The following is a 54835-nucleotide window of genomic DNA, read 5'->3' as shown; positions in this document are numbered from 1 at the left end:
TGCGCGCTACTTTGAGCAGTCGATGGGCCGCTCGCAGTGACAAGGTCAGTCGTTCACACGCCGTCTCCAGCCAGGTTTCGTCTGTTGTGGATAACTTGCAGTGTCTGCGCAGGCTCGGCAAGTCGAGAAAGGCATTGGCACAGCCTTGGCGCTTTTGTTGCCGTTCTCGTGCATTGGCAACCAACTCGGCGGCGGTGGCAGTGTCGTCACCGGGTTTTAACGCAGGATTTAACGCCGTGGCTTCGCGAGCAACCGTCAGGTGCAGATCAATACGATCCAGCAGTGGCCCCGACAATTTGTTGCGATAGCGCTGAACCATGTCCGGTGTACAGGAGCAACGGCCGCTCGGTTCACCAAGATATCCACAGGGGCAGGGATTCATCGCGGCGACCAGTTGAAAGCGCGCCGGGAAGCGTACGCGGTCCTTGGCGCGGGAAATCACGATGTGACCGGATTCGAGTGGCTCTCTCAGTACCTCCAGTACCTTGCGATCAAATTCCGGGAGTTCATCGAGGAACAGCACGCCATGGTGAGCGAGGGTGATTTCACCGGGTTGCGGTTTCGAACCGCCGCCCACCAGTGCCGGTCCTGAGGCGGAATGGTGTGGTTGTCGGAAGGGGCGCTGTGGCCAATGGCTCAGTGGCACACAACTGGCGACGGATTGAATCGCTGCGACTTCCAGTGCTTCGTTCTCGGCCAGGGGTGGCAGCAGCCCTGGCAATCGGCTCGCCAATAGCGTCTTGCCTGTGCCCGGTGGCCCGCTGAACAGCAGGTTATGTGCACCCGCTGCCGCAATCAGCAGTGCGCGTTTGGCTGCCATTTGCCCCTGAACTTCGTTCAAGTCGGGATAGGGTTTGCTGGCGTGGAGCAAACCATTGGAAACGTAAGGCTCGATGGGTGTGTGCCCATTGAAATGCGCCACTGCCTGCAGCAGATGGTCCACTGCGATGACCTTCAACCCCGACGCCAGGCAGGCCTCCTCGGCATTCGCCTGCGGCACCATCAACCAGCGCTCGGCCTTGCGCGCCGCCAATGCCGCCGGCAGCACCCCGCGGACCGGTCGCACTGCACCGGAAAGCGCCAGCTCCCCCAGGCACTCCACGTCATCCAGTGTCAGCGTCGGCACCTGTACGCTGGCCGAGAGAATCCCCAGGGCAATCGCTAGGTCGAACCGCCCGCCATCCTTGGGCAAATCCGCCGGGGCCAGATTCAAGGTGATGCGTCGCGCCGGAAATTGCAGCCCGGAATTGATGATCGCACTGCGCACCCGGTCCTTGCTTTCCTTCACTGCCGCCTCGGGCAGGCCGACCATGGTCAGCGATGGCAAACCATTGGCCAAGTGGACTTCAACGGTGACGGCTGGCGCCTCCACGCCGACCTGGGCGCGGCTGTGTACGATGGAGAGGGACATGGTCGTTCCTTGAGCTAAACGGGGGCCGCTTCCTGCGGGTTTTTGAAGGGTAGACGGGGATAGGGAATTGATGGAGTGGTTATGCGGGCAAACTTTCACGGGATATTACGGTTACGAACCAGGGCGCCACCGGCCAACCAACCACTTGGCTCAAGTTCTTTACCACACGCGAAGCCGACTTCAATAAAACGTCGTTGATTGGCCGATAAATTTCCAGCCAAACGACGTGCTTCCGCGTGAAACTCAGCAATTTGTAATAGCTTCGCCATTCGCTTTTTTGGGCTCATGCACACCTTATCTATCGAAGATCAAGGAAAGAAGCGTAGAGGAACGGGTGCGAGTCAATAAATCAGGCCGGAGCGCCGCTTTTTGTAGGACCCTGCCGAGAAAGATGAAGGACGTCTGTGAAAGAGCGTGGATGGTCTTGCCGGATGAAGGTTGCTGCTTATGATCTCGCTGAATGCAGCCTTGGGAGGCGTGAATGAACAGGAATGGGATGCGCCCGATTCATCCTGGCGAAATTCTCCGCGAGGAGTTTTTGAAGCCGCTGGGCGTTACAACCGATGCTCTGGCTCGCTCGTTGAACGAGCCGGAGGCGGAAATAAGCGATGTTGTGAATCGGCGGAGCGGTGTCAGTGTTGGTCTGGCGCAAAAGCTATCCATCAACCTGAACACCACGCCCGAGTTCTGGCTGAATCTGCAATCGACCTACGAGTTGCGCTCAGCCCAGATCGAGCGTGGTTGAACACTAAATATTCAAAGCGACTGCAAGACGAGTGAAGCCCGCTTCCACCACGGTTTTACCGGGCGTCTTGTCTGCTCCCGCTCTGTCATCATCTGCGGCACATCCTGCAACCGAATCCACGGCTGGTTGTTCCAGTGCAGCAGGCTCAACGACATTTCCGGCCAGTTCAGCAGGCTCAGAATCGGGCGTTCGGTTGTGGTTGGTAGCTGGGAATCTCTGAGGGCGGGGACGACTTCGTGGGTGAGCCATTCACGCAGGGCTCTGTATTCGGGGCAGTAGTGATAGACCAGCAAGGCGTAGACACCGGATTCGCTGATCAGCAGGGTGTTTTCGATGTGTCCGTGGAATAGGGTTTTAGCGGTTTGGTATTGGTCGGGGTCGAGTTTTCGGACTTGGCGGTCGTTGAGGTAGATGCGTAGCAGTCGCCCTAGGTCGCGGGCGCTGAACCAGGGTTGGTTTTGTATTAGGAGAGCGTGGAGGTGGAGTTTGTGGCGGGTGAAGACGTGAGGTATTAGATAATTTTTGTCCATCGAGCAGTACCCAAATTCGCATGAAGGAAACTGCCGCTGATCGTCGCCAAACGAAAAGGGTGGCAGCTGTGCGCGGGTTGGCGAACCGGTGCATGCGAAAACCGGCAGACCCGAAGGTCTCCCACGCCCAGCCGCCATAATTCGAGAAGGGAATAATGCCCAGTATCGAACGTGGTTGCGATGCGTCACATGCTATCCGGGTCGCCAAACCCAGTGCTGAATATTCAGCCGAGATGAGCTTAGGAACCGGGGCTTAGCGACGCAATCGGACGGCGGTGTGATGTTTGTAGGACGTTGCCGGGATTGTTGCGGGGCTGAAGATCAAAAGATCGCAGCCTTCGGCAGCTCCTACAGGTGAAGTGCAAGGTCGTTCCGACCTTCAATCGCGAGCAGGCTCGCTCCCACAGGGGGACTGCATTTCACATCAGAATTTATTCGGTCGGTGGATTGAGCTTCGCTTCCAGCTCGGCGACTTTCGCTTCAAGGCTCTCCAGCCGAGCCCGGGTGCGCGCCAACACAACCATCTGACTATCGAATTCTTCCCGGCTCACCAGGTCCAGTTTGCTGAAGCCGCTCTGCAGCAGCATTTTGAACTGGCTTTCTATTTCAGCTTTCGGCAGAGGCGTGTCGCCGCTGAAAAGGCGGGAGGCGGTGCCGGTGAGGGCGTCGAGGAAGTCTTTTGGCGCGAGCATGGGCAATGTCCTGGAAACAATGCCGGGCAGTGTATCACGCAGTGTCTATAGTCATTTGCGCGGGCAAGGGATGCACGCTTTTCGCGCATGGGGACGGACGGTGTCGCACCGTTGTTGTGCGTATCGCGTCGAGTGTTGTTGCGAAGTAGCAGTCATCTGCGGGTAAAGGCTTGAAAACGATAGTTTTTGTGGAGATGGCAAGCTTTCTGCTTAGACCCTGATGACCCATGCACTGATGCAGTCCCTGTGACGAACGCAGTGCGCCAAGCGAAGCGGGGGAGTGTTTCGTGAGGGGCGTCGGACGGGCAGGTAAGGGCCGACGATGCGTTACAAAGACAGGCACTGCGCTTAGACTTGAGTCGGGTTTGTTTTCCTGGGGCAAGTCCACCAATTCGGGAGAGAGTTTTCATGAAGCTAGTCACTGCCATCATCAAGCCGTTCAAGCTGGACGACGTACGCGAGTCGCTGTCCGAGATCGGCGTGCAGGGCATTACCGTCACTGAAGTCAAAGGCTTTGGTCGGCAGAAGGGTCACACCGAGCTGTATCGCGGCGCGGAATACGTGGTCGATTTCCTGCCCAAGGTGAAGATTGACGTCGCCATCGACGACAAGGATCTGGACCGGGTAATCGAGGCCATCACCAAGGCTGCCAACACCGGCAAGATCGGTGACGGCAAGATCTTCGTGGTCAATCTGGAACAGGCGATTCGCATCCGTACCGGCGAAACCGATACCGACGCTATCTAAGCCGCCACAAACCCAACGCCCCAGGAGAAAACAATATGACTCTGCGTAAATTCGCAGGGCTAGGAGCCCTGTTGTCCATCGTAATGCCCAGCCTTGCCTTGGCGGCAGACGAAGTGGCGGCACCCGTCCTCAACTCCGGCGATACCGCCTGGATGATGACCTCTACAGCCTTGGTGCTGTTCATGACCATTCCTGGCCTCGCGCTGTTCTACGGCGGCATGGTTCGGTCGAAAAACATTCTTTCCGTGATGATGCAGTGCTTCGCCATTACCGGTCTGATCAGCATCCTGTGGGTCATTTATGGCTACAGCATCGCGTTCGACACCACGGGCATGGAGCAGGGCGTCGTCAACTTCAACTCGTTCGTCGGCGGCATGGGCAAGGCATTCCTCGCCGGCATCACGCCAGCCAGCCTGACCGGGCCTGCGGCGCTGTTCCCTGAGGCGGTGTTCGTCACCTTCCAGATGACTTTCGCGATCATCACCCCGGCATTGATCGTCGGCGCTTTCGCCGAGCGGATGAAGTTCTCCGCGATGCTGGTTTTCATGGGCGTGTGGTTCACCCTGGTTTACGCGCCAATTGCGCACATGGTCTGGTCCGGTAACGGCGGCCTGTTGTGGGACTGGGGTGTTCTGGACTTCGCCGGTGGCACGGTGGTGCACATCAACGCCGGTGTGGCCGGTCTGGTTGCCTGCCTGGTGCTGGGCAAGCGTAAAGGATTTCCGACCACGCCGATGGCGCCGCACAACCTCGGTTACACCTTGATGGGCGCGGCCATGCTGTGGGTCGGCTGGTTCGGTTTCAACGCCGGTTCCGCCGCTGCGGCCAACGGCACCGCCGGCATGGCAATGCTGGTGACGCAAATCGCTACCGCCGCTGCGGCGCTGGGCTGGATGTTTGCCGAGTGGGTCACCCACGGCAAACCTAGCGCACTGGGTATCGCTTCGGGCGTGGTTGCCGGTCTGGTGGCAATCACCCCGGCTGCTGGCACCGTTGGCCCGATGGGCGCGCTGGTGATCGGTCTGGCGGCTGGCGTGGTGTGCTTCTTCTGCGCGACAACCCTGAAACGCAAACTCGGCTACGACGACTCCCTGGATGCCTTCGGCGTACACGGTATTGGCGGTATCCTCGGCGCAATCCTGACTGGTGTGTTCGCTGCGCCGTCCCTGGGCGGCTTCGGCACCGTCACCGACATCGCCGCACAAGTGTGGATTCAGTGCAAAGGCGTGGGCTTCACGGTGATCTACACCGCGATCGCTACATTCATCATCCTCAAGGTGCTGGATGCGGTCATGGGCCTGCGCATCAGTGAAGAAGAAGAAGCGGTCGGCATCGATCTGGCGCTTCACAACGAACGCGGCTACAACTTGTAAGCAAGCGCATAAAAAACCTGCCCGGCTTGCCGGGCATTTTTTTGTCTGGAATTTGTCATTGAAAGCTGAGCTGAAAGGTTTTTTCCTACAGGTTTTGCGATGTTTGCACCGGGTGTTTTTGTGCGGTCGAAGGCTTACAGGATTGAAGGAGTATTAGGGCCTTTGTTTTTTCCCAGAGCGCGCTAGAATGCGCCCCGAACGTGCGGAGAACTGTATGTGGCAACAGACTCTGATTACCTTGCGGGCGAGGCCCCGGGGCTTTCATCTGGTAACGGACGAGTTACTCGCCGGCCTTCCTGAACTCAAGGCGTGTCGTGTCGGTCTGTTGCATTTGTGGCTGCAGCATACCTCGGCGTCGTTGACCATCAACGAGAACGCCGATCCGGCGGTACGTCGCGACTTCGAACGATTTTTCAATCGTCTGATCCCACAAGGAAAAGACGGCTATGAGCATAACGACGAAGGCCTGGACGACCTCCCGGCGCACTTCAAGGCCAGCGTGCTTGGCTGTCAGCTCAGTTTGCCGATTTCGGCAGGCCGGCTGGCGTTGGGGACCTGGCAAGGCGTTTACCTGGGCGAGCACCGTGATCATGGCGGTGCCCGTAAAGTCCTCGCCACCGTGCACGGTGAAGAGGCATAGCCGCTGGTCAGCAGCGGCTGTTGATTTTTTTCCGGCAGCCTTCGACAGAGGGCAAAGCTGGGCTATAACTAATCTGCTTTTCGCAAGTCATGAGGTAGAACATGAGCGACGATGATCTGGAAAACGACGACCTCGAAGTAGGCGACGACGAAACCGAAGAAGGTCTGGAAGCAGCGGCGGAAGACGTCGCTGAAGACGACGGCGGTGATGCGCCGGTTCCGACCGCCAAAGGCAAAGCCAAGGCAGCGGTATCGGTCGATGAACTACCGAGTGTCGAAGCCAAGAACAAGGAACGCGATGCTCTCGCGCGGGCCATGGAGGAGTTTTTGGCCAAGGGCGGCAAGGTGCAGGAAGTGGAGGCCAATGTGGTCGCCGATCCGCCCAAGAAGCCTGATAACAAGTACGGCAGCCGGCCTATCTGAGCCTGCTACCCGCTTGCTGGAAAAGCCCGCCGTCGCCGCGGGCTTTTTCATGCCTCATGGAAAAGCAAAAGATCGCAGCCTTCGGCAGCTCCTACAGGTATACGCAAATTTCTGTAGGAGCTGCCGAAGGTTGCGATCTTTGTGAAATCACCTCGAAACTAAAGGGTATTCCACCGCGCCAGCAATGCCGGCAAATCAGTCAGGCTGCGAATCTCCGCATCCGGCAAGCGATCGGCTTCCCAGACCTTGCCCGCCGGATTGAACCAGATCGCCCGCATTCCCGCCTGTTGCGCACCGGCAATGTCATCGCCCGGATGATCGCCAATGTGCACCGCCGTTTCAGCGGTCGCGCCACCGCGCTGCAAGGCCTCCTGGAACAGTCGCGCATCGGGTTTTGCGATGCCGATGTCTTCGGCACACAACGCAAACTTGAAGTAGTCCGCCAGCCCCAGCCGACGCACATCGGCATTGCCATTGGTGACCACGCCGAGGGCGTAATGGTTGGCGAGGATTTCCAGGGTCGGTTCGACCTCCGGAAACACATCGATCTGATGGCGAGCATGCAGAAACACTTCAAAACTCTTGTCCGCCAGATCCGACGCCTCGTCATGCCCGTAACCGGACTCTTCCAGCGCATGGAACAGCACCCGCCGACGCAGGGCGCTGATACGGTGCTTGAGGCTTGGCTCGTTGCTTAATATACGCTCGCGAATAGCCCACAGATGCTCCACCGGCACTGCCCCAAGGTTGGGCGCGTGCTCGGTCAGCCATTCACGCAAAACGGTTTCGGCGCTGGCGATCACGGGGGCGGTGTCCCACAGGGTGTCGTCGAGGTCGAAGGTGATCAATTGAATACTCATGAATCGTCGCCTTTCATGCGTTTGGCCCGTGGGTGGGCGCTGTCGTAGACCGCTGCAAGATGCTGGAAGTCCAGGTGGGTGTAGATCTGCGTGGTCTTGATGTCCGAGTGGCCGAGCAGTTCCTGCACCGCGCGCAGGTCCTGGGAGGACTCCAGTAAATGGCTGGCGAAGGAGTGCCGCAGCATGTGCGGATGCAGGTTTTGCCCCAATTCGCGTTCGCCGGCAGCCTTGACCCGCACCTGGATCGCCCGCGGACCGAGACGGCGACCTTGTTGGCTGACAAACACCGCATCGTCCGCCGGATTGGCCATGGCCCGCAATGGCAGCCACTGTTCCAGGGCTTCGCGGGCCTTTTTTCCTACCGGCAGCAGACGGGTCTTGCTGCCTTTGCCGAGTACCTGGACCATACCGTCAGCCAGGTCGAGCTGGTCGAGATTGAGCCCCGTCAGCTCCGACAGACGCAGCCCGGAGGAGTAGAACAACTCCAGAATCGCCTGGTCCCGACGTGCCAGAAAGTCATCTTCAACCCCGCCTTCAAGCAGTTGCAGGGCGCGGTCGGTGTCGAGGGTTTTCGGCAGGCGGCGTTCGCCTTTCGGCGGCGCAAGACCATTGGCCGGATCGTGGTCGCACAGACCTTCGCGGTTCAGGTAATGATAGAGCCCGCGAACGGCAGACAGCAATCGCGCCAGGCTGCGGGACGATTGGCCCTGGGCGTGCAAGCGGGCAATCAGGCTGCGCAGGCGCTGGATGTCCAGCGCCGCCCAGCTGCCGATGTTCTGTTTGACGCACCAGCCCAGCACTTTATCGAGGTCGCGGCGGTAGGCCGATAGCGTGTGCGGCGACACCTGCCGCTCACTGCGCAGGTGTTCGCAGTAAGCGTCCAGTTGCCGTTCCATGTTCAGCGTACCGAGCGCAGGGAGTTGTTGACCCGTGGCAGCACGCGACCCATGACTTCAGCGATGTAGCTCAGGAACAGGGTGCCCACCGAGCTTTTGTAGTGCTGCGGATCACGGCTGGCGATGGCCAGGATGCCGTGGATACCTTGGTGACTGATGACAACGACCGCGGTGGAGCCAATCTGCTTGCGCTGTTCTTCACCGAACAGGAAATCCAGTTCGTGCTCGCGCAGGCTGCCGCTGACGCTTTTGTCTTCCGAGAGCAGGCCGCCAATGGCCACTTGTGCTTCGACGTGGGTGACCCAGCGGCCGACCGGCATGGCGTTGTCGCCAAGCAGGATGAGGCTGACGAAGGGCACCTGGAACTCCTGACGCAGGCTGTCTTCGACGCACATCACCACGTCTTCCAGGCTGGCGGCATCCATCAACGCCAGGATCAGGCGACGGGTCTTGTCGAACAGCCGGTCGTTGTCCCGGGCCACGTCCATCAAATGCGACAGGCGATGACGCAGTTCAATGTTGCGGTCGCGCAGGATCGTCATCTGACGTTCCACCAGCGACACGGTATCGCCGCGTCGATGGGGAATACGCAGGGACGGGAGCAGTTCTTCGTGCTCGACGAAGAAGTCCGGATGAGCCTCCAGGTACGCGGCAACAGCCGCCGCCTCCAGGCTTTCGGACGGTGATTCGTCAGCTTGTCGTGCGGGTACCTGGGGCTTGTCGGTCATGGATTTCGCTCACTCAAAGACGCACTTGTCCTTCATATACGCGCACTGCCGGGCCGGTCATCATCACCGGTTGGCCAGGGCCTGCCCATTCGATGGACAAGCGCCCGCCAGGCAGATCGATCAATAGCGGCGAATCCATCCACCCCTGGCTGATCGCGGCCACTGCGGCGGCACAGGCGCCGGTTCCGCAGGCCTGGGTTTCCCCGGCTCCACGCTCCCAGACGCGCAACTGCGCGCGGCTCCGGTCGATGACCTGGAGAAAACCGACATTGACCCGTGCCGGGAAGCGCGGGTGATGTTCGATTTTCGGCCCCAGTTCATGCACCGGCGCATTGTTGATATCGCTGACCCGCAGCACGGCATGGGGGTTGCCCATGGACACGGCAGCCAGATCAACCGGGGTGCCGTCGACATCGACCTGATAACTCTTGGCCTGCTCCGGCGCATGGAACGGAATATCCGCAGGCACCAGGCGCGGGGCGCCCATGTTGACGCTGATCTGGCCGTCGTTTCGCACGTCCAGTTCGATGACGCCGCTTTTGGTCTCGACGCGGATCTGCCGTTTTGCGGTCAGGCGCTTGTCCAGTACGAAGCGAGCGAAGCAGCGCGCACCGTTACCGCACTGTTCCACTTCGGAACCGTCGGAGTTGAAGATCCGATAGCGGAAGTCCACGTCCGGGTTACTCGGCGCCTCGACGATCAGCAACTGGTCGAAACCGATGCCAGTGTGCCGGTCACCCCATTGTTTGGCGTGCTTGGGCAGAATATGTGCGTGCTGGCTGACCAGGTCGAGGACCATGAAGTCATTGCCCAGGCCGTGCATCTTGGTAAAACGCAGCAGCATGGTTTTACTCCGGCAGCAGGCTTTCGCCAGCAAACAACTCGGCTACCGTCTCACGGCGACGCACTTCAAATGCCTGATCACCGTCCACCAACACTTCAGCGGTACGGCCGCGGGTGTTGTAGTTGGAGCTCATGACAAACCCATAGGCACCAGCCGAATGCACGGCCAGCAGGTCGCCTTCTTCCAGTGCAAGTTGACGATCCTTGGCCAGGAAGTCGCCGGTCTCGCAGATCGGGCCGACGATGTCGTAGGCGCGAGCAGCAGAGGCGCGCGGGCGCACGGCAGTGACGTCCATCCAGGCTTGATACAGCGCCGGGCGGATCAGGTCGTTCATGGCGGCGTCGACGATGGCGAAGTCTTTGTGCTCGGTGTGCTTGAGGTACTCGACCTGGGTCAACAGCACGCCAGCGTTGGCCACGATGAAGCGGCCCGGCTCGAACACCAGCGCCAGGTCACGACCGTCGAGACGCTCGCGTACGGCCTTGATGTAGTCGGCAGCCAGTGGCGGCTCCTCGTCCTTGTATCGCACGCCCAGGCCACCACCGAGATCGATGTGGCGCAGGTAGATGCCACAATCGCCGAGGCGGTCGACCAGGCCCAGCAGGCGGTCGAGAGCGTCGATGAACGGAGGCAGGGTGGTCAGTTGCGAGCCGATGTGGCAATCGACGCCGACCACTTCCAGGTTCGGCAGTTGCGCGGCACGCACGTACACGTCTTCGGCGTCGGCGATGGCGATGCCGAACTTGTTCTCTTTGAGACCGGTGGAAATGTACGGGTGGGTGCCGGCATCGACGTCCGGGTTCACGCGCAGCGAAATCGGCGCGCGAACGCCCAGTTCGGCGGCGACCACTTGCAGGCGTTCCAGCTCGTCGGTGGATTCGACGTTGAAGCAGTGCACGCCGACTTCCAGGGCGCGACGCATGTCGTCACGGGTCTTGCCGACACCGGAGAACACGATCTTGTCGGCGCTGCCGCCAGCGGCCAGTACGCGTTCCAGTTCGCCACGGGAGACGATGTCGAAACCGGCGCCCAGACGCGCCAGGACATTCAGTACGCCCAGGTTGGAGTTGGCCTTTACAGCAAAGCACACCAGGTGCGGCATGCCGGCCAGTGCATCGGCGTAAGCCAGGTATTGGGCTTCGATGTGTGCACGGGAGTAAACGTAGGTTGGTGTACCAAAGCGCTCGGCGATGGCAGACAGGGCAACACCTTCCGCGAACAGTTCACCGTCACGGTAGTTAAAAGCGTCCATGAGGTTCCCTTATTATTGGTAGACGTCGTGCTTGTGTGCTTTGGAAGCAGGCTGCTGCTGCGACGACTTGGCTTGCTCGACAGGGTCCTGGTCTTCATCGGGCAGGTACAGCGGGCCTTTTTGACCGCAGGCCGACACAAGACAGGCAACCGCGAGGAGCGCAGCAAGGGAAGAGATCAGGCGCTTCATGGCGAAATCCTTGAAAATGCATTAATTGCGCCGGAGTATACCGGCCACCCGGCAGCTTGCCTATGCAACGGACCGCCCGTCCGGCGGGGCTTGTCCCGATGCCGGAAACATATGCAATCCATTGTGGGAGCGAGCCTGCTCGCGAAGGCGTCGTGTCAGTCGACATCAATGTTGAATGTCAGTCCGCATTCGCGAGCAGGCTCGCTCCCACAGATGGCCACTTGGTCGTTATCCTTTGCAATCGACAGGGCTCGGTCGTATCTTGCGGCGCTTGAGCCTGATCAGACACTTTTTGAGGTTGCCGTAATGAGTTTGTCCGAAGCGCGTTTCCATGACCTGGTCGATGCCACCCAGCAAACCCTGGAGGACATCTTTGACGACAGCGACCTGGACATCGACCTCGAAAGCTCGGCCGGTGTGCTGACCGTCAAGTTCGAAAACGGTAGCCAGTTGATCTTCAGTCGCCAGGAGCCGCTGCGCCAACTGTGGCTGGCAGCGGTTTCCGGCGGTTTCCACTTCGACTACGACGAAGAAAGCGAGCGCTGGATGTGCGACAAGAGTGAAGAGCAGTTGGGTGAAATGCTCGAGCGTATCGTCAAGCAACAGGCCAGTGTCGAGCTCGATTTCGAAGGCCTGTGAGATCGTGACCCAGCCTGCGCCTGTCCGTGCGCCCAAGCCGCTCTACAGCAATGTCAGCCCGGCGGTGCCGTCGCCGTGCAGCGGAGTTTGCCGGCTGGATGAGCAGAAAGTCTGTCTGGGCTGCTTCCGCCATGTCGAAGATATTCGTGAGTGGCGTTCGGCCGATGACGATCGTCGGCGCGTGATTTGCGCGCAGGCTTCGAATCGCAAGGCTGGCGCTCTGTAGGAGCTGCCGAAGGCTGCGATCTTTTGGCAGCTCTGAAGATTGCCGAAGAGCAAGATCAAAAGATCGCAGCCAGCGGCAGCTCCTACGCCGCCGTGTGGCGGCTTGTATATTTTTTGAGCTGTGATAGTGTCCAGAAACACCTCATCCCACCGAGGCTTGTGAAAACCCCGCCTTTTTCTGGCGGGGTTTTGCTTTTTTCGTGCAGAAGAAAGGAGTCTGCCCAGATCATGACCGCACCTTCCATCACCCTTACCCGTCTGGACGTCCAGCGTCTGGAGCGTCTGATCGATAGCCTGGACGAGACGCTGCCGGGCGTTATTGCGCTGCAAACCGAACTGGATCGCGCCGATACCGTGGTCGGCCACGATGAAGTGCCGGCGGATGTCGTGACGATGAATTCCCGTGTGCATTGCCGTGAAGAAGGCAGTGGCAAGGACTACCACCTGACCCTGGTGTACCCCAAGGATGCGAATGCCGACGAAGGCAAGGTCTCGATCCTGGCGCCGGTGGGCAGCGCGCTGCTCGGCCTGAAGGTTGGCCAGCATATCGATTGGCCGGCTCCGGGCGGCAAGACCCTGAAGCTGACGCTGCTGGAAGTCGAATCGCAGCCGGCCAATGGCGGCGCGTTCCCCGAGTGACACCCCCCTCAGACCTGATCGAGCGCCTCATTCAATGCGTGCTCCAGGTCAGCCTTATAGCGCAGGTACAGATGGGTGGAACTCTGACCTTCGCCCAGCAGGCCTGACAGGTCGAGGTCGGTGATGTAGCAGCGGTAGCGTTCGGTCTCACGGCGCTGCCCGACGATTTCCCGGGCGACCACGCTGAACAGCTGGTCGCCATGCTCCAACTCGGAAAACTCCCGTTGATTGCAATACAGCGCGACCTGCACCTGACCCGGTGCGGCTTTGCCGATGATCGCCTGCACGTCGTAGAACGCCCTGTTCACCGGTGTCTGCGGTGCCGGCCGGGCTTCGATACGGCGCGCCCGGCCAGGGCCTGACGGCAGCAACTGGCAATACAGGGTGTCGAGGTTCAAGGGGTGGGCAGCATCCATTGGCAACAGGGTATCGCGACGGTACTGGATCGATTGCAGGAAACGCTGTAGCGGCATCAGCAGGCTTTGCTCATCGTGCCAGGGCAGGCGTTGCTGCCACAGGGCATTGAGTTCATCGAGCACGTACAGATCGGCCTGATTTTCGTTGACCCGATAGAACACTTGTATGCAGTCCGGCTGGCCCGTCGGCAGGAACAGCGCGAGGTCGTGGTCTTCCAGTGCCTTCGGGTCCAGGTGCAACGGGCTGTAGCTGGCCATTTCCTCGCCCAGGTAATCGACCAGCGCCGGTAGAGTGGCCAGTGCGACGTGCTGGACCTGGCCCGGCACCAACTCCAGCACGTGGTAGTGCTGCTGGACCTGGATCAGGTAGCGATGATTGAGCCGGCTCAACAGCAGGTTCTGCGCGGTATCGAGGATTTCTTCCACTCGTTGGGCGATGAACTGCGCGCGGTTATGGCAGAAGCAACGTACCCGCAGCTTCGGCTGATGTGGCCCGGCCGGCAGGTTGTTGAGGTAATCGCGGATGCACTCGAGCAGGGCGTGGGGGCCGTCGTAGCGACCGACCAGCACTTCATTCCAGCTGTTGAGCGTGACCTGGTCCAGGGTCAGCACCAGGTTTTCCCGGACGCCGGCGTAGCTCAGGGAATCGGTGCGCTCGGTCGTCATCAGGATGTTCAGGTCGCGATGGTGCTTGAGCGGATCGATGCCGACATTCACCAGAATCAGCACTTCACTCGGCACGCTGGCGCGCAGCAGCGGTTCTTCGGCGACGGTGGGCAAGGGCAGGGCGATGGTCTGTTGCAGGCTGCCAAGCAAGTTGAACAGTTCGAATTCGCTCAAGTCGCTGGTACCGGGGTGCAGGGCCAGGCGGGTACTGCTGTCGATCACTCCGTTACGGTGACACCAGGTCAGCAGTTCCAGCAAGTGGCGGCTGCGTTTGATCGGCGCGAAATGTTCCCACTCCAGCGCCGTCAGGTTGCCGTTGTACAGGCGCCACTGGCTTTGCCCCGGTTCTTTCCTGTTCGGTGCGTGCACCAGCGTCAGGGTGTCTTCAGCCAGGTCCGGGGCGATACCGGGGTTGATGAGCTCGACTTTGCCGGCCTTGCGCTCGAACGCGGCGTACAGGCGACGGCCGAGGACACTCAGGTCGCGTTTGTTGATGCGGCTGACCGTTTGTTCGTGACGGGCAAACTGGGTGAGGAAGCGGTAGCTGTAGTTCAGCTCATTGACCAGCGCCCGCCGCTCGGAGCTGACCTGGCGGACTTTCCACTGACTGCGGCTATCGAGCAGGGCCAGTTGGCGCTGGTCCCAGTGCCATTCGCGGGCCAGGCGCTCGAGCAAAGAGCGTTGCCAGCTGTGGGTGCGGCTGCTGCCGGTGAGTTTGCGATTGACCTTCAGGTACAGCGCGCGACGCACCAGCTCCAGCCGTTCCGGTTCGTTGCGGGCGACCAGGTATTCCTCGATGCGCCGGTACACCACGACATACGGGTCCAGTTCGTCGAGGTCGAGCCGGTTGGCGAATACCGCTTGTTTGAAGCGCAGGCTCAGGCAATGAACCCTTGGGTGTTCACTGGCGTAAACCTCAGTCAGCAACAGCTTGAGTACCGACTTGTAGGGTGACTCGATGCCCTTGAACAACTGCCAGAGCCCGGCGCCGATAAATTCACCGGGCGGGATGAAGGCCAGATTGCCGAGGTCGAGGGTTTCATCGGTGCGGATGAAGCGTTTGGAGATCAAGGTATGGGTGTAGCGGTCGTAGCTCGACTCTTCGTAGACCGGCACCAGCCACCAGATCGGTGTACGTCCGGCCAGCCAGATCGCAGTGCGGTAAAACTCGTCCAGCAACAGGTAGTGCTGGGTGGTGCCACAATCTTCCGAACTCAGCTGGGTATCGCGCTCGCCCCGGACGAAACGGGTCGGGTCGATCAGAAAGAAGTGCGCCTCGGCACCCTGGCTGGCGGCCCAGATTTCCAGCAACTGGCATTTTTTGTGCAGTTCGGCGAGTTCGTTCTCGGTCAGGTCCGGCCCATGGCAGACCCACACATCCATGTCGCTCTGGTCGGCCTGAGCCAGGGTGCCGAGGCTGCCCATCAGGAACAGTCCGTGAATCGGCCGGGGCGGGTTGCTGCCGTGGCGCGGTTTGTAGGAAAACGATCGGGTCAGGCGCTGGGCTTCAGCGAGGACATTGGCATCCGGTTCGAAATTCGACAGCCCGGCCGGCGTACTGCCGCATACGTAGCCGGGCAACAGCGGATGGTTCACGTGGAAAAACAACGGCAGCAAGGTCAGGACCCCTTGCTGGCGGGTCGACAACCCTTCCATGGCACGAGCCATGCGTCCTTCGTTGAGTTTCAGAAAGCGTGCGCGCAACTGGCTGAGAACCTTGCGGTCGATTCCCTCGTCCAGATCGGGGCGGATTTCATGGTTGCGGGTCATTTCAGCTCAAACCGGCTCGCAGGGCTCGGACGTGGGGCTCTTCGGATGAGGGGCAGTTTAGCGCCTTGAGGCGAGGGCCTTTAAGCGGATTTTTTTCTGGCGTCAGATTTCTATCGGATGGAGACAGAAATCAGGGGAGTGTGCCCGCGGAAATCCCTGGATCGGGGTCTCCGTGGGCGATGCGGCAGAATTCAGGCTGTTACTTCGGCGTTAAGAATGGTCAGCACGGATTGCACATTTTGCGCGGCGTCACGACCCAGGCTGGTCAGGTAACCGCCATCAGGCTGGTCGGTCAGTTCTTTTTCAAAGAGGCGTTTGGCGGCGGCAATGTGTTTCGGGGCAGCGGTCTGATGAATTTTCAGGCCTTCCTGGGAACTGTCCAGGTTGAAGAGTGCGAGGACTTCCAGTTCGGCAACCAACTCAGGGGTAAGCGACATAAGGACTCCAGACTTTCTAGGAATTGGACGACAGCGCCCCTAAGGTGAACCCGCTTGTCCGGCATGTCCAGTGCCCGCGACAGGGTTTTTTTCTCTGTAGGAGCGAGCTTGCTCGCGAAGGTCGTCAACGATGACGCTGGAAACCTGATACCCCGTGGCGCTCTCGGGTTTTTCGCGAGCAATCGAGCGTCGACCGGCTGCTCCTACAGGGAGGGCGTGGGCTTACTGCTTTTCCGGCGGCAACTCAGGCAATGCGCGCAGCGCGGCTTCGTACCATTGGGTGTCGAACGGGCGGTCTTCTTCGAGGATCGCGTCGATTTCTACCGCCAGAACGTGAGCCATCAAGTTGAGGATTTCTTCCCGCTCGTAACCCACCAGTGTCAGCTTGTTGAACGTCGCCTTGGCCGCTGGCGGGTTGTCGCTTTCGATCTGGTTTTCGATGGCCTGGATCAGGGTGCTTTCGGCGAACTCTTCTTCGTCGTTGTCGATATCGTTCAGCTCGCTCATGGCAGGCTCCTCAGGGAAAGGTGGTCAGTTTACCTGCATTTATCTGCATGATGCTGCTGGCAGGAACGCCTTGAGCGTTCTATAAACAGACACCGCCCACCCCACACGGCTTGGAGGCTTTGTGATTTTTAAACTTTATGGATTTTGTGTCAGCAACTACTACAACATGGTCAAACTGGCGTTGCTGGAAAAAGGCCTGCCGTTCGAGGAGGTCATGTTCGTCCCGACCCAGACCCCGGAGTCATTGGCGATCAGCCCGCGGGGCAAGGTTCCGGTGCTGGGTGTCGAGCAGGGCTACATCAACGAAACCAGTGTGATTCTCGAGTACATCGAACAAGCCCAAAAGGGCAAGCCGCTGCTGCCGAATGAGCCGTTCGAGCGCGCGCAGGTGCTGGCGTTGGCCAAGGAAATCGAGCTTTACATCGAACTGCCGGCGCGTGCCTGCTTCCCGGAGGCATTTTTTGGCATGACGGTGCCGGAGGCGATTAAGGAAAAGAGCAAGGCTGAGTTGCTACAGGGGTTTGCCTCCCTGGCAAGGCACGGCAAATTCGCCCCTTATGTGGCGGGTGACAGTCTGAGTGTGGCTGATCTGTATTTCTTGTACGGCGTGCCACTGGCCTGTGCCGTGGCACAGAAGCTGTTCGATATTGATCTGCTGGCTGAGATGCCGGCAGCCAGGGCGCTGTTGGAGCGTCTGGAGCAGAATCCGCATGTGCAGCGGATCGCAAAGGACAAGGACGTGGCGATGCCCGCGTTTCTGGAGATGATCGCGTCCAAAAAGTAGGTTTTGTAGTGTTTTGAAGTCAGTCATCGCGAGCAGGCTCGCTCCCACATAAGATCGTGTTCATACACCGAGCCCTGTGGGAGCGAGCCTGCTCGCGAAGCTTTTAGCGGCTGGCGAGCAACGCCTGACCGCGAACCACGGCAGCCTTCACCTGCGCCGGCGCGGTACCGCCGATGTGGTTACGGGCATTGACCGAGCCTTCGAGGGTCAGCACGGCGAACACGTCCTGATCGATCTGGTCGCTGAACTTGCGCAGCTCTTCCAGGCTCATTTCCGCCAGGTCCTTGCCGCTGTCCACACCGTACTTCACGGCATGACCGACGATTTCGTGGCAGTCACGGAATGGCAGGCCGCGACGCACCAGATAGTCGGCCAGGTCGGTGGCGGTGGAGAACCCGCGCAGCGCCGCTTCGCGCATCATCGCGTGCTTGGGCTTGATCGCCGGCACCATGTCGGCAAAGGCCCGCAGCGAGTCGCGCAGGGTGTCGGCGGCGTCGAACAGCGGTTCCTTGTCTTCCTGGTTGTCCTTGTTGTAGGCCAGAGGCTGGCCTTTCATCAGGGTCAGCAGGCCCATCAGCGCACCGAATACGCGCCCGGTCTTGCCACGCACGAGCTCCGGCACGTCCGGGTTTTTCTTTTGCGGCATGATCGAGCTGCCAGTGCAGAAACGGTCGGGCAGATCGATGAACTGGAACTGTGCGCTGGTCCACAGCACCAGCTCTTCGGAGAAGCGCGACAGGTGCATCATCGCGATGCTGGCGGCCGAACAGAATTCGATGGCGAAATCGCGATCGGAGACGTTATCCAGCGAATTGCCGCCAACCGCGTCGAAACCCAGCAGTTGGGCGGTGTACTCGCGATCAATCGGGTAGGTGGTGCCGGCCAGTGCGGCGCTGCCCAGCGGCATGCGGTTGGTGCGCTTGCGGCAGTCGACCAGGCGTTCGTAGTCGCGGCTGAGCATCTCGAACCAGGCCAGCATGTGGTGCCCGAACGTCACTGGCTGTGCAGTCTGCAGGTGGGTGAACCCCGGCATGATGCTGGCGGCTTCGCGCTCGGCCTGCTCCAGCAGGCCTTTTTGCAGGCGGGTGATTTCGGCCAGGATCAGGTCGATCTCGTCACGCAGCCACAGACGGATGTCGGTGGCGACCTGATCGTTACGGCTGCGACCGGTGTGCAGTTTTTTACCGGTCACGCCGATGCGGTCGGTCAGCCGCGCCTCGATGTTCATGTGGACGTCTTCAAGGTCGATGCGCCAGTCGAACTGGCCGGCCTCGATTTCACCCTGGATGGTCTTCAGGCCATCGATGATGCTGTCGCGCTCGGCATCGGTCAGCACGCCGACCTTGGCCAGCATGGTGGCGTGGGCAATCGAGCCCATGATGTCGTGGCGATACAGGCGCTGGTCGAAGGTGACGGAGGCGGTGAAGCGGGCGACGAAGGCGTCGACGGGTTCACTGAAGCGGCCGCCCCAGGACTGATTGGTCTTGTCAGTGCTCATGAATTCGCTCGTATCGGCTTGAAGTAGGAAGGCGTGGAACGCTGGCGCGGATAATAACAGGGTTGCCAATCCTGTCGCTGACACTGGTCGACAGGTTTTTTTGGGGATGAGTGCAGGCTTGGGTAAGCCCCGCACATTTTTGCGGAAGGATATTTTCCAATTGAGCTGTATCGTCCCGGCAACCGTCTACAGTTGGACAGTAGGATCAGCGCACTTTTCGTTGCAGCCGCTGATTATAAAAAGAGAGGGGTGTTCAGATTGCGTAACAGCAAACCCTGTGGCGATGTATCGCCAATGCGGGCCTGGGCCGCCAATCGCCCGGCAGATGAAAATTTAGCCGCCGGACCAACGGCACTTTTTGACGCTCGCGCTAGTCTTAGCGTGGATCGCGGTGACGGACGTCACTTCACCTGTCTACGCTATCCTTGTGCGAGACTCACGCAGGAATCCAGCGCAATATGAATGTCCTGATCGTTGATGACGAACCCTTGGCCCGCGAGCGCCTGAGCCGAATGGTTGGCGAACTCGAGGGATACAGTGTCATGGAGCCTAGTGCCACGAATGGCGAAGAGGCGTTGGCACTGATCGACAGCCACAAACCGGATATCGTGCTGCTTGATATCCGCATGCCCGGCCTCGATGGCCTGCAAGTGGCTGCGCGATTGTGCGAGCGTGAAACCCCTCCCGCCGTGGTGTTCTGCGCCGGGCCCGATGAATTTACCGTGGAAGCCTTACAGGCCAGCGCCGTAGGCTATCTGGTGAAACCTGTGAGAACTGAACAATTACATGACGCATTAAAGAGAGCCGAGCGCCCCAATCGTTCCCAGCTCGCCGCCCTGACCCGTCCTGCTGCCGAAAGCGGCAGCGGCCCGCGTAGCCATATCAGCGCCCGGACCCGTAAAGGGATTGAGCTGATTCCGCTGGATCAGGTGGTGTACTTCATTGCCGACCACAAATACGTGACCTTGCGCCACGAAGGCGGCGAAGTGCTGCTCGATGAGCCGCTCAAGGCCCTCGAGGACGAATTCGGTGACCGCTTCGTGCGCATCCATCGCAATGCACTGGTCGCCCGCGAGCGTATCGAGCGACTGCAGCGCACCCCCTTGGGACATTTTCAGCTGTTTCTCAAAGGTCTCAACGGTGATGCGCTGATCGTCAGTCGACGCCATGTGGCTGGCGTGCGCAAAATGATGCAACAGCTTTAAACAGCTGTTTGCAGGCGAATTTCACACCCGATTGCCGGACATCCGGGGCCAGGGAGGCCGAGTAGTATCTGATACAAGTCAAAGTGAATTTGGCTGAGATGTTATTATCCGCCGTATCTATTCAGTACGGATTGATCCATGTCCTCTCGTCAGATCCGCATCGCCACCCGCAAAAGCGCTCTCGCCCTGTGGCAGGCCGAATACGTCAAAGCCCGTCTTGAAGCGGCGCATCCGGGCCTGCTGGTCACTCTCGTCCCCATGGTCAGTCGTGGTGACAAGCTGCTTGACTCACCGCTGTCGAAAATCGGTGGCAAGGGCCTGTTCGTCAAGGAACTCGAAACCGCGTTGCTGGACAATGAAGCCGACATCGCCGTGCACTCCATGAAGGACGTGCCGATGGACTTCCCCGAAGGCCTTGGCCTGTTCTGCATCTGCGAGCGGGAAGACCCGCGCGATGCGTTCGTTTCCAACACCTATGCCAGCCTGGATGAGTTGCCCCAGGGCAGCATCGTCGGCACCTCCAGCCTGCGCCGCCAGGCTCAATTGCTGACCCGTCGCCCGGACCTGGAAATCCGTTTCCTGCGCGGCAACGTCAATACGCGCCTGGCCAAGCTCGATGCCGGCGAATACGACGCCATCATCCTCGCCTCTGCCGGCCTGATACGCCTGGGATTTGAAGATCGCATCACCTCGGCCATCAGTGTCGACGACAGCCTTCCAGCCGGTGGTCAGGGCGCGGTGGGTATCGAATGCCGCAGCGCCGACCGTGAAATCCATGCTCTGCTGGCGCCCCTGCATCATCAGGACACCGCCACCCGCGTGACCGCCGAACGTTCTCTCAACAAGCACCTCAATGGCGGCTGCCAGGTGCCGATTGCCTGCTACGCCGTACTGGAAGGTGAGCAGCTGTGGTTGCGCGGTCTGGTGGGCGATCCAAAGGGTGGTCTGCTGCTCAGCGCAGAGGCCCGCGCTCCTCGCGGCGATGCCGAAGCGCTGGGGGTGCAGGTGGCCGAAGACCTTCTCAGCCAGGGTGCCGACGCCATTCTCAAAGCGGTCTATGGCGAGGCTGGTCACGAGTGATCGGCTGGCGCTTGCTGCTGACGCGTCCCGCCGATGAGTCGGCGGCGCTGAGCAGTCTTTTGGCTGAGCAGGGGATATTCAGTAACAGTCTGCCGCTTTTGGACATCATGCCGATTGCGGTCACTGACACAATGCGCCAGGCGATTCTGGCGCTGGATCAGTTCTGCGCGGTCATTGTGGTCAGCAAGCCGGCCGCCCGGATCGGCGTCGATCTGCTCGAGCGGTATTGGCCAACGCCGCCCGGTGTGAAGTGGTTCAGCGTCGGCGCGGCGACTGCGCAGATCCTCGAGGATCACGGATTGGACGTGAGCTTCCCGGCAGAAGGCGATGACAGTGAAGCCTTGCTCGAATTATCCCGACTACGCGAGGCAATCGCACATCCCGATGCACGAGTGTTGATCCTGCGCGGGGAGGGCGGGCGCGAGTTGCTGGCGGAGCGTTTGCGTGAGCTTGGTGCTAGTGTCGAGTATCTGGAACTGTACCGCCGGGCATTGCCGATTTACCCGCCGACAGCACTGCCGGAACGGATCCAGGCGGAACGCCTGAACGGGCTGGTGGTCAGCAGTGGACAAGGTTTTGAGCACCTGCATCAATTGGCCGGCGACGCCTGGCCGCAGTTGGCGCAGTTGCCGTTGTTTGTACCAAGCCCCAGGGTTGCCGAGCTGGCGCGTGCCGCCGGGGCCAAAACAGTTGTGGATTGTCGCGGCGCGAGTGCCGCGGCCTTGCTGACGGCGTTACGGGAGCATCCCGTACCCGTTTTCTAATGCAAAGGATGGATACGTGAGCGAAACAGCCTTGCCTAAAGATGACTCGCGACGGGTGCTCGATGCACCTGTTGATGCTCCTGTTGATGAAATGCCGACGCCACCGCCGCCACCTGCTGCCGGGCAGCGTCGAGGCAATGGTCTGGCAATCATTGCGCTGCTGTTGGGTGCGGCCGGTGTCGCGGTGGGCGGTTGGGGTGTCTGGCAGGTGCGTCACCTGCAAGCCAATAATCAGCAGCAACTGAGCCAGATGCAGGCGCTGAATGACCAGACGCAAAACCTCAAGCTCAATGAGGAGCGCCTGAGTGCACGCCTGGCGCAATTACCTCCCGCCGATGAACTGGAAGCACGTAGCCGTCTGGTGATTCAGTTGCAAGGTGATCAGCAGCGGTTGAACCAGCGCCTGGAAACCATACTCGGCGCCAGTCGCAAGGACTGGCGTCTGGCCGAGGCCGAGCATCTGCTGCGTCTGGCCAGCCTGCGACTGTCTGCCTTGCAGGACATCAGCAGCGCCCAGGCACTGGTCCAGGGTGCCGACGAGATTCTGCGCGAGCAGAACGACCCGGGCGCCTTTGCTGCTCGCGAGCAGGTGGCCAGGACCCTGATTGCCTTGCGCAGTACCGAGCAACCGGATCGCACCGGGCTGTTTCTGCGTCTGGGCGCATTGCGCGATCAAGTGGCCAGTCTCACCGAGCTGGCGCCGGAGTACAAGGACCGTGGGGATTCGTTGCTGGGCCTGACCGCCGATGGCGACGGCGCCAGTCGCTGGGCGCAATGGTGGGATCAGATTTCGCGCTACATCCGTATCGACTTCAATGCTGACAAAAACGTTCGTCCATTGCTGGCCGGCCAGAGCCTGAGTCAGGTACGCCTGGCCCTGAGCCTGGCGCTGGAGCAAGCGCAGTGGGCCGCACTCAATGGCCAGGCGGCGGTTTACTCCCAAGTGCTGGACGAAGCGCGGGACATCCTCAAGGGCAACTTCAACCCGGACAATGCACAAAGCAAAGTGATGCTTGAGCAGGTGGCCGAGTTGAGCAAGCAACCTGTCACCGTAGTCACGCCAGATATGACCGGCACCCTGAGCGCGGTGCAAGGGTATCTGGAACGGCGTAACGTCAACGCCGAGGATTCGGTCAAGCCAATGGCCAGGCCTGCCGCGAACGCCGCGCCGGAGGCTACGCCATGAGACGCCTCTATGTGATCGTGTTCCTCGTGATCGCCGCTGCCGCTGCGCTCGGGCTGGCGATTGCCGAACACTCCGGCTATGTGCTGATTGCCTACAAGACCTTCCGCTATGAGTCGAGCCTGTGGGCTACCTTGGCGCTGGTGGCTGTGCTCTGGCTGGTGATCTGGGGCATCAAGTCGCTGGTCGAACTGGTGATGGCTTCCAGTGGCGTGGTCAATCCGTGGTCGCGGCGTAACCGCAGTCGTCGGGTGCAGGTGGCGATCGAACACGGTCAACTGGACCTGGCCGAGGGTCGCTGGGCCAGTGCCCAACGTCACTTGCATCGGGCCGCTGAAGCCGAGCGCCAGCCGCTGCTTTACTACCTCGGTGCGGCCCGTGCCGCGAACGAACAAGGCCATTACGAAGAAAGCGACAACTTGCTGGAGCGCGCCCTGGAGCGTCAGCCTCAGGCCGAGTTGGCAATCGCCTTGAACCACGCCCAGTTGCAGACCGATCGCGGTGATACCGAAGGCGCCCTCACCACCCTGCAAGCGATGCGTGAACGCCATCCTCATAACGCACAGACCCTGCGCCAGTTGCAGCGCCTGCTTCAGCAGCGTGGTGACTGGTCGGCATTGATTCGCCTGCTGCCAGAGCTGCGCAAAGACAAAATCCTGCCGGCGGCCGAGCTCGCCGAGCTGGAGCGTCGGGCCTGGGGGGCGAACCTGTCCCTGGCAGCGCAACGGGAAGAAGACGGAACGGTGGGGCAGCAATCGCTTGAACGTGCCTGGCAACAACTGACCTCGGCACAGCGTCAGGAGCCGCAACTGGTGCTCGCGTATGCCGAACAACTGCGGCAATTGGGGGCTCAGGTCGAGGCCGAAGAAGTGCTGCGTACTGCCCTAAAACGCAGCTACGACAGTCATCTGGCACGACTCTACGGACTGGTTCGCGGCAATGATCCGGCCCGCCAGTTGCAGGCCGCCGAAGGCTGGCTCAAGGACCATCCGGCCGATCCTGGCCTGCTACTGACACTGGGTCGTCTATGTCTGCAAAACAGTTTGTGGGGCAAGGCCCGGGACTATCTGGAAAGCAGCCTGCGTGTACAACGCAATCCGGAAGCCTGTGCGGAACTGGCACGCTTGCTGGCGCAGATGGGCGATACCGAACGCAGCAACCAGCTGTTTCAGGAAGGCCTGGGGTTATTGGATGAACGCTTGCTCGCGGCCCCTCTGCCAGTGCCAGTCCGCGCTTGACCCGTTCGCTGGCGTCAGGTTTCGGCGTCTGGGCGATGACCTGCGGCGAAGGAGTGATCGCCCTCGCCGCAGTGCGATGATCAGTTGAAATTCAGTTGCCGCATCTCGTCGCAGGAAAAATCCTACAGAGGACTACATTTTATCCTCTCGCCTGCGTCGGGATTTCCCTACACTCGTGCTGAAGTCTCTGTGGGCACTTGCCTTGTAAGGCTGTCGCGCTTTCCTCTACCGTAATGGTCTGTCACTACTTTTACGGAAAAGCCATGTCTTTGGCCTGCTCACGCTCCTTGTTTTTCATGGCTTTCATTGCGGGCGCTCTGGCGATGGGCGTTTCCTACTACCTGGAATATGCAGTCGGCCTGCGGCCTTGTGGATTGTGTCTGTTGCAACGGTTTTGCATGGCGCTCTTTGCCGGTGTCTGCCTGTTGGCTTCGGTCCATGGCCCCGGTCGCATCGGAAACGTTCTGTATTGGCTGCTCAGTCTTTGTTGCAGCCTCGCCGGCACTGTCACGGCGTGGCGACAGGTCCTGCTGCAAAGCATTCCGATGGAACAGGCAGCGGCGTGCTCGACCGATCTGGCGGACGTGTTGGCCAGTTCTCCGTGGCTATCCGTCGTACAGCAAATGTTCAAGGGCGCTGCCGATTGTGTGGAAATTTCCTGGACACTGTTCGATCTGAGTCTCACCGAGTGGAGCCTGCTGTTCTTCGTCGCGATGATGATTCTGGCCGTTTACCAGTCGTTGCGACTGGTCTGGGCCCGCTATCAGCGACCACTCAGCGGCGAGTCGTCGCACCGGGCCTTTGCGGGCGATTAAACACTTGTATGAACTTTATCGCCTGCGTACCTTGAAGCCAGTGTCGCGCGGGCATAATCTGGCCCGCACGTGTCATTGGAATTATGTTGCTCGATGACGCTCTGCCTGAAATCGCCCCCGACGTAACAAGAGGGCGACGGGCATTGAGCAGCTGACCCACAAGGGAAGAGAGATCACCATGCTCGAAAGTTGTCAGAATGCTCAGGAACGCTGGGGTGGAGTGCACCTGCTGATCGATCGCTGGTTGCAGGAGCGCAAAGAGCTGATCGATGCATACGACAAGCTCGGTGCCGATCCAGAGGCACTGTCCACGAATCGCAAGCCATTGCAGGAGTTCTGCGGCGTGCTGGTCGATTATGTATCGGCCGGGCATTTCGAGATCTACGAACAGCTGACGGGGGAGGCCAAGGCCTTCAACGACAAGCGTGGACTGGAGCTCGCCGAGACCATCTACCCGCGCATCGATGTCATCACTGAAAAGCTGCTTGCGTTCAATGACCTTTGCGACGAAGGCAAATGCGTTGCGCAGAAGTTCAAGGAACTGGGTGGCCTGTTGCACGAACGCTTCGAACTGGAAGACTGCCTGATCGAAGTGCTGCACACAGCCCACAAGGAAGTCGATTCGGTTCAGGCCTGAAGCACTTCCTGCAAGACCCCGAAACGGCGTGCCAAGGCACGCCGTTTTTCATTTCCACTGTCAGTTGGTTGCGCCACGCAATTCAACCTCGAACACCAATGGGGTGAACGGTGCGATCACGTCGCCGGCACCGTCGGCGCCATAGGCTTGGGCCGATGGAATCACCAGTCGCCATTTCGCCCCGACCGGCATGTTTTGCATTGCGCTGCGCCATCCGGCGATCACGCTGTCGAGACTGAACCATTGTGGCTGGCTGTTCTGATCGAACACCGTGCCATCGGGCAAGCGACCGATGTACAGCACCTGCACTTTGCCGTTCGGTCCGGCCTTGGCACCAGTGCCTGGCGTCAACTCCTTCAGCAGCACGCCATCAGCCAGTTCGCGCACGCCGGGCCTGGCTTTTTCTGTGGCGAGAAAACGCTGTTCCTTTTCCAGCGCCATTTCGCTTTGCGGCTCGGCTGACTGCATGGCGATCCGGGCTTCATGCTCGGTCAATATCTGCTGGATCTGCTCGTCCTTCAGCGCCAGCGGTTTGCCCTGATAGGCCTGCTGCAATCCTTCGACCAGTGCCTTAAGTTGCAGGTCGGGAGCCTCCTGGTGCAAGCGTTCGCCAAGGCTTGCGCCCAGGCTGTAAGCGAGATCACGGGCTTCATTTTCCTGCGTTTTTTCGGCGGACTGGGCCACCGAAAAAAACACGCACAGCGATAAAAAAAGGTAGCGCGACATGGGCACTCTCCGACCTGAATTGCGGGCGATTATGCCAGTGAGAATGCACGCAACGGTGAGCTGCTTTTGCGTCGAGGCAGAAGTTTTTCGATCCTTTGCAACGCGGGGCTTTCGATAGTGTCAACATGCCCTAGCGGCGGTTGCAGCAGAGGTCTAGTATGAGCCGCACTCACTTCAGCCAGGAGGTAAACCATGTCGGCCACCAAGAAGCCAGTAAACACTCCATTGCACCTGCTCCAACAACTCTCGAGCAGCCTGCTCGAGCATCTGGAAACCGCTTGTTCCGAAGCCTTGGCTGATGCTGAAAAACTGCTCGCCAAACTGGAAAAGCAGCGCGGAAAAGCGCAAGAAAAACTGCACAAATCCCGCACCAAATTGCAGGACGCTGCGGCAGCCGGAAAAGCCAAGGCACAAGCCAAGGCCAAGGACGCAGTGGTCGACCTTGAAGAGCTGCTCGATGCCCTCAAGGATCGTCAATCGGAAACCCGCGGCTACATTCTGCAACTCAAGCGCGATGCTCAGGAAAGCCTGAAACTGGCCCAGGGCGTCGGTCGTGTACAAGAGGCTGTCGGCAAGGCGTTGTCCCTGCGTGCAGCCAAACCTGCTGCGGCACCTGCGAAGAAAGCCGCTGCCAAACCGGCTGCTGCAAAAGCACCGGCCAGGCCTGCTGCTGCAAAACCGGCAGCTGCCAAACCAGTAGCGAAAACTGCCGCAGCCAAACCGGCTGCGAGAAAACCGGCTGCTGCCAGCGCCGCAAAACCTGCAGCTAAAACCACGGCTGCCAAACCAGCCGCTGCACGACCTGCCGCTGCAAAAGCCGCTGCTGCCAAACCAGCGGTGACTAGAACCGCCGCTGCAAAACCGGCTGCAAAACCAGCCGCTAAACCCGCTGCCCGTACCGCTGCTGCGAAACCTGCTGCCAAGCCGGCTGCAAAACCTGTCGCTGCAAAACCAGCAGCCAAAACAGCAGCCAAGCCGGCTGCAAAACCTGCGGTAAAAGCGGCTGCAAAACCAGCCGCAAAACCAGCTACCGCAAAACCAGCCGCTGCCAAACCGGCAGCTGCAAAACCAGCGGCCAAACCTGCGGTGAAAAAACCGGTTGCCGCCAAGCCAGCCACAGCATCGGTTGCCAAGCCAGTCGCTCCGGCTGCTCCAGCAGCACCTCCCTCGACAACCGCGCCAGCGCCAACGCCTGCCGCAACTTCGAGCGCTGTAACCACCCCAACCAGCGCTTCCTAAGTGCCGGTTACCGCGACGCGCAGCTGATGCAGCGCGTCGCGGTGCAGGTGGGCGGCCTCAGCCGCCGCACCTTCCAGCCAGGCCGGTAGATCGGTCTCGGCATTTTGCGGCCAACTCTGCGCCGCTCTCTCCAGCCGCAACAACAGATGCCGTTCGGCTTCCAGCTCCAGTGCCTTCACTTGTTCACGCAGGGTATGCAATCCGGCGTCTTCCGAGGCTGCGGTTTTCCATTGCGTACGCAAGGCCCGTAACGGCCGCACGACATCGGCTTCCCAGGCGACGGCCACGCTACGCAGTTGCTGCAAGCGCTGTTCATCGCAGGCCACACCTCGCTGTCCCAGCCACGCACAGCACAGCAACAGGCACACATTGACTCCCGCCGACTGCAATTGCAGGCATGCCTGCTCAACGCCCGGGCGGGCGTAAATGGTCAGGGAAAAGCTCCACAGGTCAGAGGACATAGTGCTACTCGCGCCAGTTGCGAGCGAAGCTGGTAGACTCCGCCGCCATTATGATTCGACTTCAGAACCTGACTTTACAGCGTGGCCCGCAACGTCTGCTAGAAGACGCCGAGCTGACGCTGCACGCCGGCCAGAAAGCCGGCCTCATCGGTGCCAATGGCGCCGGCAAATCGAGCCTGTTCGCCTTGCTTCGGGGCGAACTGCACCCGGACTCGGGTGATTGCTTCCTGCCGGCCGACTGGCGTATCGCCCACATGCGCCAGGAGGTCGACACCCTCGAACGCCTGGCGGTCGACTACGTGCTCGATGGCGACCTGCGCCTGCGCCAGGTGCAACGCGACCTGGCGGCAGCCGAAGCGACCCATGACGGTGCCGCACAGGCCCGCCTGCACTCCGAACTCGACAGCGCCGACGGTTACACCGCCGATGCCCGGGCGCGCAAGTTGCTGGCCGGTCTCGGGTTCACCAATGAGCAGATGGATCGTCAGGTCGGGGATTTCTCCGGTGGCTGGCGGATGCGTCTGAACCTGGCGCAGGCCTTGATGTGCCCATCGGACCTGCTGCTGCTCGACGAACCGACCAACCACCTGGACCTCGACGCCATCATCTGGCTTGAGGAATGGCTCAAGAGCTATCCGGGCACCCTGATGCTGATCTCCCACGACCGCGACTTCCTCGATGCCGTGGTCGATCACGTGGCCCACGTCGATCAGCGCAAGATCACCCTGTACCGCGGTGGCTACAGCGCCTTCGAGCGCGCCCGTGCCGAACGTCTGGCCCAGCAACAGCAGGCCTACGAGAAGCAGCAGGTGCAACGTGCGCACATGGAAAGCTACATCGCCCGCTTCAAGGCCCAGGCCACCAAGGCCCGTCAGGCCCAGAGCCGGATCAAGGCACTGGAGCGGATGGAAGAGCTGACCGCGGCCCACGTCGACTCGCCGTTCGATTTTGTCTTCCGTGAATCACAGAAAATCTCCAGCCCGCTGATCGACCTGTCCGATGCCCGTCTGGGTTACGGCGACAAAGCCGTGTTGGAGAAGGTCAAGCTGCAACTGACCCCGGGTGCGCGGATCGGTCTGCTCGGACCTAACGGCGCTGGTAAATCGACTTTAATCAAGAACCTCGCCGGTGAGCTCTCGCCATTGGCCGGGCGCTTGACCCGTGGCGAGAACACCGTGGTCGGTTACTTCGCCCAGCATCAACTCGATTCTCTGGATTCCAAGGCCAGCCCGTTGCTGCACTTGCAGCGTCTGGCACCGACCGAGCGCGAGCAGACCTTGCGCGACTTCCTCGGCGGCTTCGACTTCCGCGGCGCACGAATCGACGAGCCGGTGTTGAATTTCTCTGGTGGCGAGAAGGCGCGCCTGGCTTTGGCATTGATTGCCTGGGACCGGCCGAACCTGCTGCTGCTCGACGAACCGACCAACCACCTGGACCTGGAAATGCGTCTGGCGCTGACCATGGCCCTGCAGGAATTCAGTGGTGCGGTACTGGTGGTCTCCCACGACCGGCATTTGCTCAAAAGCACCACCGACAATTTCTATCTGGTGGCGGACGGCAAGGTCGAAGAGTTCGATGGCGACCTGGAGGACTACACCCGTTGGCTGGTGGACTACCGTCAGCGCAATGCACCGGTCAGCAACACCCCAGTCAACCCGGACAAGACCGACAAGAAAGCCCAGCGTCAGGCCGCTGCTGCGTTGCGCCAGCAACTGGCACCGCACAAGCGTGAAGCTGACAAGCTTGAAACCGAGCTGGGCAAGCTCCACGAGAAGCTGGCGAAAATCGATGCCAGCCTCGGCGACAGTGAAATCTACGAACCGGCACGCAAGAACGACTTGCGTGATCTGCTGGCCGAACAGGCCAAACTGAAGGTGCGTGAGGCGCAACTGGAAGAAGCGTGGATGGAAGCCCTGGAATTGCTGGAAAGCATGCAGGCGGAGCTGGAGGCGCTGTCCTGATGGACGCCTTCAAGCTGCCGTTGCCGGCGGTGTGGGTCGAGCCGATCTGGCTTGGCGTGCAAATCCTGCTGATCCTGCTCGCCGGTTACTTCGCCCAGCGCTTTGTTGCCAAATGCCTGACTCGTCTCGGTGAGCGCTACCCGTTTCCGCCGCAGTTGCTGATGCCGCTGCGCGGGGGCCTGCGCTGGCTGATCATGGGCAGTGCGTTGATTTTCGTGCTGGAGCGCCTCGGGGTTTCGGCCACGGTGCTCTGGACCGCGTTATCCGGTTTTGTCGCGGTCGCGGCGGTGGCGTTTTTCGCCATGTGGAGCGTGCTGTCGAACCTGCTGTGCGCGATCCTGATCTTTACCGTCGGCCCGTTCCGCATCGGTGACGTGGTCGAGCTGGTGGACACCACTGACAAGCCCGGTGTCAAAGGTCGGGTGGTGGCGATCAATCTGCTTTACACCACGCTGATCGAGGCCGAAGAACTCGGCACTGGCAGCGCCATGGTGCAAGTGCCTAATAGTCTGTTCTTCCAGCGTTCTGTTCGGCGCTGGCGCGGCACGGATGTGTTTCCTTCCAGCGGGTTTGAAAAGTAGTAAGCCAGTTCAAGATCTTTGCTTTTGGCTGTTGGCAGTCGCCATGTCCTGTAAAAAATCGGTAGTCATCCAATCAAAGCCGCATTAGCTTAGACATCTGTCATGAGTCTGAGTCGAGGTGTGAAATGGAGCTTCAAACATGGCTGGCTTTTTTTGCCGCCTGCTGGGTGATCAGCCTGTCCCCCGGTGCCGGCGCCATTGCGTCGATGTCCAGCGGTCTGCAATACGGATTCTGGCGCGGCTACTGGAACGCCCTGGGTCTGCAATTGGGCCTTGCAGTGCAGATCGCCATTGTCGGCGCCGGTGTGGGCGCGATTCTGACGGCGTCGGCCACAGCCTTCTATGCGATCAAATGGTTCGGCGTGGCGTACCTGGTCTACCTCGCGATCAAGCAATGGCGTGCGCTGCCCAGCGATATGAGCGATGACGCGGCTGTGCGTCAGATCGGCAAGCCTCTGGCCCTAGTGTTCCGTGGTTTTCTGGTGAACATCAGTAACCCCAAGGCGCTGGTGTTCATGCTGGCGGTGTTGCCGCAGTTCATCGACCCCCATGCTCCACTGCTGATTCAGTATCTGGTGATCGGCGTGACCATGATCTGCGTCGACTTGATCGTCATGGCTGGCTACACCGGTCTGGCGTCCAGGGTGCTGCGTCTGCTGCGCACACCGAAACAGCAAAAACGCATGAATCGGACCTTTGCCGGACTGTTCATCGGTGCGGCAGCATTCATGGCGACGCTGCGCAAAGCTGCGATCTAAGCTCGCGGAAATCCAGGAAGGCGACCCATGAGGTCGCCTTTTTCATTGGTGTATCAATACCTTGGAGAACCCGTGATTTCACCGGAAGTCCCGACAATGCTTGAGCGAAACCCGTTGGGCGTTAACAATATGTAACTTCGTTTTTCCAACTGAGATTCATTCATGATTGCCCCCTCCCGTTTGCTGGCTTGGTTGCTGCTGCCGCTGTTCGCGGCGTGCAGCGTTCAACTGCTGGCCGCCCCTGCCGAAGGTGCGCCGCAGGCGCTGCACTTGCTCGATTACATCGGCGCGGATTACCCGGCCACGGTGCAGGCGGGCAGCATCACGGACCAGGCCGGATTTCGCGCGCAGCAAGAGTCGGTCAAGACGCTGGGAAGCCTGATGGCGGCCATGCCGGCCAAACCGGAAAAAGCCGCGCTGGAGCAAAACCTGACCGCGCTGGGCAATTCCATCGGCGCCCGTCAGGACGGTGCTGATGTCACTCGCCAGGCCCGGCAACTCGGTGCAAAGCTGGCCGTGGCCTATGAAGTCAGCCAGGCCCCGGTCATTACGCCGGACCCGGCGCGTGGCGCGCCGCTGTACGCTCAGCATTGCTCGGTCTGCCATGGCGATACAGGGGCCGGCGAGGGCCCGGCGGGCGTCGGCATGACGCCACCGCCTTCCAATCTGCGTGACACCACACGACTGGATCGACTGAGCCTCTACGCGATCTACAGTACCTTGGGCTTGGGCGTCGAAGGGACTGACATGCCGGCCTTTGCCGATCAACTGGATGATCGTCAGCGTTGGGACTTGGCCACCTATATCGCCAGCTTCAGTGTTGACCCGACGACGGCCAAGGCTGAAAAGACCTACGACATCGCCGACCTGGCTCGTCAGACCCCGGCCGAAGTACAGGCCGCCGAAGGCCCGCAAGCCGCCGCGACCTTCCGTGCCCAGCGGGCGCAACCGCCGCAGGTCAAGCGTGGCCCGGCGCAACTGCTCGACTACACCGCAGCCACTCTGGACAAGAGCATCGCGGCGTATCGTGCCGGTGAGCATGATCAGGCTTATGACTTATCCGTAGCGGCGTATCTGGAAGGCTTCGAGCTGGTTGAGAGCTCGCTGGATAACATTGACGCCAACGTACGTAAAGACACTGAAAAATCCCTGATGGCCTACCGTCAGTCGTTGCAAGATGGCCTGCCGGTGAGCGAGGTCGAGCAGCGCCTGAACGTCGCCAAGGCCAAGTTGAAGGCATCGGCCGGCCTGTTGGGCAACGAGGGTTTGAGCTGGTCGCTGAGTTACATTTCCGGCCTGCTGATTCTGCTGCGTGAAGGTCTGGAAGCGATTCTGGTGCTGGCGGCGATCCTGGCTTTCCTGCGCAACACGGGTCAACAGGCGGCGGTGCGCAGTGTCAACGCCGGTTGGGGGTTGGCGTTTCTGGCGGGGCTGGGTACCTGGGCGCTGGCAGCCTATGTGATCGATGTCAGCGGTTCGCAGCGCGAATTGCTGGAAGGCGCGACGGCGTTGTTTGCCAGTGTCATGGTGTTGTGGCTGGGTGTGTGGATGCATGACCGTCGTCACGCGGCGGCCTGGCAGGATTACATCAAGACCAGCCTGGTGGGTGGCGGTGGGCGTTTCGGCTTTGCGACCCTGGCGTTTTTCTCGGTGTATCGCGAACTGTTCGAAGTGATTCTGTTCTACGAAACCCTGTGGTTGCAGGCAGGTCCGGCGGGGCATAACGCGGTGCTGGCCGGTGGGGCCACGGCGCTGGTGCTGCTGGTCGGCCTGGCCTGGGTGATTTTGCGCGGTTCGGCGAAGCTGCCGCTGGCGCTGTTCTTCAGCATCAACGCCGGTCTTTTGTGCGCCTTGTCGGTGGTGTTTGCCGGGCATGGCGTGAAAGCGCTGCAAGAAGCCGGGATCTTCGGCACTCGACCGGTGCCGTTCTTTGACTTTGAATGGTTGGGGATCCATGCCGATGCGTATTCGCTGAGTGCCCAGGCTGTGGCGATCATTGCGATTGTCGTGTTGTATGGCCGTAGCCGGGTGGTTGAGAAGCAGCGGGTGCAGGTTTCTTAAAAGGCATTCGCTTCGCTCACTTTCGCGGGCAGCCAAGGATCTGGTGGTGAAGTTCGCCCTCAAGCGCCAGTTCGAAGTGGTGCTGGTGGCCGGACAGCCGCAGACCAAGCCGGGGCTGGCACTGGTCAAGTTGATCGTGGTGCCGAGCGGTCCGGATGCGGCGGACGATTATCTGGTGGAACACGCGGTGCCCGGTGAGCTGGTGATTTGCAGCGATGTGCCGCTGGCCGATCGTCTGGTGAAGAAGGGCGTGGCGGCGCTCGATCCGCGGGGCAAGGAGTTTGATGCGCAGAACATGGGAGAACGGCTGGCGGTGCGCAACCTGTTCACCGATTTGCGCGAACAGGGGCAAATGGGTGGGGGGCCAGCGCCGTTCGGCGACCGTGAGAAGCAGGCGTTTGCCAATGCGCTGGACCGGATTTTGACCAGGTTATCCCGCAACGTCTGAACAGATCGCAGCCTGCGGCAGCTCCTACAGGTATACACCGCCCCCTTGTAGGAGCTGCCGCAGGCTGCGATCTTTTGATCTTGTTTTTACGCGTCGTCTTCGTGGGTCAGTTCCAATACCCGGTCGACCAGCTTGTTGATCCCCGACGCCGCTTCACTGATCGATTGCGCCAGCATGTAAGCCGGTGTGCTCACCAGTTTGCGTGCCTTGTCCTCGACGATGTCACTGACCGCGCAATCGGCATGGGTGGCGCCCATTTTGTTCATCGCGGCAGCGGTGTCGGTGTCATTGCCGATGGTGCAGGTGACGCCGGGGCCGTAGATCTTTGCCGCCAGGGCAGGTGAGATACACATCAACCCCACCGGCTTGCCGGCCTCGGCAAAGGCTTCGGTCAGTGCCAGGACATCCGGTTGAACGGTGCAGCCAGCGCCTTCGATGGCGAAGTTGGACAGGTTCTTGGCCGAGCCGAAGCCGCCGGGCACGATCAGCGCATCGAACTCATCGACGTTCGCGTCACGGATATCCTTGATGTTGCCCCGGGCTATCCGTGCCGATTCCACCAGCACGTTGCGCGATTCAGGCATTTCTTCGCCAGTCAGGTGATTGATCACATGCAACTGCGCGATGTTCGGTGCGAAACACTGCACCTGGGCACCGCGCTGGTCCAGGCGCAGCAGGGTGATGACGCTCTCGTGGAGCTCGGCGCCGTCGTACACGCCACAACCGGAAAGGATCACTGCAACTTTTTTGCTCATGGGCTTTTCTCCAGATTCATGGCGTTAAATGTCCACTAATTTGTCACTCGTTGCCATAGGGTTAATTCACGGCTACACATAGCATCTGTCCTCAAGATTCCGGTCAGGGCGCGTCATGGACTTCATTCTGTATGCGGTGCCGTTTTTCTTTGTGCTGATCGCCGTCGAACTGCTGGCCGACCGTTGGCGCGGGGTCAGTAATTATCGGGTGGCGGACGCGATCAACAGCATCAGCACCGGCGTGCTGTCGACCACCACGGGGCTGCTGACCAAAGGCGTGGGGCTGGTGACCTACGCGTTCGCCCTCAAGTACCTGGCGCTGTTCGAACTGTCGGTCGACAGTGTGTGGGTCTGGGTGTTCGCTTTTGTCTTCTATGACTTCTGCTACTACTGGCTGCACCGCATGGGCCACGAGCGCAACATCCTCTGGGCCGCCCATTCGGTGCATCACCAGAGTGAGGACTACAACCTGTCCACGGCGTTGCGCCAGACCAGTACCGGATTCCTGCTGAGCTGGATCTTCTATCTGCCGATGGCGGTATTCGGCGTGCCGCTGCTGATGTTCGTCAGCGTCGCGGCGCTGAACCTGCTCTACCAGTTCTGGGTGCACACCCGGCACATTCCCAAGCTTGGCTGGTTCGAATGGTTCTTTGTCACGCCGTCCAATCATCGGGCTCACCATGCACAGAATGCTCTCTACATGGATCGCAACTACGGCGGCGTGTTCATTATTTGGGACCGTCTGTTCGGCTCGTTCCAGGAAGAAGACGACAACGAGCCAGTGATTTTCGGTGTGACCACGCCGCTGGCGAGCTGGAATCCTGTGTGGGCAAACGTGCAGTTCTACGCGCAGTTGTGGGCAGATGCACGGCGTACCGAAAGCACCTGGGACAAGCTGCGGATCTGGTTCATGCGCACCGGCTGGCGCCCGGCGGACGTGGCGGCCAAATACCCGATGAACAAGCCGGACCTGAACCAGTTCCGCAAATTCGAGGTGCCGCTGGACGGACGTCAGCAGCTCTACGTCTTGTTGCAGTTCTGCGCCTACGTCGCGCTGGGCAGCTACTTGATGAATCTTGAGCCGAAGCTGCCGGTCGCCGCCCTGATGTTGGGTTGGGGGGCGGTGGCGTTCGGTCTGTTTGTGCTGGGCGTGGCCCTGGAGAATCGCCCGTGGGCGTTGAAGCTGGAGTGGGCGCGGCTGGCGTCGAATCTGCCATTGGTATGGCTGGCCCCGATGGTGGGGTTGTGGCCGGCCAGCGCGGTGGGCTGGGTCGGCCTGCTCAGTTACAGCCTGTTGAGCGGCATCGGTCTCTACTGTTGCAGAAACCGCATTACTCGATTGGCGTCGTAGGGCCTTCGATTTTTGTTCGTTCGGCCTTCATGGCTTGCTCGTCGGCGTAGACCTGCTTGGCCAGGCGGGCATTCTTGAAGCGCCGGCGCAGCCATAGCACGAAGCCCAGGACCAGCAGGGCGCCGAGTACCCAGAGTTCGTACTTCTTCACACTGCCGAGCATGCCTTCGAGCACCGCGCCGAAATGGTACGCGGCCGCCGCCAATGCGGCGGCCCAGATCGCCGCGCCAATGCCGTTGAGCAGCAGGTAGCGGCCCGGCGGATAGCCCGACAACCCGATGGCCACCGGCATGACCGTGCGCAAGCCGTAGACGAAGCGGAAGCTCAATACCCAGATGTCCGGGTGCCTGCGAATGTGTTCCAGCGCCCGGTCACCCATCATCTGCCAGCGCGGTTTGCGCGCCAGCAGCTTGCGACCGTGCTTGCGTCCCAGGAAGTACCACAGTTGGTCGCCGGCATAGCTGCCGAAGAAGGCCACGACCACCACCAGGTTGATGTCCATGTATCCACGGAACGCGAGGAAGCCTGCGAGTACCAGAATGGTTTCGCCTTCGAAGAACGTGCCTAGAAAAAGGGCAAAGTAGCCGAAGTCATGCAGAAATTGTTGGAGCATTGTCTGGGTGCTGGCGAAATGAACGCGCAGCCTAACCCTTCGGACACATTCAGGAAAGTGTCCAAATGTGTCTCGACGTGAACATTTCCTACAACGACAATGGAATGCGGCTACCTGTCGCAGCGTGCACATAACTGTCACACGTTCGTCATAATGGCCGCTTATAACTGTCACGCTCGCACGTCTGCGGGCTCAGGAGTCTGCCGTGAGCTTTACCCCCGCCAATCGTTTGTTCCCCGCAACCCGCCTGCGCCGCAACCGTCGTGATGACTTCTCGCGTCGTCTGGTCCGTGAAAATGTCCTGACCGTCGATGACCTGATCCTGCCGGTATTCGTGCTGGACGGTGAAAACCGTCGCGAAGCGGTGGCCTCGATGCCGGGTGTCGAACGCCTGACCATCGACCTGTTGCTGGAAGAGGCGGCCAAGTGGGTCGAGCTGGGGATTCCGGCGCTGGCGCTGTTCCCGGTAACACCCTCGCAGCTCAAGTCGCTGGACGCCGCCGAAGCGTGGAACCCAGAAGGCATCGCCCAGCGCGCGACCCGTGCGCTGCGTGCGCAATTCCCTGAGCTGGGCGTGATCACCGACGTCGCCCTGGACCCGTTCACCACCCACGGCCAGGACGGCATTCTTGATGAAGAAGGCTACGTGCAGAACGACATCACCGTCGACGCACTGGTCAGGCAAGCCCTGTCCCACGCCGAAGCCGGCGCCCAGGTCGTGGCGCCATCGGACATGATGGACGGCCGCATCCAAGCGATCCGCGAAGCCCTCGAGGTGGCCGGTCACGTCAACGTGCGGATCATGGCCTACTCGGCCAAGTACGCCAGCGCCTATTACGGCCCGTTCCGCGATGCGGTCGGTTCGGCGCTGAACCTGGGCAAGGCCAACAAGGCCTCCTATCAGATGGACCCGGCCAACAGCAACGAAGCCCTGCACGAAGTGGCGGCGGACTTGTCAGAAGGTGCAGACATGGTCATGGTCAAGCCAGGCATGCCGTACCTGGACATCCTGTGCCGGGTAAAAGAAGAATTCAAAGTGCCGACGTTTGTTTATCAAGTCAGCGGCGAATACGCCATGCACATGGCGGCGATCCAGAATGGCTGGTTGAGCGAAGGGGTTATCCTCGAGTCCCTGACCGCTTTCAAACGTGCAGGGGCTGATGGCATCCTGACGTACTTTGCCGTTCGTGCCGCTCAATTGTTACGAGAGCAAAAATAGCCCTCCCAGGAACATTCGATGAATACCGAAGTGCTCACTGAAGTTGCCGTAAAAGACGCTCAACCTGTGGTGGAGCAAGTCGACGAGACCCCGCCGGAGCTGGAGCCAGCTCCGCCCGCAGCGGTCGTCGAAACCGCTACGCCAGCGCCAGCGCCAGCGGTGGCCATTCCCGGTCTGGATGACAGCAGCCTGTACATCCACCGCGAGCTCTCGCAACTGCAGTTCAATATCCGCGTGCTGGAGCAGGCGCTGGACGAGTCCTACCCGTTGCTGGAGCGGCTGAAGTTTCTGCTGATCTTCTCCAGCAACCTGGACGAGTTCTTCGAAATTCGTGTCGCCGGCCTGAAGAAGCAGATCACTTTCGCCCGTGAACAGGCTGGCGCCGATGGTCTGCAGCCGCACCAGGCCCTGGCGCGCATCAGTGAGCTGGTTCACGGTCACGTCGATCGTCAGTACGCAATCCTCAATGACATTCTGTTGCCGGAGCTGGAAAAGCATCAGGTCCGCTTCATCCGTCGCCGCAATTGGACGACCAAGCTCAAAACCTGGGTCCGCCGCTATTTCCGCGACGAGATCGCCCCGATCATCACCCCGATCGGCCTCGACCCGACGCACCCGTTCCCGTTGCTGGTGAACAAGAGTCTGAACTTCATCGTCGAACTCGAAGGTATCGATGCGTTCGGTCGCGACTCCGGCCTTGCGATTATCCCGGCACCGCGTCTGCTGCCGCGCATCATCAAGGTGCCGGAAGAAGTCGGCGGCGCAGGCGACAACTATGTGTTCCTGTCGTCGATGATCCACGCCCATGCCGATGACCTGTTCCAGGGCATGAAGGTCAAGGGCTGCTACCAGTTCCGCCTGACCCGGAACGCCGACCTGGCGCTGGACTCCGAAGATGTAGAAGACCTGGCCCGTGCCTTGCGCGGCGAGCTGTTCTCCCGTCGTTATGGCGATGCGGTACGTCTGGAAGTGGCTGATACCTGCCCGAAACACCTGTCCGACTACCTGCTCAAGCAATTCAACCTGAGCGAGTCGGAGTTGTATCAGGTCAACGGTCCGGTGAACCTGACGCGGCTGTTCAGCATCACCGGCCTGGACAGTCAGCGCGAGCTGCAATACCTGCCGTTCACCCCGCAGATCCCGAAACTGCTGCAGAACAGCGAGAACATTTTCAGCGTGATCAGCAAGCAGGACATCCTGCTGCTGCACCCGTTCGAGTCGTTCACCCCGGTGGTCGACCTGCTGCGTCAGGCTGCCAAGGATCCGCACGTGTTGGCGGTGCGCCAGACGCTGTATCGCTCCGGCGCCAACTCGGAAATCGTCGATGCGCTGGTGGATGCTGCGCGTAACGGCAAGGAGGTCACCGCGGTGATCGAACTGCGTGCGCGGTTCGACGAAGAATCCAACCTGCAACTGGCCAGCCGTCTGCAAGCGGCCGGTGCGGTGGTGATCTATGGCGTGGTCGGCTTCAAGACTCATGCCAAGATGATGCTGATCCTGCGTCGAGAGGCGGGCGAAATCGTGCGTTACGCGCACCTCGGCACGGGCAACTACCACGCCGGCAACGCCCGCCTGTACACCGACTACAGCCTGCTGACTTCCGACGACGCTTTGTGCGAAGACGTCGGCAAACTGTTCAGTCAGTTGATCGGCATGGGCAAGACGCTGCGCATGAAGAAATTGCTGCACGCGCCGTTTACCCTGAAAAAGGGCATGCTCGACATGATTGCCCGCGAAACCCAGTTCGCCCTCGACGGCAAACCGGCGCATATCATCGCCAAATTCAACTCGCTGACCGATCCGAAGATCATCCGCGCGCTGTACAAGGCCAGCCAGTCAGGCGTGCGCATCGATCTGGTGGTGCGTGGCATGTGCTGCCTGCGGCCGGGTATCACTGGGGTTTCCCACAACATCCACGTGCGTTCGATCATTGGCCGCTTCCTGGAACACACCCGGGTCTTCTACTTCCTCAACGGCGGCGACGAGCAGATGTTCCTGTCCAGTGCAGACTGGATGGAGCGCAACCTCGACAAGCGCGTCGAGACTTGCTTCCCGGTGGAAGGCAAGAAGCTGATCATGCGGGTCAAGAAAGAGCTGGAGATGTATCTGACCGATAACACCCACAGCTGGAGCCTGCAGTCGGACGGTCGTTACGTCCGTAACACACCGACCGGCAACCAGAACCCGCGCAGTGCCCAGGCGACATTGCTGGAGCGTTTGGGCAGCCCGATCCTGGCTGTTCGTTAACGCAGCGACCCTAAAAAAGGGCGATCCATATGGATCGCCCTTTTTTTGTATCAATGCGGTCCCCTGTAGGAGCGAGCTTGCTCCGGGCGGCGCTCCGACGAAAAACGTGAGGGCAACGCGTATCCAGATAACACGCGTTATCGTTAGCCTCCATCGCGAGCAAGCTCGCTCCTACAGGGGGGAATCAGCGTGCGTTCAGCACAATATCGACGCGAGTGAGCCATTCCGCTTCGATGGCGAAGTCGGCCTGGGTCAGCTGGTTTTCGTCCAGCCAGTTCTCCGGGAACACCACTTCCAGGCTATTGCCATAGGCGTTCAGTACCACCTGGGGCATTTGCTGGGTGCCACGGATGTGGTGGAACAGGATCGCAAAGCGCAGCAGCACGCACAGGCGAATCAGCTTGATGCCGTCGTCGCCGAAATCGGCGAACTTGTCTTTGGGAATATTGCGGCGGTGGCCGCGCACCAGTAGCGCGAGCATCAACTGGTCTTCGCGGGAGAACCCGGCGAGGTCGGAGTGCTCGATCAGGTAGGCGCCGTGCTTGTGGTACTGATAGTGAGCAATGTCCAGGCCCACTTCATGGACCTTGGCCGCCCAGCCGAGCAGTTCGCGCCAGACGCCGTCTTCCAGATCCCAGTCCGCGGCCACCTGATCGAACGCATGCAGCGCCTTGCGCTCGACCCGTACCGCTTGCTCTTGATCGACGTGGTAGCGCTCCATCAGCGAAGTGAGGGTGCGCTCGCGCACGTCCTCGTGATGATGGCGGCCCAGCAGGTCATAGAGTACGCCTTCGCGCAGGGCGCCTTCGCAGTGATCCATGCGTTGCAGCTCGAGGGCGTCGAAGATCGCTTCGAGGATCGCCAGGCCGGCGGGGAAAATCGCCCGGCGATCCGGTTTGATTCCTTCGAAATCGATTTTCTCGACGTCACCGAGCTTGATCAGTTTGCGCTTGAGCCAGGCCAGGCCTTCGGCATTGACCTCGCCGGTGCCGTGACCGCCAGCCTTCAACGCCAGACCGATGGCGCGGATGGTGCCCGAGGAGCCGATGGCTTCATCCCAGGTCAGGCGGTGCAAGGCGTGCTCGATGCTCATGATCTCCAGCCGCGCCGCGGTGTACGCCTGGGCGTAACGGGCCGGGGTGATCTTGCCGTCCTTGAAATAGCGCTGGGTGTAACTGACGCAACCCATCTGCAGGCTTTCGCGCAGCAGCGGTTCGAAGCGCTGGCCAATGATGAACTCAGTACTGCCGCCGCCGATGTCGGCCACCAGGCGCTTGCCCGGGGTATCGGCGAGGGTGTGGGACACGCCGAGGTAGATCAGGCGCGCTTCTTCACGACCGGAAATGACTTCCACCGGGTGGCCGAGGATTTCTTCGGCGCGACGGATGAATTCGGCGCGGTTGCGAGCTTCACGCAAGGCGTTGGTGCCGACGATGCGAACGGCGCCGGTGGGCATACCGCTGATCAGTTGGGCGAAGCGCTTGAGGCAGTCGAGCCCGCGCTGCATCGATTCTTCGTTGAGATGGCGCTCTTCGTCGATGCCGGCGGCCAGCTGAACCTTCTCCCCGAGACGCTCGAGAATACGGATCTCGCCGTTCTGGGCCTTGGCCACGACCATGTGAAAGCTGTTGGAGCCCAGGTCGATTGCGGCGATCAGGGACAGATTCTTGGCTTGGGATTGCGGCATGGTCAGGGGTCTCGGTCGATAACCTCGACATCGTGCCACGATCAAAGGCTGCCGCCAACGCGTAGGTGACCGCTTCGCGGTCAATCGCGAGCAGGCTCGCTCCCACAGGGGCCCAGGTTGCCTCTAATCCCACGACCGACACACAACCAATGTGGGAGCGAGCCTGCTCGCGATGACGGCCTGAGCGGCACCGAAAATCTTTCAGGCCACAGACTCAACCGTCCCGATGAAATTCGCCAGCTCCGCCGTCTGCGGATTGGCGAACAACACCTTCGGATCGCCTGTTTCATGCACCTTGCCCTGGTGCATGAACACCAACTTGTCCCCAACCTCCCGTGCGAAGCGCATTTCGTGGGTGACCATGATCAGCGTCATGCCTTCCCTGGCCAGTTGCCGAACCACGCTCAGCACTTCATTGACCAGCTCCGGGTCCAGGGCTGAGGTGATTTCATCGCACAGCAGCACTTTCGGCGACATCGCCAGGGCACGGGCAATCGCCACCCGCTGTTGCTGCCCGCCGGACAGTCGATCCGGGAAGGCATCGAATTTCTCCCCCAGCCCGACCCGCTCCAGCATCTGCCGCGCCAGTTCGGCGGCCTTGGCTTTTGGTGCTTTCTGCACCACTTGCGGCGCGAGCATGACGTTCTCGCCCACGGTCAGGTGCGGGAACAGGTTGAACTGTTGGAACACCATGCCGACTTTCTGCCGCAGGCTGCGCAGGTCGGCGCGGGCGGCGTCCAGGTACTCGCCGTCGACTTCGATCACGCCGTCGTTGATCGACTCCAGGCCGTTGAGGGTGCGCAGCAAGGTCGATTTGCCCGAACCGCTGCGGCCGATGATCGCCACCACCTGGCCTTCCTCGACACTCAGGTCGATGCCTTTGAGCACATGGTGATCGCCGTAGTATTTATGCAGGGCGGAAATTCTAAGCAGAGGCATGCAGTCTCCTTTCCAGGTAGCGCGCACTGAGCGACAAGGGATAACAGAGCAGGAAATAGCCGAGAGCGACGAGGCCGTAGACCATGAAAGGTTCGAAGGTGGCGTTGGCGAGCATGCCGCCAGTCTTGGTCAATTCGGTGAAACCGATGATCGAGGTAACGGCGGTGCCTTTGACCACTTGCACGGAGAAGCCCACAGTCGGCGCCACGGCGATACGCAGGGCTTGTGGCAGGATCACGTAGCGCAGTTGCTCCAGCGGGTTCAGCGCCAGGCTCGATGAGGCTTCCCACTGGCCGTTGGGAATCGACTCGACGCAACCGCGCCAGATCTCCGCCAGGTAAGCGCTGGTGAACAGCGTCAGAGCGATCGCCGCCGCCATCCACGGCGAAATCTCCACACCGGCCAGCGCCACGCCAAAAAACACCAGGAACAGCTGCATCAACAGCGGCGTGCCCTGGAACAGTTCGATGTAAGTACGAGCGAAACTGCGCGGCAGGGATTTATCCGAGATGCGCATGACCATGATCAGCAAGCCGATCAATCCGCCGCCAATGAACGCCACCAGCGACAGCGCCAGCGTCCATTGCAGGCCGGTGAGCAGGTTGCGCACGATGTCCCAGAAGGTGAAATCGCTCATTGGCTGTTCCTCGCGATAAACCGATGCCCGATCCAGTTCAGCAATTGGCGGATCAGCAGCGCCATGCACAGATAGAGCAGCGTGGTCAGGGCATAGGTTTCAAAGGCCCGGAAGTTGCGCGATTGAATGAAGTTGGCCGCGAAGCTCAGCTCTTCAGTGGCAATCTGTGAACACACCGCCGAGCCGAGCATCACGATGATGATCTGGCTGCTCAGGGCTGGCCAGACCTTACCCAGCGCCGGCAGCAGCACCACGTGACGAAAGGCTTCGAAACGTGTCATCGCCAACGCCGCCGCGGCTTCCAACTGACCCCGGGGGATCGCCTGGATGCCAGCACGGATAATCTCGGTCGAATAGGCGCCGAGGTTGATGACCATCGCCAGCACCGCCGCCTGCCATTCGGAAATCTGCATGCCCAGGGACGGCAAACCGAAGAAGATGAAAAACAACTGCACCAGAAATGGTGTGTTGCGGATCGACTCGACATAGACCGCGAAAATCCCCGCGAAAGGCCGGATGTTCCACGCTCGCACCAGCGCCCCGACGATGCCCAGGCCCACCCCAAGCACCGCGCCGATGGCTGTCAGCTCAAGGGTGAACAATGCACCGCGCAGCAACAGGTCGGTGTTGTTCACCACCGGCAGGAAATCGAACTGATAAGCCATAAAACGTCTCCAGCGCGCCGAATCAGAGATCGGCCGGCAGCGGTTCTTTCAGCCAGGTGAGGGCGTTTTTCTCCAGTGCGCCGTCGCTCTTGGCGGTGACGAGGATCTGGTTGACCTTATCCAGCAGCGCCGGCTCGTTCTTGTTAACACCGATGTAGACCGGCGAATCCTTGAGCTTCACCTTCAGCGCCGGTACGCGTTTCGGACTTTTCTCGCTGATCGCCACCATCACCACGTTACCGCTGGCGATCAGGTCGACCTGGCCCGCCAGATACGCGGCGATGGTCGAGTTGTTGTCTTCGAAGCGCTTGATGGTCACACCTTCGGGGGCGACCTTGGTCAGCTCGATGTCTTCGATGGCACCGCGGGTGACGCTGATGGTCTTGCCCTTGAGATCGTCCAGACCTTTGATGCTGGCGTCTGGCGGACCGAATACAGCGAGGTAAAACGGCGCGTAGGCGCGGGAGAAGTCGATGACTTTTTCGCGCTCCGGGTTCTTGCCGAGGCTGGAGATCACCAGGTCGACCTTGCCGGTGGTGAGGAACGGGATGCGGTTGGTGCTGTTGACCGGCGTCAGTTCGAGTTTGACCTTGAGCTGGTCGGCCAGCAGTTTCGCGGTGTCGATGTCGAGTCCCCGGGGTTGCATGTCCGGGCCGACCGAGCCGAAGGGCGGGAAGTCCTGGGGCACGGCGACCTTGAGGACTCCGCGCTTGACCACATCGTCCAGACCGTCGGCGTGGGCGGGGACCTGGCTCAGCAGCAGGCTGGCAAACAGGACAGCGAGGAGGGCGCGGTAACGCTGGGTCATGGCAAATCTCCGGATCGGTGAGCAGTGATTTCTGCGGATCGACAGAGCATGGGCCATGCCAACTTAGGGTTTTGAGGGCGCCAGGGCGCGGTTTTGCTGGTGTCGAACGGTCTTACTGGTCTGAACAGTCAGGTTGTATTTCGCACCCCGATAGCGCAGCCAGGAAAATTGCCGAACCCCCATGGGGCACGACTTGCCGGGCGTCGTGAATAGCTTTACAACTGGGCGCACATTGTCCTGGTTCGTTTGGAAAACCATGAATTCGATCTCCCGTGCCGTACCTGAAGTGGCGCTGCAGGCCATCCGCAAACTGATTACCGAGCAGGGCTTCGGGCCGGGGGATGCCTTGCCCTCGCAACGGGAACTGGCGGTGCAATTGGGGGTTAGTCGGGCATCGTTGCGCGAGGCGTTGTCATCGTTGAGTGCGCTGGGCGTGATCAGCATCCAGCCGGGCAAAGGCGTGTTCGTGCAGGCGCCGGTGGAGCTGCCGCGAGGCGAGGCAGCGCCAGGCTGGCCGTTCGCGGCGCAGGCTTCGCCGCTGGATATCTTCCAGTTGCGCTACGCGCTGGAGGGGTTTGCCGCGGGGCTGGCGGCCGTGACCTTGAGCACCGATGAACTCGATGCGCTGGAGGACAATGTCGCCGCCATGCGCAACGAACTGAAAGCAGCCGATTTCGAAGCGGCGGCGCGGCTGGACTTTGAATTCCACCGACGCATCCTGCTGGCCAGCGGCAATCAGGCGATGCTGAGTATCCTGACTGCCAGTGCCGACATCTTCCTGGAGAGTCAGAAGCTACCGTTCATCCGGGCCGAGCGGGCCATGGAAACCTGGCAGGAACACCGCAAGATCCTTCGTGCGCTGGCTCGCCGAGCCTCTGGCGCCGCGCAGAAAGCCATGCGCGAGCATGTGCGTAACGCGGCGTTGCGCACTGGAATCGCCTTCGTCGCTCCCGCCACGGCGTGACCTGGGCTATACCCAAACTCATGGAACACCATAGCGAGACTCAATCAACTGCACCTTCCTGAACGAGGTAAGGACCGCTATGATGGGCCACGTTTTTTTGCTTACAACCCTGGAGAATTCCATGAGCAGCGATCTTATCAAACACGTTAGCGACGCTAGCTTCGAGGCCGACGTACTCAAGGCTGAAGGCGCTGTACTGGTCGATTACTGGGCTGAATGGTGCGGCCCTTGCAAAATGATCGCTCCTGTTCTGGACGAAATTGCCGAGACCTACAAAGGCAAGCTGACCGTTGCCAAGCTGAACATCGACGAAAACCAGGAAACCCCGGCCAAGCATGGCGTGCGCGGTATCCCGACCCTGATGCTGTTCAAGAACGGCAACGTTGAAGCGACCAAGGTCGGCGCACTGTCGAAATCGCAACTGGCTGCCTTCCTCGACGCCAACATCTAAGCGTCGCAGCAAAGTGTCCTGAAAAAGCCCCGCAAATAGCGGGGCTTTTTGCGTATTCAGGGCTAGACGCTCCTAAACTCAGGTGGTACATTCGGCCCCGCACTGGTTTCTCCATTGCCCCCTGCTAGCCGTCGCCGACGCACTCCTTTTCGAATAAGTACGCGATCCTGTCGCCTTCTCCGCGGCGCGGCCTCATTAAGCCAAAAGCTTAATTTCCCCCCTCCATAAATGATTACGTCATTCCTATATGAATCTGACTGAACTCAAGCAAAAGCCGATTACCGAACTGCTCGAATTGGCCGAACAGATGGGCATAGAAAATATGGCCCGTTCGCGCAAGCAGGACGTGATTTTCTCCCTGCTCAAGAAGCACGCGAAAAGCGGTGAGGAAATCTCCGGTGATGGCGTGCTGGAGATCCTCCAGGACGGCTTCGGCTTCCTGCGCTCCGCTGACGCTTCCTATCTCGCCGGTCCAGACGATATCTATGTCTCGCCGAGCCAGATCCGTCGTTTCAACTTGCGCACCGGTGACACCATCGTTGGCAAGATCCGTCCTCCAAAGGAAGGCGAGCGTTATTTCGCGCTGCTCAAGGTCGACACCATCAACTTCGACCGTCCGGAAAACGCGAAAAACAAGATTCTCTTCGAGAACCTGACCCCGCTGTTCCCGACCGTGCGCATGAAGATGGAAGCCGGCAACGGTTCCACCGAAGACTTGACCGGTCGTGTCATCGACCTGTGCGCCCCGATCGGCAAAGGCCAGCGCGGTCTGATCGTTGCACCGCCGAAAGCCGGCAAGACGATCATGCTGCAGAACATTGCCGCGAACATCGCGCGTAACAATCCTGAAGTTCATCTGATCGTGCTGCTGATCGATGAGCGTCCGGAAGAAGTGACCGAAATGCAGCGCACCGTGCGCGGCGAAGTGGTTGCCTCGACGTTCGACGAGCCGCCAACCCGCCACGTGCAGGTTGCCGAAATGGTGATCGAGAAGGCCAAGCGCCTGGTCGAGCACAAGAAGGACGTGGTGATCCTGCTCGACTCCATCACTCGTCTGGCTCGCGCCTACAACACCGTGATCCCGAGCTCCGGCAAAGTGCTCACCGGTGGTGTCGATGCCCACGCCCTGGAGAAACCGAAACGTTTCTTCGGCGCTGCGCGGAACATCGAAGAAGGCGGCTCGCTGACCATCATCGCCACCGCGCTGGTAGAAACCGGCTCGAAGATGGACGAAGTGATCTACGAAGAATTCAAAGGCACCGGCAACATGGAACTGCCGCTGGATCGTCGTATCGCTGAAAAGCGCGTGTTCCCGGCCATCAACATCAACCGTTCCGGCACCCGCCGCGAAGAGTTGCTGACCGCCGACGACGAGCTGCAGCGCATGTGGATTCTGCGCAAGCTACTGCATCCGATGGATGAAATCGCTGCCATCGAGTTCCTGGTCGACAAGCTGAAAACGACCAAGACCAACGATGAGTTCTTCCTGTCGATGAAGCGCAAGTAAGTCGAGCAGGTACAAAAAGCCGGGGAAACCCGGCTTTTTGCTATCCGATTTTTGATCAGGTGGCAGTTCGTGGTTCTGAACCGAAGGGTTCGGCGCTAAACTGCCTGCCCCGAACGCCACGGCCAACACGAGGCTCACGCATGCAGTATCGCGACTTGCGCGACTTTATCAGCGGCCTGGAACAGCGCGGTGAACTCAAGCGCATCCAGGTTCCGGTGTCCCCAGTACTGGAAATGACCGAGGTCTGTGACCGCACTTTGCGCGCCAAGGGGCCGGCCCTGCTTTTCGAAAAACCCACCGGTTACGACATTCCCGTGCTCGGCAACCTGTTTGGCACCCCCGAGCGCGTGGCGCTGGGCATGGGCGCCGAGGCGGTCAGCGAACTGCGCGAAATCGGCAAGCTGCTGGCGTTCCTCAAGGAACCCGAGCCACCGAAAGGTCTGAAGGATGCCTGGTCCAAGCTGCCGATTTTCCGCAAGATCATTTCGATGGCGCCGAAAGTCGTCAAGGACGCGATGTGCCAGGAAGTGGTCATCGAAGGCGACGACGTCGACCTGGCCATGTTGCCGGTGCAGACCTGCTGGCCGGGCGACGTTGGCCCGTTGATCACCTGGGGCCTGACCGTCACCAAAGGCCCGAACAAGGATCGCCAGAACCTCGGCATCTATCGTCAGCAAGTGATCGGTCGCAACAAGGTCATCATGCGCTGGCTGAGCCACCGTGGCGGCGCGCTGGATTACCGCGAATGGTGCGAGAAGCATCCCGGCCAGCCGTTCCCGGTATCCGTGGCATTGGGCGCGGACCCGGCGACCATCCTTGGTGCCGTGACCCCGGTTCCCGACAGCCTTTCCGAATACGCTTTCGCCGGCCTGTTGCGCGGCAACCGCACCGAGCTGGTGAAATGCCGCGGCAATGACCTGCAAGTGCCGGCCACCGCCGAAATCATCCTCGAGGGTGTAATCCATCCGGGCGAAATGGCCGATGAAGGCCCGTACGGCGACCACACCGGTTACTACAACGAGGTCGACAGCTTCCCGGTGTTCACTGTCGAGCGCATCACTCACCGGATCAAACCGATCTACCACAGCACCTACACCGGCCGTCCACCGGATGAGCCGGCGATTCTCGGCGTTGCGCTGAACGAGGTGTTCGTGCCGATCCTGCAGAAGCAGTTCCCGGAGATCACCGATTTCTACTTGCCGCCCGAAGGCTGCTCGTACCGCATGGCCATCGTGACCATGAAGAAGTCGTATCCGGGCCACGCCAAGCGGGTAATGCTGGGTGTCTGGTCGTTTTTGCGACAGTTCATGTACACCAAGTTCGTTATCGTCACCGACGACGATATCAACGCCCGGGACTGGAACGACGTGATCTGGGCCATCACCACGCGCATGGACCCCAAGCGCGACACGGTGATGATCGACAACACGCCGATCGACTACCTGGACTTCGCTTCGCCGGTGTCCGGCCTGGGTTCGAAAATGGGCCTCGATGCCACACATAAATGGCCGGGCGAAACCACCCGCGAGTGGGGCAGGGTCATCGTCAAGGACGATGCCGTGACCCAGCGGATCGATGCCATCTGGAATCAGTTAGGAATAGATTGATGCGTGTAACCTTGCAGCCCTCCGGAGCAGTGCTTGAGATATTGCCCGGCGAGCGGATTCTCGATGGCGCACGCCGTCTGGGCTACGAATGCCCGCAAAGCTGCCGCAACGGCAATTGCCACGTGTGCGCCGCGCTGCTGGTGGAAGGGCGGGTCGAGCAGGCCGGCAATGTGCGTGATCATGGCGAGTTCTACACTTGCATAGCGGAGCCGCTGGAAGACTGCATCGTGCTGTGGGATGGCGTGCTCGCCTTGGGAGAACTGCCGGTGCGCAGCGTGTCGTGTCAGGTCATTGAGTGCAAGGACGTGGGCGGCGACACCTGGCGCGTGCGTCTGCGGGCTCCGGCCGGTAAACCGCCGCGCTACCACGCCGGTCAGTACCTGATGATCGAACGCGAGAGCGGCGAAAAGTCCGCCTTCTCCCTCGCCTCGGCACCGCATGCGGGACGCGACTTGGAAATCCACGTACTGGCGCGTGAATCCAGTGCGCTGGGTCTGATCGAACAGCTTCAGCGCAACAGCATGGTGCGGGTCGAGTTACCGTTTGGCGATACCCACCTGGAAGAGTTGCCGGACGGTCCTCTTGTGCTGATCGCCGCTGGAACCGGCATGGGCCAGATCCACGGCCTGATCGAACATTGCCGGGCCTCGGGTTTCAAGCATCCGGTGCACCTGTATTGGGGCGTGCGTCGTCCAGAAGACTTTTATCAAGTCGAGCATTGGGACGAATGGCTGAAGCTGCCCAATCTGTTCCTGCACAAGGTCGTCAGCGATCAATGCAGCTGGGAAGGGCGTTGCGGCATGTTGCATGAAGCGGTCTGTGAAGACTTCCCTGACCTCAAGCCGCTGCACGTGTACGCCAGCGGCTCTCCGGCCATGGTCTACGGCACGCTGGATGCGCTGGTGGAAGCGGGAATGGATGCGCATCAGATGCGTGCCGACGTTTTTGCCTACGCGCCACGCTCGTAGGTCAGCGCGGGATCAGAAGCGCGCGCCAGTGGTCACCATGGCGGCGTTGAAGCCGAGCAACACCAGCTCGGCTGCCACCGGACCGTAATGTGCGCCCAGTGAGGGGATGATCACCGGTGCGACCCCGAAGCGATTCAGGGGGATCTTGTCCTTATGTTTGCCACGGTAGCCTTCCAGCAGGCCGCCCGTGAATTTGATATACACGGGATAGGAGGCGCTTTCGTAGCGTTTACCCGCGTAGGCATAGTGTGAGCGTTGACTGTACGAATTGCGAAAAGTGGCAGCGCCAAACAGCCGGTCGGACGCGTCGATACGTTCAAGGCCAATAAGATCCTGATTATTGTTGTGCCTGGGGTCGGGCGAATAGTGCTTCGTATAAACACTGGTCTGCAAATACCAGGAGCCGGTGTCCTTTGAGTTTGCGGGCTGTGCCAGCGCCAATGACGCCAAGGCCATCGACAGCACTGCGTAAAACCATGGTTTTTTCATTGGCGGCCCCCTGTAAAGGCAGTCTGGCTTGCGACTGTGTGGCCGTTATACGCGACGCTCGATGGGGGCCAGAAGGCGGTAAATCTGAAGGGGGAGTAGGACGTTTCTGATAAGCGGCTTTATTCCCGGAGGGACTCAATGCTTATGCATATTTCATTCTGGTATTTAAGATATTTGCAAAATGACATTAGGGTATATAAACAGTCAGGCAAACGTCCTTTATCACTTTTCGTTTTACCTTTACTGCTATATGTTCTATTACATTAATAGTGCATTACATTTTGTAATGCTTGCGGGGCCGAACAACTGTTGCCATGAGCGCCATTGAATCTGCTTTCTTGAATCTGGCTTACCCTCCGCGGCTCGATCTGGGGCCGCAGCTCACTCACGAACAACTGCTCAGCTCGATGCAATTGACCATGGCGCGCCACAAGGGCGGGCCGGTCTGGTTGTTTGCGTATGGTTCGCTGATCTGGCGCCCTGAATGCACGGCGGTTGAGCGGGTTCGCGGCCGGGTGCATGGTTACCATCGCGGGTTGTACCTGTGGTCCCACGAACATCGCGGCACACCGGAAATGCCCGGCCTGGTGTTTGGCCTGGATCGCGGCGGTTCTTGCAGCGGTTTCGCCTATCGCTTGCCCGAAGAGCAACTCGAAGCATCGCTTTACGCACTTTGGCAGCGCGAGATGCCATTCCCTTCCTACCGCCCGCACTGGCTCAACTGCCGTCTCGAAGATGGCAGCCAGGTACAGGCATTGGGCTTTGTGCTGGAGCGACACCTGCCCAGCTATGCCGGCAACTTGCCGGACCATGTGCTGAGCCATGTGTTTGAAAACGCCTGCGGGCGCTACGGCAGCACTCGCGATTATGTCGAGCAGACCGCGCACGCCCTACGCAGCCACGCCATGCCAGACCGGAATCTGGAGGCGCGGCTCAAGCGCTGTAAGTCAAAGGCCGATCAAGCGAGCGCTTCGCGGCCCTGACTGGCGATCTGTTTGTGTCGTAGCGTCGGGGCCAGGAAGGCCATCGCCAACAGGCAGGCGCCGACCAGTAACACGAAACCGCCGTCCCAACCGAAATGGTCCACGGTGTAGCCCATCGCTGCACTGGCCGCGACCGAACCGCCCAAGTAACCGAACAGCCCGGTAAAGCCTGCCGCCGTACCGGCAGCTTTCTTCGGAGCCAGTTCCAGCGCCTGCAGGCCGATCAGCATCACCGGGCCGTAGATCAGGAAGCCAATGGAAAGCAGCGCGATCATGTCGACCATCGGATTGCCGGCCGGGTTGAGCCAGTAAACCAGCGTCGCGACCGTCACCAGCGCCATGAACACCATGCCGGTCAGGCCACGGTTGCCACGGAAGATCTTGTCCGACATCCAGCCGCACAGCAGCGTGCCCGGGATACCTGCCCACTCGTAGAAGAAATACGCCCACGAAGTTTTGTCTACGGTGAAACCCTTGGCTTCCTTGAGGTAGGTCGGTGCCCAGTCCAGCACGCCGTAGCGCAGCAGATAGACAAAGACGTTGGCCATGGCGATGTACCAGAGCATTTTGTTGCGCAGCACGTATTTGACGAAGATTTCCTTGGCGCTGAATTCCTCTTCGTGGCTGGCGTCGTAGCCTTCCGGGTAGTCGTTCTTGTACTGCTCGATCGGCGGCAGGCCAACCGATTGCGGGGTGTCGCGCATGGTCACAAAGGCAAACACCGCCACTGCCAGCGCCACTGCAGCCGGCACGTAGAACGCGGCGTGCCAGTCATTGAACAGGCCCATGCCGATCAGGAACAACGGACCGATCAGGCCACCGCCGACGTTGTGTGCCACGTTCCACACGGACACCACGCCGCCACGTTCCTTCTGTGACCACCAGTGCACCATGGTCCGGCCGCTCGGTGGCCAACCCATGCCCTGCGCCCAGCCGTTGATGAACAGCAGAATGAACATCATGGTCACGCTGGACGTTGCCCAGGGCGCGAAACCGAAAATGAACATCACCCCGGCCGACACCAGCAGGCCGAACGGCAGGAAGAAGCGCGGGTTAGAGCGGTCGGACACCAGGCCCATGAGGAACTTCGACAGGCCGTAGGCAATCGCGATGGCGGACATCGCCAGACCCAGCTGACCACGGGAGTAGCCCTCATCGATCAGGTACGGCATGGCCAGGGAGAAGTTTTTGCGCAGCAGGTAGTAACCGGCATAGCCAAAGAAGATGCCGGCGAAAATCTGCCAGCGCAGGCGTCGGTAGGTGCTGTCTATTTTGTCTTCAGGCAATGGAGCCTGATGTACGGCAGGACGAAAGAAAGCAAACATTCAAGAGCTCCAGATTTCTTGTTTTGACTGCGGATACGAATATTACAGTTTCGTTACCGAAAATATCATCGGTTCTCATCGGCAAAACAGCGGAAATGTTGGAAGTCGCGTGTTCCTTTATGAACATGTCGCTCAGATGTAAGTGAAGGACGCTGTAGGAAACGTTACTTTCGCGGCTTCCTACGGGTTTTCGGGGGGTTGTAAGGCGGGTTTTGGGAAAGTTCTTTCGTGAATAGCAGAGCAAGCTGATTTTGATAGTTTCAGTGGTTCTTTAAAGTCCTGTGAGTGGCCGGCGAGGCCAATCTCGTCAGGATGGGTGACTCAATGAAATCTGTAATAGCGCTTTTTTTGCTTTTAGCCCCCGCGATTATTTTTGCCGACTTCAAACTTGAGCCGGACTATTCCCCGCACGCAGATTTTCCAATTGAGCATTTCGATGGTCAAAGGAAGGTTTTGGCCAAGGTTTCTTATACCGTCAGTAATGACGGTTCGGTCAGCGAGGTGGAGATTGAGAACGCTACGAACCCAAAGTTCGGTGAGTCAGTCAGGAAGGCAATGATGCAATGGCGGTTCAAGCCTTGGCCTCTTGAGGGCAATCCTGAAACCGTTCGCTACGAAAGCGTTTTCGTTCGAACGCTCGATATGGGCTTGTATCAAGCCTACAAGAAGAAAGTCGGTGGGCTGCGTTGCAGTCAGTTGAATGAAGAAGTCGCAAAATTTCGAATTCAACACCCAAGGAAGGCATTGAGAGAAATGCCGTTGTTTACCGAAACACTCGTTGCGTTAGGTCTGGTTTCAAGCATACCGGCGCAGGAATTCACACATGAGCAGTCTATGCGATGGAGCACGGTTCTGGGCGGTGCCTTTCCGCGAGCAATCGGTGCTTGTCAGAAGAATCCTGATGGCACGTACTTGGACGCACTTCCCGAGTCGTTGAGTAGTCGATTCAAAGCTTGACCTTGTTGCGCTGTATTGCGGAATGAATCTGCTATCGATTCACTCCGCAATAGAAGTTCTCAGCGAACCTGCACCACCACTTTCCCGACCGCTTTACGCTGACCAAGATCATTGATCGCCTGCGCCGCATTGCTCAGCGGATACACCTGCGACACCAGCGGCGTCAATTTGCCTTCGGCAAACCAGCCGAACAGTTGCTGGAAGTTCGCCGCGTTGTCTTGCGGCTGACGTTGGGCGAACGAGCCCCAGAACACGCCGAGCACCGCCGCGCCCTTGAGCAGTGCCAGGTTCACCGGCAATTCGGGAATGCGCCCGCTGGCGAAGCCGACCACCAGCAGACGGCCGTTCCAGGCGATGGCGCGGATGGCCTGGTCGAACAGGTCGCCACCCACCGGATCGTAGATCACGTCAGCGCCTTGTCCGTCGGTCAGACGTTTGATTTCGTCCTTCAGGCTGGTTTCGCTGTAGTTGATCAGTTCGTCGGCGCCGGCGGCCTTGGCCACGGCGAGTTTCTCTGCGCTGCTGGCTGCGGCGATCACCCGGGCGCCCATGGCTTTGCCGATTTCCACCGCGGCCAGGCCGACACCGCCGGAGGC

General features: G+C 60.1%; 58 protein-coding genes (2 of these 58 cut by a window edge). 32 read left to right on the top strand and 26 right to left on the bottom strand.

From position 1 onward, the window contains the following. Both KGA83_RS06925 and KGA83_RS06920 read right to left on the bottom strand, forming a co-directional pair. A protein-coding gene (locus KGA83_RS06925; protein WP_223529229.1) for a YifB family Mg chelatase-like AAA ATPase crosses the window boundary here: on the bottom strand, positions 1 to 1411 show its 5' portion. Its footprint begins 83 nt before the window's first position; the window shows 1411 of its 1494 coding nt (coding positions 1-1411); the start codon lies at positions 1409 to 1411; its stop codon lies off the left edge, out of view. Between the two features lie 95 nt (positions 1412 to 1506). Beyond that, a complete protein-coding gene (locus KGA83_RS06920) occupies positions 1507 to 1698 on the bottom strand; it encodes a hypothetical protein (protein WP_108217212.1) in 192 nt (63 codons plus the stop codon). Positions 1699 to 1892: 194 nt separating this feature from the next. Here KGA83_RS06920 and KGA83_RS06915 point away from each other — a divergent pair, with 194 nt between their 5' ends. Continuing rightward, positions 1893 to 2156, top strand: a complete 264-nt coding sequence (locus KGA83_RS06915; protein ID WP_108217211.1) for a HigA family addiction module antitoxin — start codon at positions 1893 to 1895, stop codon at positions 2154 to 2156. 11 nt (positions 2157 to 2167) lie between these two features. On the opposite strand, the gene KGA83_RS06910 is transcribed toward KGA83_RS06915, so the two are convergent. Further along, positions 2168 to 2686, bottom strand: a complete 519-nt coding sequence (locus KGA83_RS06910) for a Bro-N domain-containing protein (RefSeq protein WP_108217210.1) — start codon at positions 2684 to 2686, stop codon at positions 2168 to 2170. Positions 2687 to 3117: 431 nt separating this feature from the next. Then, entirely contained in the window at positions 3118 to 3378 is a 261-nt protein-coding gene (locus KGA83_RS06905; RefSeq protein ID WP_046038993.1) for an accessory factor UbiK family protein, read from the bottom strand. A gap of 408 nt (positions 3379 to 3786) precedes the next feature. Here KGA83_RS06905 and glnK point away from each other — a divergent pair, with 408 nt between their 5' ends. From glnK to sutA, 4 genes are all read left to right on the top strand, one after another. After that, complete coding sequence (gene glnK, locus KGA83_RS06900; RefSeq protein WP_002555808.1) at positions 3787 to 4125, top strand: P-II family nitrogen regulator; 339 nt, start codon at positions 3787 to 3789, stop codon at positions 4123 to 4125. Positions 4126 to 4160: 35 nt separating this feature from the next. After that, entirely contained in the window at positions 4161 to 5498 is a 1338-nt protein-coding gene (locus KGA83_RS06895; protein WP_108217209.1) for an ammonium transporter, read from the top strand. A gap of 214 nt (positions 5499 to 5712) precedes the next feature. Then, on the top strand, positions 5713 to 6138 hold the full coding sequence (locus KGA83_RS06890) for a secondary thiamine-phosphate synthase enzyme YjbQ (RefSeq protein ID WP_108217208.1): 426 nt from the start codon (positions 5713 to 5715) through the stop codon (positions 6136 to 6138). Positions 6139 to 6239: 101 nt separating this feature from the next. Next, positions 6240 to 6560 (top strand): transcriptional regulator SutA, encoded by a 321-nt coding sequence (sutA, locus tag KGA83_RS06885; protein ID WP_108217207.1) that lies wholly within the window; start codon positions 6240 to 6242, stop codon positions 6558 to 6560. Between the two features lie 158 nt (positions 6561 to 6718). Here the strand turns inward: sutA and KGA83_RS06880 are convergent, their stop codons facing one another. From KGA83_RS06880 to lptM, 6 genes are read right to left on the bottom strand one after another with little or no spacing between them, the layout of a single operon-like run. Continuing rightward, positions 6719 to 7420 (bottom strand): HAD family hydrolase, encoded by a 702-nt coding sequence (locus KGA83_RS06880; RefSeq protein ID WP_108217206.1) that lies wholly within the window; start codon positions 7418 to 7420, stop codon positions 6719 to 6721. Next, positions 7417 to 8316 (bottom strand): tyrosine recombinase XerC, encoded by a 900-nt coding sequence (xerC, locus tag KGA83_RS06875; RefSeq protein WP_008015515.1) that lies wholly within the window; start codon positions 8314 to 8316, stop codon positions 7417 to 7419. Before xerC ends, KGA83_RS06880 begins: the two co-directional genes overlap by 4 nt. A 2-nt stretch (positions 8317 to 8318) precedes the next feature. Beyond that, the gene (locus KGA83_RS06870) at positions 8319 to 9044 is read right to left on the bottom strand and encodes a DUF484 family protein (RefSeq protein WP_108217205.1); all 726 of its coding nucleotides are present in this window, start codon (positions 9042 to 9044) and stop codon (positions 8319 to 8321) included. Between the two features lie 13 nt (positions 9045 to 9057). Beyond that, a complete protein-coding gene (gene dapF / locus KGA83_RS06865; RefSeq protein ID WP_108217204.1) occupies positions 9058 to 9888 on the bottom strand; it encodes a diaminopimelate epimerase in 831 nt (276 codons plus the stop codon). 4 nt (positions 9889 to 9892) lie between these two features. Beyond that, positions 9893 to 11140, bottom strand: a complete 1248-nt coding sequence (gene lysA / locus KGA83_RS06860; protein WP_108217203.1) for a diaminopimelate decarboxylase — start codon at positions 11138 to 11140, stop codon at positions 9893 to 9895. A 12-nt stretch (positions 11141 to 11152) separates the two neighbouring features. Beyond that, on the bottom strand, positions 11153 to 11329 hold the full coding sequence (gene lptM, locus KGA83_RS06855) for an LPS translocon maturation chaperone LptM (protein WP_007980804.1): 177 nt from the start codon (positions 11327 to 11329) through the stop codon (positions 11153 to 11155). A 306-nt stretch (positions 11330 to 11635) separates the two neighbouring features. On the opposite strand from lptM, the gene cyaY reads away from it, so the two are divergent. From cyaY to rnk, 3 genes are all read left to right on the top strand, one after another. Then, positions 11636 to 11968 carry an iron donor protein CyaY gene (cyaY, locus tag KGA83_RS06850; RefSeq protein WP_108217202.1) on the top strand — a complete coding sequence of 111 codons (333 nt, stop codon included), beginning with the start codon at positions 11636 to 11638 and terminating at the stop codon, positions 11966 to 11968. A gap of 4 nt (positions 11969 to 11972) precedes the next feature. Beyond that, positions 11973 to 12194, top strand: a complete 222-nt coding sequence (locus KGA83_RS06845; protein ID WP_108217201.1) for a DUF1289 domain-containing protein — start codon at positions 11973 to 11975, stop codon at positions 12192 to 12194. 227 nt (positions 12195 to 12421) lie between these two features. Next, positions 12422 to 12832, top strand: a complete 411-nt coding sequence (gene rnk / locus KGA83_RS06840) for a nucleoside diphosphate kinase regulator (RefSeq protein WP_007992229.1) — start codon at positions 12422 to 12424, stop codon at positions 12830 to 12832. A gap of 8 nt (positions 12833 to 12840) precedes the next feature. Here rnk and KGA83_RS06835 read toward each other — a convergent pair whose 3' ends face one another. The 3 genes from KGA83_RS06835 to KGA83_RS06825 all read right to left on the bottom strand — a co-directional run bounded on the left by KGA83_RS06835 (position 12841) and on the right by KGA83_RS06825 (position 16628). Continuing rightward, positions 12841 to 15684 carry a class I adenylate cyclase gene (locus KGA83_RS06835; protein WP_223529226.1) on the bottom strand — a complete coding sequence of 948 codons (2844 nt, stop codon included), beginning with the start codon at positions 15682 to 15684 and terminating at the stop codon, positions 12841 to 12843. 191 nt (positions 15685 to 15875) lie between these two features. Then, on the bottom strand, positions 15876 to 16121 hold the full coding sequence (locus tag KGA83_RS06830) for a TIGR02647 family protein (RefSeq protein WP_007980796.1): 246 nt from the start codon (positions 16119 to 16121) through the stop codon (positions 15876 to 15878). Between the two features lie 222 nt (positions 16122 to 16343). Continuing rightward, positions 16344 to 16628 carry a hypothetical protein gene (locus KGA83_RS06825; protein WP_108217199.1) on the bottom strand — a complete coding sequence of 95 codons (285 nt, stop codon included), beginning with the start codon at positions 16626 to 16628 and terminating at the stop codon, positions 16344 to 16346. A 124-nt stretch (positions 16629 to 16752) separates the two neighbouring features. Between KGA83_RS06825 and KGA83_RS06820 the strand changes: the two genes are divergently transcribed. Further along, positions 16753 to 17412, top strand: coding sequence for a glutathione S-transferase (locus KGA83_RS06820; RefSeq protein ID WP_108217255.1), 660 nt, complete (start codon positions 16753 to 16755; stop codon positions 17410 to 17412). Between the two features lie 103 nt (positions 17413 to 17515). On the opposite strand, the gene argH is transcribed toward KGA83_RS06820, so the two are convergent. Next, on the bottom strand, positions 17516 to 18910 hold the full coding sequence (argH, locus tag KGA83_RS06815; RefSeq protein WP_007992239.1) for an argininosuccinate lyase: 1395 nt from the start codon (positions 18908 to 18910) through the stop codon (positions 17516 to 17518). A 458-nt stretch (positions 18911 to 19368) separates the two neighbouring features. Between argH and KGA83_RS06805 the strand changes: the two genes are divergently transcribed. The 7 genes from KGA83_RS06805 (at position 19369) to rsd (ending at position 25832) form a co-directional block, all read left to right on the top strand. Further along, positions 19369 to 20115, top strand: a complete 747-nt coding sequence (locus KGA83_RS06805; protein ID WP_108217198.1) for a LytR/AlgR family response regulator transcription factor — start codon at positions 19369 to 19371, stop codon at positions 20113 to 20115. Between the two features lie 138 nt (positions 20116 to 20253). Continuing rightward, positions 20254 to 21195: a hydroxymethylbilane synthase gene (gene hemC / locus KGA83_RS06800; protein ID WP_223529224.1), complete on the top strand. Its 942-nt coding sequence runs from the start codon at positions 20254 to 20256 to the stop codon at positions 21193 to 21195. Further along, the gene (locus KGA83_RS06795) at positions 21192 to 21959 is read left to right on the top strand and encodes a uroporphyrinogen-III synthase (protein ID WP_223529222.1); all 768 of its coding nucleotides are present in this window, start codon (positions 21192 to 21194) and stop codon (positions 21957 to 21959) included. Before hemC ends, KGA83_RS06795 begins: the two co-directional genes overlap by 4 nt. A gap of 16 nt (positions 21960 to 21975) precedes the next feature. Then, the gene (locus KGA83_RS06790; protein WP_108217195.1) at positions 21976 to 23145 is read left to right on the top strand and encodes a uroporphyrinogen-III C-methyltransferase; all 1170 of its coding nucleotides are present in this window, start codon (positions 21976 to 21978) and stop codon (positions 23143 to 23145) included. Beyond that, on the top strand, positions 23142 to 24380 hold the full coding sequence (locus KGA83_RS06785) for a heme biosynthesis protein HemY (RefSeq protein ID WP_223529221.1): 1239 nt from the start codon (positions 23142 to 23144) through the stop codon (positions 24378 to 24380). The genes KGA83_RS06790 and KGA83_RS06785 overlap by 4 nt, the downstream gene beginning before the upstream one ends. Before the next feature lie 263 nt (positions 24381 to 24643). After that, a complete protein-coding gene (locus KGA83_RS06780) occupies positions 24644 to 25195 on the top strand; it encodes a disulfide bond formation protein B (RefSeq protein WP_223529211.1) in 552 nt (183 codons plus the stop codon). Between the two features lie 178 nt (positions 25196 to 25373). After that, positions 25374 to 25832, top strand: coding sequence for a sigma D regulator (gene rsd, locus KGA83_RS06775; RefSeq protein ID WP_108217192.1), 459 nt, complete (start codon positions 25374 to 25376; stop codon positions 25830 to 25832). A 60-nt stretch (positions 25833 to 25892) separates the two neighbouring features. Here rsd and KGA83_RS06770 read toward each other — a convergent pair whose 3' ends face one another. Next, positions 25893 to 26558: an FKBP-type peptidyl-prolyl cis-trans isomerase gene (locus tag KGA83_RS06770; RefSeq protein WP_108217191.1), complete on the bottom strand. Its 666-nt coding sequence runs from the start codon at positions 26556 to 26558 to the stop codon at positions 25893 to 25895. A 192-nt stretch (positions 26559 to 26750) separates the two neighbouring features. Between KGA83_RS06770 and KGA83_RS06765 the strand changes: the two genes are divergently transcribed. Next, positions 26751 to 27797, top strand: coding sequence for an AlgP family protein (locus tag KGA83_RS06765; protein WP_223529209.1), 1047 nt, complete (start codon positions 26751 to 26753; stop codon positions 27795 to 27797). On the opposite strand, the gene KGA83_RS06760 is transcribed toward KGA83_RS06765, so the two are convergent. Next, on the bottom strand, positions 27794 to 28258 hold the full coding sequence (locus tag KGA83_RS06760; protein WP_108217189.1) for a TIGR02444 family protein: 465 nt from the start codon (positions 28256 to 28258) through the stop codon (positions 27794 to 27796). The genes KGA83_RS06765 and KGA83_RS06760 overlap by 4 nt on opposite strands. A gap of 50 nt (positions 28259 to 28308) precedes the next feature. On the opposite strand from KGA83_RS06760, the gene KGA83_RS06755 reads away from it, so the two are divergent. The 5 genes from KGA83_RS06755 to KGA83_RS06735 all read left to right on the top strand — a co-directional run bounded on the left by KGA83_RS06755 (position 28309) and on the right by KGA83_RS06735 (position 34067). Beyond that, complete coding sequence (locus tag KGA83_RS06755; protein ID WP_108217188.1) at positions 28309 to 30219, top strand: ATP-binding cassette domain-containing protein; 1911 nt, start codon at positions 28309 to 28311, stop codon at positions 30217 to 30219. Continuing rightward, positions 30219 to 30800 (top strand): mechanosensitive ion channel family protein, encoded by a 582-nt coding sequence (locus tag KGA83_RS06750; protein WP_108217187.1) that lies wholly within the window; start codon positions 30219 to 30221, stop codon positions 30798 to 30800. The genes KGA83_RS06755 and KGA83_RS06750 overlap by 1 nt, the downstream gene beginning before the upstream one ends. A gap of 125 nt (positions 30801 to 30925) precedes the next feature. Beyond that, positions 30926 to 31558: a homoserine/homoserine lactone efflux protein gene (gene rhtB / locus KGA83_RS06745; protein WP_108217186.1), complete on the top strand. Its 633-nt coding sequence runs from the start codon at positions 30926 to 30928 to the stop codon at positions 31556 to 31558. Between the two features lie 162 nt (positions 31559 to 31720). Beyond that, a complete protein-coding gene (locus KGA83_RS06740; RefSeq protein ID WP_223529207.1) occupies positions 31721 to 33619 on the top strand; it encodes an FTR1 family protein in 1899 nt (632 codons plus the stop codon). Beyond that, positions 33591 to 34067, top strand: coding sequence for a DUF188 domain-containing protein (locus tag KGA83_RS06735; protein WP_223529205.1), 477 nt, complete (start codon positions 33591 to 33593; stop codon positions 34065 to 34067). The genes KGA83_RS06740 and KGA83_RS06735 overlap by 29 nt, the downstream gene beginning before the upstream one ends. 86 nt (positions 34068 to 34153) lie before the next feature. On the opposite strand, the gene elbB is transcribed toward KGA83_RS06735, so the two are convergent. Next, entirely contained in the window at positions 34154 to 34822 is a 669-nt protein-coding gene (elbB, locus tag KGA83_RS06730) for an isoprenoid biosynthesis glyoxalase ElbB (RefSeq protein WP_108217183.1), read from the bottom strand. A 115-nt stretch (positions 34823 to 34937) separates the two neighbouring features. Here elbB and KGA83_RS06725 point away from each other — a divergent pair, with 115 nt between their 5' ends. After that, complete coding sequence (locus tag KGA83_RS06725; protein WP_223529203.1) at positions 34938 to 36173, top strand: sterol desaturase family protein; 1236 nt, start codon at positions 34938 to 34940, stop codon at positions 36171 to 36173. Here the strand turns inward: KGA83_RS06725 and KGA83_RS06720 are convergent. Continuing rightward, complete coding sequence (locus KGA83_RS06720) at positions 36154 to 36786, bottom strand: DedA family protein (protein WP_108217181.1); 633 nt, start codon at positions 36784 to 36786, stop codon at positions 36154 to 36156. The two genes, KGA83_RS06725 and KGA83_RS06720, sit on opposite strands and share 20 nt — an antisense overlap. Before the next feature lie 205 nt (positions 36787 to 36991). Between KGA83_RS06720 and hemB the strand changes: the two genes are divergently transcribed. Together hemB and ppk1 are read left to right on the top strand one after the other, a co-directional pair. After that, positions 36992 to 38005, top strand: a complete 1014-nt coding sequence (gene hemB / locus KGA83_RS06715) for a porphobilinogen synthase (RefSeq protein ID WP_108217180.1) — start codon at positions 36992 to 36994, stop codon at positions 38003 to 38005. Positions 38006 to 38023: 18 nt separating this feature from the next. Next, positions 38024 to 40252, top strand: a complete 2229-nt coding sequence (ppk1, locus tag KGA83_RS06710) for a polyphosphate kinase 1 (protein WP_108217179.1) — start codon at positions 38024 to 38026, stop codon at positions 40250 to 40252. Between the two features lie 184 nt (positions 40253 to 40436). Here the strand turns inward: ppk1 and ppx are convergent, their stop codons facing one another. From ppx to KGA83_RS06685, 5 genes are all read right to left on the bottom strand, one after another. Next, complete coding sequence (gene ppx / locus KGA83_RS06705; RefSeq protein ID WP_108217178.1) at positions 40437 to 41939, bottom strand: exopolyphosphatase; 1503 nt, start codon at positions 41937 to 41939, stop codon at positions 40437 to 40439. A 201-nt stretch (positions 41940 to 42140) separates the two neighbouring features. After that, positions 42141 to 42878 (bottom strand): amino acid ABC transporter ATP-binding protein, encoded by a 738-nt coding sequence (locus tag KGA83_RS06700; protein WP_108217177.1) that lies wholly within the window; start codon positions 42876 to 42878, stop codon positions 42141 to 42143. Beyond that, positions 42865 to 43515, bottom strand: a complete 651-nt coding sequence (locus tag KGA83_RS06695; RefSeq protein WP_108217176.1) for an amino acid ABC transporter permease — start codon at positions 43513 to 43515, stop codon at positions 42865 to 42867. Before KGA83_RS06695 ends, KGA83_RS06700 begins: the two co-directional genes overlap by 14 nt. Next, positions 43512 to 44180 (bottom strand): amino acid ABC transporter permease, encoded by a 669-nt coding sequence (locus tag KGA83_RS06690; RefSeq protein ID WP_108217175.1) that lies wholly within the window; start codon positions 44178 to 44180, stop codon positions 43512 to 43514. Before KGA83_RS06690 ends, KGA83_RS06695 begins: the two co-directional genes overlap by 4 nt. A 22-nt stretch (positions 44181 to 44202) precedes the next feature. Beyond that, positions 44203 to 44988, bottom strand: a complete 786-nt coding sequence (locus KGA83_RS06685; RefSeq protein WP_223529201.1) for a transporter substrate-binding domain-containing protein — start codon at positions 44986 to 44988, stop codon at positions 44203 to 44205. Between the two features lie 256 nt (positions 44989 to 45244). On the opposite strand from KGA83_RS06685, the gene KGA83_RS06680 reads away from it, so the two are divergent. From KGA83_RS06680 to KGA83_RS06660, 5 genes are all read left to right on the top strand, one after another. Further along, positions 45245 to 45952, top strand: coding sequence for a FadR/GntR family transcriptional regulator (locus KGA83_RS06680; RefSeq protein WP_108217173.1), 708 nt, complete (start codon positions 45245 to 45247; stop codon positions 45950 to 45952). 121 nt (positions 45953 to 46073) lie between these two features. Then, a complete protein-coding gene (gene trxA, locus KGA83_RS06675; protein ID WP_003206727.1) occupies positions 46074 to 46403 on the top strand; it encodes a thioredoxin TrxA in 330 nt (109 codons plus the stop codon). A 247-nt stretch (positions 46404 to 46650) separates the two neighbouring features. Further along, positions 46651 to 47910 (top strand): transcription termination factor Rho, encoded by a 1260-nt coding sequence (gene rho / locus KGA83_RS06670; RefSeq protein ID WP_057712815.1) that lies wholly within the window; start codon positions 46651 to 46653, stop codon positions 47908 to 47910. Between the two features lie 140 nt (positions 47911 to 48050). Next, entirely contained in the window at positions 48051 to 49517 is a 1467-nt protein-coding gene (gene ubiD, locus KGA83_RS06665) for a 4-hydroxy-3-polyprenylbenzoate decarboxylase (RefSeq protein ID WP_223529198.1), read from the top strand. Continuing rightward, positions 49517 to 50485 (top strand): CDP-6-deoxy-delta-3,4-glucoseen reductase, encoded by a 969-nt coding sequence (locus KGA83_RS06660; protein ID WP_223529195.1) that lies wholly within the window; start codon positions 49517 to 49519, stop codon positions 50483 to 50485. Before ubiD ends, KGA83_RS06660 begins: the two co-directional genes overlap by 1 nt. 12 nt (positions 50486 to 50497) lie before the next feature. Here KGA83_RS06660 and KGA83_RS06655 read toward each other — a convergent pair whose 3' ends face one another. Beyond that, positions 50498 to 50974 carry a sn-glycerol-3-phosphate transporter gene (locus tag KGA83_RS06655; RefSeq protein WP_223529183.1) on the bottom strand — a complete coding sequence of 159 codons (477 nt, stop codon included), beginning with the start codon at positions 50972 to 50974 and terminating at the stop codon, positions 50498 to 50500. A 314-nt stretch (positions 50975 to 51288) separates the two neighbouring features. Between KGA83_RS06655 and KGA83_RS06650 the strand changes: the two genes are divergently transcribed. After that, complete coding sequence (locus KGA83_RS06650) at positions 51289 to 51957, top strand: gamma-glutamylcyclotransferase (RefSeq protein ID WP_108217168.1); 669 nt, start codon at positions 51289 to 51291, stop codon at positions 51955 to 51957. Here the strand turns inward: KGA83_RS06650 and glpT are convergent. Continuing rightward, positions 51933 to 53282, bottom strand: a complete 1350-nt coding sequence (gene glpT, locus KGA83_RS06645) for a glycerol-3-phosphate transporter (protein WP_108217167.1) — start codon at positions 53280 to 53282, stop codon at positions 51933 to 51935. The genes KGA83_RS06650 and glpT overlap by 25 nt on opposite strands. Before the next feature lie 324 nt (positions 53283 to 53606). On the opposite strand from glpT, the gene KGA83_RS06640 reads away from it, so the two are divergent. Continuing rightward, positions 53607 to 54239: an energy transducer TonB gene (locus KGA83_RS06640; protein ID WP_158273939.1), complete on the top strand. Its 633-nt coding sequence runs from the start codon at positions 53607 to 53609 to the stop codon at positions 54237 to 54239. Positions 54240 to 54298: 59 nt separating this feature from the next. Here KGA83_RS06640 and KGA83_RS06635 read toward each other — a convergent pair whose 3' ends face one another. Further along, a protein-coding gene (locus tag KGA83_RS06635; RefSeq protein ID WP_223529180.1) for an NADPH:quinone oxidoreductase family protein crosses the window boundary here: on the bottom strand, positions 54299 to 54835 show its 3' portion. Its footprint extends 441 nt past the window's final position; 537 of the gene's 978 nt are visible here — the last part of the coding sequence; its start codon lies off the right edge, out of view; its stop codon occupies positions 54299 to 54301.

It is taken from the genome of Pseudomonas sp. GL-R-19, assembly GCF_019956375.1.
GTDB lineage: Bacteria > Pseudomonadota > Gammaproteobacteria > Pseudomonadales > Pseudomonadaceae > Aquipseudomonas.
The sequence above is the reverse complement of the archived record's forward strand: the minus strand, read 5'-3'. Positions and strand labels throughout refer to the sequence as shown.

Excerpts from the sequence above, each read along its gene's own strand:
- KGA83_RS06805 (WP_108217198.1), top strand. The coding sequence starts at position 19,369 with ATGAATGTCCTGATCGTTGATGACGAACCCTTGGCCCGCGAGCGCCTG.
- KGA83_RS06700 (WP_108217177.1), bottom strand. The coding sequence starts at position 42,878 with ATGCCTCTGCTTAGAATTTCCGCCCTGCATAAATACTACGGCGATCAC.
- KGA83_RS06780 (WP_223529211.1), top strand. The coding sequence starts at position 24,644 with ATGTCTTTGGCCTGCTCACGCTCCTTGTTTTTCATGGCTTTCATTGCG.
- KGA83_RS06915 (WP_108217211.1), top strand. The coding sequence starts at position 1,893 with ATGAACAGGAATGGGATGCGCCCGATTCATCCTGGCGAAATTCTCCGC.
- KGA83_RS06755 (WP_108217188.1), top strand. The coding sequence starts at position 28,309 with ATGATTCGACTTCAGAACCTGACTTTACAGCGTGGCCCGCAACGTCTG.
- rsd (WP_108217192.1), top strand. The coding sequence starts at position 25,374 with ATGCTCGAAAGTTGTCAGAATGCTCAGGAACGCTGGGGTGGAGTGCAC.
- KGA83_RS06660 (WP_223529195.1), top strand. The coding sequence starts at position 49,517 with ATGCGTGTAACCTTGCAGCCCTCCGGAGCAGTGCTTGAGATATTGCCC.
- KGA83_RS06725 (WP_223529203.1), top strand. The coding sequence starts at position 34,938 with ATGGACTTCATTCTGTATGCGGTGCCGTTTTTCTTTGTGCTGATCGCC.
- glpT (WP_108217167.1), bottom strand. The coding sequence starts at position 53,282 with ATGTTTGCTTTCTTTCGTCCTGCCGTACATCAGGCTCCATTGCCTGAA.
- hemC (WP_223529224.1), top strand. The coding sequence starts at position 20,254 with ATGTCCTCTCGTCAGATCCGCATCGCCACCCGCAAAAGCGCTCTCGCC.
- argH (WP_007992239.1), bottom strand. The coding sequence starts at position 18,910 with ATGAGCACTGACAAGACCAATCAGTCCTGGGGCGGCCGCTTCAGTGAA.
- glnK (WP_002555808.1), top strand. The coding sequence starts at position 3,787 with ATGAAGCTAGTCACTGCCATCATCAAGCCGTTCAAGCTGGACGACGTA.
- KGA83_RS06690 (WP_108217175.1), bottom strand. The coding sequence starts at position 44,180 with ATGGCTTATCAGTTCGATTTCCTGCCGGTGGTGAACAACACCGACCTG.
- xerC (WP_008015515.1), bottom strand. The coding sequence starts at position 8,316 with ATGGAACGGCAACTGGACGCTTACTGCGAACACCTGCGCAGTGAGCGG.
- KGA83_RS06740 (WP_223529207.1), top strand. The coding sequence starts at position 31,721 with ATGATTGCCCCCTCCCGTTTGCTGGCTTGGTTGCTGCTGCCGCTGTTC.
- KGA83_RS06720 (WP_108217181.1), bottom strand. The coding sequence starts at position 36,786 with ATGCTCCAACAATTTCTGCATGACTTCGGCTACTTTGCCCTTTTTCTA.
- KGA83_RS06870 (WP_108217205.1), bottom strand. The coding sequence starts at position 9,044 with ATGACCGACAAGCCCCAGGTACCCGCACGACAAGCTGACGAATCACCG.
- KGA83_RS06695 (WP_108217176.1), bottom strand. The coding sequence starts at position 43,515 with ATGAGCGATTTCACCTTCTGGGACATCGTGCGCAACCTGCTCACCGGC.
- KGA83_RS06685 (WP_223529201.1), bottom strand. The coding sequence starts at position 44,988 with ATGACCCAGCGTTACCGCGCCCTCCTCGCTGTCCTGTTTGCCAGCCTG.
- KGA83_RS06905 (WP_046038993.1), bottom strand. The coding sequence starts at position 3,378 with ATGCTCGCGCCAAAAGACTTCCTCGACGCCCTCACCGGCACCGCCTCC.
- KGA83_RS06680 (WP_108217173.1), top strand. The coding sequence starts at position 45,245 with ATGAATTCGATCTCCCGTGCCGTACCTGAAGTGGCGCTGCAGGCCATC.
- KGA83_RS06760 (WP_108217189.1), bottom strand. The coding sequence starts at position 28,258 with ATGTCCTCTGACCTGTGGAGCTTTTCCCTGACCATTTACGCCCGCCCG.
- ppk1 (WP_108217179.1), top strand. The coding sequence starts at position 38,024 with ATGAATACCGAAGTGCTCACTGAAGTTGCCGTAAAAGACGCTCAACCT.
- KGA83_RS06895 (WP_108217209.1), top strand. The coding sequence starts at position 4,161 with ATGACTCTGCGTAAATTCGCAGGGCTAGGAGCCCTGTTGTCCATCGTA.
- KGA83_RS06765 (WP_223529209.1), top strand. The coding sequence starts at position 26,751 with ATGTCGGCCACCAAGAAGCCAGTAAACACTCCATTGCACCTGCTCCAA.
- rho (WP_057712815.1), top strand. The coding sequence starts at position 46,651 with ATGAATCTGACTGAACTCAAGCAAAAGCCGATTACCGAACTGCTCGAA.
- rhtB (WP_108217186.1), top strand. The coding sequence starts at position 30,926 with ATGGAGCTTCAAACATGGCTGGCTTTTTTTGCCGCCTGCTGGGTGATC.
- KGA83_RS06750 (WP_108217187.1), top strand. The coding sequence starts at position 30,219 with ATGGACGCCTTCAAGCTGCCGTTGCCGGCGGTGTGGGTCGAGCCGATC.
- KGA83_RS06880 (WP_108217206.1), bottom strand. The coding sequence starts at position 7,420 with ATGAGTATTCAATTGATCACCTTCGACCTCGACGACACCCTGTGGGAC.
- KGA83_RS06825 (WP_108217199.1), bottom strand. The coding sequence starts at position 16,628 with ATGAGCGAGCTGAACGATATCGACAACGACGAAGAAGAGTTCGCCGAA.
- lysA (WP_108217203.1), bottom strand. The coding sequence starts at position 11,140 with ATGGACGCTTTTAACTACCGTGACGGTGAACTGTTCGCGGAAGGTGTT.
- lptM (WP_007980804.1), bottom strand. The coding sequence starts at position 11,329 with ATGAAGCGCCTGATCTCTTCCCTTGCTGCGCTCCTCGCGGTTGCCTGT.
- dapF (WP_108217204.1), bottom strand. The coding sequence starts at position 9,888 with ATGCTGCTGCGTTTTACCAAGATGCACGGCCTGGGCAATGACTTCATG.
- KGA83_RS06890 (WP_108217208.1), top strand. The coding sequence starts at position 5,713 with ATGTGGCAACAGACTCTGATTACCTTGCGGGCGAGGCCCCGGGGCTTT.
- KGA83_RS06770 (WP_108217191.1), bottom strand. The coding sequence starts at position 26,558 with ATGTCGCGCTACCTTTTTTTATCGCTGTGCGTGTTTTTTTCGGTGGCC.
- KGA83_RS06640 (WP_158273939.1), top strand. The coding sequence starts at position 53,607 with ATGAAATCTGTAATAGCGCTTTTTTTGCTTTTAGCCCCCGCGATTATT.
- rnk (WP_007992229.1), top strand. The coding sequence starts at position 12,422 with ATGACCGCACCTTCCATCACCCTTACCCGTCTGGACGTCCAGCGTCTG.
- elbB (WP_108217183.1), bottom strand. The coding sequence starts at position 34,822 with ATGAGCAAAAAAGTTGCAGTGATCCTTTCCGGTTGTGGCGTGTACGAC.
- KGA83_RS06655 (WP_223529183.1), bottom strand. The coding sequence starts at position 50,974 with ATGAAAAAACCATGGTTTTACGCAGTGCTGTCGATGGCCTTGGCGTCA.
- KGA83_RS06910 (WP_108217210.1), bottom strand. The coding sequence starts at position 2,686 with ATGGACAAAAATTATCTAATACCTCACGTCTTCACCCGCCACAAACTC.
- KGA83_RS06785 (WP_223529221.1), top strand. The coding sequence starts at position 23,142 with ATGAGACGCCTCTATGTGATCGTGTTCCTCGTGATCGCCGCTGCCGCT.
- sutA (WP_108217207.1), top strand. The coding sequence starts at position 6,240 with ATGAGCGACGATGATCTGGAAAACGACGACCTCGAAGTAGGCGACGAC.
- KGA83_RS06830 (WP_007980796.1), bottom strand. The coding sequence starts at position 16,121 with ATGTCGCTTACCCCTGAGTTGGTTGCCGAACTGGAAGTCCTCGCACTC.
- trxA (WP_003206727.1), top strand. The coding sequence starts at position 46,074 with ATGAGCAGCGATCTTATCAAACACGTTAGCGACGCTAGCTTCGAGGCC.
- KGA83_RS06920 (WP_108217212.1), bottom strand. The coding sequence starts at position 1,698 with ATGAGCCCAAAAAAGCGAATGGCGAAGCTATTACAAATTGCTGAGTTT.
- KGA83_RS06835 (WP_223529226.1), bottom strand. The coding sequence starts at position 15,684 with ATGACCCGCAACCATGAAATCCGCCCCGATCTGGACGAGGGAATCGAC.
- cyaY (WP_108217202.1), top strand. The coding sequence starts at position 11,636 with ATGAGTTTGTCCGAAGCGCGTTTCCATGACCTGGTCGATGCCACCCAG.
- ppx (WP_108217178.1), bottom strand. The coding sequence starts at position 41,939 with ATGCCGCAATCCCAAGCCAAGAATCTGTCCCTGATCGCCGCAATCGAC.
- KGA83_RS06650 (WP_108217168.1), top strand. The coding sequence starts at position 51,289 with ATGAGCGCCATTGAATCTGCTTTCTTGAATCTGGCTTACCCTCCGCGG.
- ubiD (WP_223529198.1), top strand. The coding sequence starts at position 48,051 with ATGCAGTATCGCGACTTGCGCGACTTTATCAGCGGCCTGGAACAGCGC.